Source organism: Aneurinibacillus thermoaerophilus (assembly GCF_019603355.1).
GTDB lineage: Bacteria > Bacillota > Bacilli > Aneurinibacillales > Aneurinibacillaceae > Aneurinibacillus > Aneurinibacillus thermoaerophilus.
The window spans coordinates 197,501-252,140 of the sequence record NZ_CP080764.1; the positions used below are offsets into that span (position 1 = coordinate 197,501).

Here is a 54,640-nt window from a genome sequence, read left to right on the forward strand (position 1 = left end):
ATTTCCCACAGCGTAAGCTGGTAAGACCCCTTATAGATGATGAGGTGGATAGGTTCGAGGTGGAAGCGTGGCAACACGTGGAGCTGACGAATACTAATCGGTCGAGGGCTTAACCAAAGATAGACTGGATATCCTGTGCGTCATGTTTCTTCTGATTCAGTTTTCAAGGTAAGACTTGGTTTTTCTTGCCTTGTGATATATAACGAAAAAAATTATATAGTTTAGGTTTCTCCTATAATTTTTTATAGGAGGGCCCTTAGCTCAGTTGGTAGAGCGGTCGGCTCATAACCGATTGGTCGTAGGTTCGAGTCCTGCAGGGCCCACCATTTACATAAAAGAAAAAGATAGGCTAAAGAAATAAAATATATCTTGTCTCTTACTTAAGATGGCCCGTTGGAGAAGTGGCTTAACTCACCAGCCTTTCACGCTGGCATTCAGGGGTTCGAATCCCCTACGGGTCACCATCTGGAGGGTTAGCTCAGCTGGGAGAGCATCTGCCTTACAAGCAGAGGGTCGGCGGTTCGATCCCGTCACCCTCCACCATCTATTCATTTCTTATCCGTATTCTATTTTTCATTTTTTTGAATTTTCATCCAAAATTTAGTATCGTAACTCAAATCATTATTAAATACTTATTTCCGGGAAGTGGCTCAGCTTGGTAGAGCGCCTCGTTCGGGACGAGGAGGTCGCAGGTTCAAATCCTGTCTTCCCGACCATATAGATAATGGGCCTATAGCTCAGTTGGTTAGAGCGCACGCCTGATAAGCGTGAGGTCGGCTGTTCAAGTCAGCCTAGGCCCACTCTACTCATCCCAACAACATATAAATGCATTCCCTAAAAGCAAAAACACTCTCTTCATTGAAGAAGAGTGTTTTTTTGTGTGTGCCCGGCATGGGCGTCATCTCTAGGGTTCAAGTCCTGAGTGGCGAAGGCAGTAGTAGCCATTAGCTTGTGGCAAGGGTGTCGACCGTGAGGTCGAATCTGAAGGAAGCCGGCGGCAAACCTCCGGCCTGAGGAACACGAATCTCATATAAGGCCAGCGTTCGTTGGATGAGCCTGCACAACAAGGCGAAGTTCATACTGCCGAAGGCGAGCGAAGGTAAATGAGGCAGGTAGATGGAGGGGAAGATGGCGCTCTTACCCGGGGAGGTCTGTCTGATAAGCCGAGTATCCTCGGTAACCTCATTCGCGACAGAGGTCATAGTACATGCCATGTGACGACATGACATGGAAGGGCCGAACATTATGGAGAACGAAAGACCAGGCGTTCGAAGACACGCGATGAAGGCAGACAATCCGTATGGACTTATCCGAAGGAGGATGTGGTGAATTCCACGGGGGACTTCGGAAGGGCAGAGTGTGCCTTCGGCACAAAAGGAACCTTTCGCTCACGCAAGGATCCGTCGTTTCCTCCAATCTGGCATTATGGTGAACGGGTGAAACAGTCTGTCACTGCCTTTATCAAAGGGAAGCTAAAATTGAAGGTCAATCAAGAAAAGAGTGCTGTTGACCGACCATGGAAACGCAAGTTTCTCGGTTTCAGCTTTACTTCTCTCCTTGAACCAAAGATTCGCATTGCAAAACAGTCACTACAGCGGGTGAAGCAGAAAATCCGTCAGATTACATCTCGACGCAGACCTATTCCTATACAATGGAGAATCGAGGAACTTAATGAATATCTGATGGGATGGATAGGATACTTTGCGCTGGCAGATACGCCAAATGTATTTCAAAATCTCGACGCATGGGTGCGCAGGCGACTGCGTATGTGTTTGTGGAAAGAGTGGAAACTTCCCCGAACAAAAGTGAAAAGGCTTCTCGCTTTAGGCGTGCCTAGAGGAAAAGCCTATGAGTGGGGAAATTCCCGTAAGGGATACTGGCGTATCGCCAAAAGCCCTGTTTTACATCGGACTCTTGATAAACGATTCTTCGAATCGTATCAACTTAAGAGTCTAAAAGAACGATATCACGCCTTGCGGCGTACATAATGAACCGCCGTATACCGAACGGTACGTACGGTGGTGTGAGAGGACGGGGGCTAGTCACCCCCTCCTACTCGATTTTATGCATCAATTTTTAATATAACTATAATAATTACCATATTTAACTTTAACATAGCACAGTGCACACGCGTTAGTGTAATCGTTTGCAACATTTCAAAAAACAATGTATCATTTCAATAGTCCAATAACTCATAAAAAAATAAATATTTATACTAAAATAATCAGTTATATGTAGGAGGGACTCTGATGGCTAAAGAACTGTTTGAAGTAAAAAAAGTAGAGAAAAAAGAGCTTTTTCCGGTTCAGGACATTCATCATGTAGAGATTTATGCGGGTAACGCCAAGCAGGCAGCTTATTATTATTGTCGCGCCTTCGGTTTTAAAGTAAAGGCTTACCGTGGGTTGGAAACAGGCTGTCGTGACCGTGTATCTTATATGCTGGAGCAAGGGAACATCCGCCTAGTAGTTACCGGGGCGTTGGATGATCAAACGGATGTTGCAGAGTTCGTAAAACTACACGGAGAAGGGGCGAAAGATATCGCCCTCAAAGTAGAAAACGTGGAAGAAGCGTATAGAGGAGCGTTGGAAAGGGGAGCGATCGCTGTCCGCGAACCGTGGACGGAAAGCGATGAAAACGGTATCGTAAAAAAAGCCGTTATTGGTACATACGGCGATACCGTACACACATTGATTGAAAAAGCAGACTACAATGGTATTTTCTTGCCAGGCTATGAACCGAATGATTTTGAAATTCCATCTGTTTCTACAGGACTTGTAGGTATTGATCATATCGTTGGAAACGTAGAACGTATGGATGAATGGACTGAATATTATGAAAAAGTGTTCGGATTCACTGTATTCAAGCATTTCGACGACGAGGATATCTCCACTGAATATTCGGCGTTAATGTCTAAAGTTATGACGAATGGAACAGGCCGAATTAAGTTCCCGATTAACGAACCGGCGGATGGAAAGCGCAAATCGCAAATTCAAGAATATCTGGATTTCTACAAAGGTCCTGGTGTCCAGCACTTAGCGTTTCTGACCAATGATATTGTCGCAACTGTGAGCGCGCTAAAAGCAAATGGAGTGGAGTTCCTTTATACACCGGACACATACTACGAGAATTTGACAAATCGTGTGGGTGAAATTGACGAAGATCTGAAGAAACTGCAAGAGCTGAACATTCTTGTAGACCGCGATGACGAAGGATACCTGTTGCAAATCTTTACAAAACCTGTTGTGGATCGTCCAACGCTCTTTATCGAAATCATTCAGCGTAAAGGTGCGCTCGGATTTGGCGACGGAAACTTTAAAGCACTGTTCGAATCAATTGAGCGCGAACAAGAACGTCGAGGAAATATCTAAATGAAGCTTATCAGTTATTATCTTAGGGACAACAAAACGGTGAGAGCAGGCTGGATTCACAACGGAAAAGTATACGACATGGAAGAAACATACCGCTATCTGGCAGAAACGAGAGGGGAAGCTATTTCCCCTCCCGTTTCTCTGCTTGACTATCTGAATCTTCCGCAAGATAAAAAAAAATGGCTTTATGTGCTGACAAGGGAAAAGGAAGCTAAGATACCTGAGGTATGTGAGGAAAAGGGGGTAAAGCTGGCCGCACCTATCCCACGTCCGCCGAGCTTTCGTGACTTTTACGCGTTTGAGGAACATGTCAAAACTGCGCGGAGAAAACGCGGACTTGATATGGTACCAGAATGGTATAAATTTCCTGTTTTTTATTTCTCGAATGCAAGCGCCATCAAAGGATCGGGAGAGCCGGTAGAAAAGCCGAGCTATACCGAATGGCTGGACTACGAGTTGGAAGTGGCCTGCGTTATTGGGAAGGAAGGCCGAAATATTAAGCGCGAACAGGCGCTGGATTATATTGAAGGCTTTATGATTCTTAACGATTGGAGTGCACGTGATGTCCAACGTGAAGAGGTAAAAGTTGGGCTCGGACCGGCGAAAGGAAAAGACTTTGCTACTTCGATGGGACCGTACCTTTTGACGAAGGACGAATTGGAGGATCGTCGCAACGGCGAACATTATGACCTGGAGATGAAAGCATTTGTTAACGGAAAATTGTTGTCCCAGGGAAATATGAAGACACTTTATTTCTCTTTCGCACAAATGATTGAACGTGCCTCACAGGATTGCACGCTGTATCCTGGCGATGTTATTGGCTCCGGAACGGTCGGAACCGGTTGTATCCTTGAGTTGGGTGCCGAAGTGCATCGTTGGCTGGAAAAAGGGGATACAATTGAACTTTCTATCGAAAGATTGGGCGTGCTTCGTAACGAAATCATTTAGAAGTAGAGTGGAGGAAGCGATATGACAGTGGCAGGACACCCAAAAATTACGGCAAAAAAGCAGCTGGAAGGACTTGGTGTCTATAAGCCGGGTAAACCGATTGAAGAGGTAAAGCGGGAACTAGGTTTAACCCAGATTATTAAATTGGCATCTAACGAAAATCCGCTAGGCTATTCGGAACGCGCTAAAGAAGCGATGATTCGCGAAATGGATAATATTACATTATATCCGGAAGGAACGGCACCAATGCTTGCGCAGAAGTTGGCTGAGCGGCTTCAGGTAAAACCGGAACAAATCATTGTAGGTAACGGTTCGGATGAAATTTTGCATTTGCTAACCCGTAGCTACATTCGCCAAGGAGACGAAGCAATCATGGCGGATGTCACCTTTCCCCGCTATGAAACAAATGTCAGAATCGAAGGTGGCGTTCCGATACATGTTCCTTTGGTAAACGGCGTACACGACCTTGATGGAATGCTGGCGGCCATTACTGAGAAAACTCGAATGATATTTGTATGTAATCCGAACAACCCAACTGGCACCATTGTTGGAAAGGCGGAAATGCAGTCGTTTATCGAAAAGGTTCCGGATCATATTCTGTTAGTTATTGACGAGGCATATTTCGAATATGTCACGGACGAAAATTACCTAGACTCCGTTTCACTTATTGGCTCACATCAGAACTTGGTTGTATTGCGTACTTTCTCCAAAATCTATGGACTGGCTGCGCTTCGTGTTGGGTATGGCGTCATGAATGAGGCATTCGTTCAGGAATTGATGAAGGTAAAAGAGCCTTTCAACACTAACCGGCTAGCGCAGGCTGCTGCACTTGCTTCGCTTGACGACGAACAGTTTTTGCAAAATTGTAAAAAGAAAAACGAGACAGGCCGACGTTACATAGAAAACGAGGTTGAAAAGCTCGGGTTAGGTTATTTCTCTTCTCAGGGAAACTTTGTAATGGTGAAACTTCCTTGCTCTGGCGATGACGTGTTTAAAGCGCTTCTGAAAAAAGGCATCATCGTCCGTTCTGGAACCGTGCTTGGCTATCCGGAAACCATTCGGGTTTCCGTAGGAACGGATGAAGAAAATCGGGCGTTTATCGCAGCTTTGCGTGAAATTATTGGATAAAAGGGGGAATATGAATGCCACATTACGTAAAAATGGGAAACATTCCGCACAAGCGTCATACGCAATTCCGCAAGCCGGATGGCGGACTGTATTATGAACAGCTTATGGGAACAAAAGGTTTTTCAGGAATCCAATCACTTATTTATCATATTAATCCACCAACCCAAGTACGAGAAGCAAAAAAGATTAAAGATATTCGATTTGAATTCGAGGAACAGAACACGCTTAGGCACCGTCATTTTCGTACGTGGAACGTAGAGGCGGGTGGCGATTTCTATGAAGCGAGAAAAATATTACTTGCCAATGATGACTTGGCAATCGGTATTGCCCGTCCGACAGAGCAGATGTCTTATTTCTATCGGAACGGGGAAGGTGATGAGCTTCTGTATGTTCATGAAGGAAAAGGGAAGATTGAAAGCCTTTTCGGTGAGCTTTCCTTTTATCCGGGAGATTATATCGTGATTCCAATTGGTACTACCTATCGTGTTCATCTGGAGACGGAGGAAGCACGTTTCCTTGTTGTGGAATCCAACTCAGCAATTGTGCCACCGAAGCGCTACCGCAACGAGCATGGGCAACTGCTGGAGCATTCCCCTTATTGTGAGCGTGATTTTCGAACGCCGGAGAAGCTGGAGCCCAAAGATGAGAAAGGCGAGTTTGAAGTGCGTGTGCGTGCGCATAGCATGCTGACGTCCTATTTGTTCGATTTCCATCCACTTGATGCGGTTGGCTGGGACGGTTATCTGTATCCGTACGCTTTCAGCATCCATGATTTTGAGCCGATTACGGGACGTATTCATCAGCCACCGCCTGTACACCAGACGTTTGAAGGGCACAATTATGTTGTTTGCTCGTTTGTACCGCGTCTGTATGATTATCATCCAGAAGCGATTCCGGCTCCGTATATTCACAGTAATGTGGAGAGCGATGAAGTGCTATATTACGCGGATGGGGATTTTATGAGCCGGCGCGGCATTGAAGAAGGGTCTATTACGTTGCATCCGAGCGGACTGCCGCACGGGCCGCATCCAGGCAAAATCGAAGAAAGCATTGGCAAGAAAGAAACAAAAGAACTGGCGGTTATGATCGATACATTCCGCCCGCTTTATGTCGTAAAGCAGGCGCATGTTTACGAAGACGAAGGATACATGTATAGCTGGCTACCGCAAGAATAAAGGAGGGCTCTATCATGAATATCGAACCGAGTACATTACGCTGGGATGAAGCATACAAATTGATGACCGGTTCCATTCTTCCACGCCCGATCGCGTTTGTATCAACGGTAAATGAAACCGGACAGGCCAATTTGGCTCCGTTTAGTTTTTTCACGGCGATCTGTGCTGATCCGATGATGATCTGCTTCGCTCCGATGCGCAGAGGAACAGACGGCGCGCGCAAAGATACATTGAACAATATCGAAGCTACGCGCGAGTTTGTTGTTAATATTGTTGGTGAGAAAATCGTCAAGCAGATGAACGATTGTGCAGTTGAATATTCGCCTGATGTAGACGAATTTGAAGAGGTCGGCTTGACGAAAGCATCGAGCCGTATCGTAAAACCGCCGCGCGTAGCAGAAAGCGACGTACAACTTGAATGCGTGCTTCATGATATACTGCACTTTGGAGACAAGCCGGGCGGCGGAAGTCTCGTAATCGGTCAGGTAGTTACTATTCATATTAAGGATGAATTATATTTTGACGGGAAAATTAACACAGAAAAGTTAAACCCAGTTGGCCGTCTGGCCGGTCCTGTATATACTCGGGCTGTTTCTGATACATTTGTGTTAGAGCGCAAAAAACAACCGGCTAAATAATTAATCCGCTTAAGGAGAGGACACTATGGATTTTTTTCGCAAAAAAAGTCTTTCTCAACAATTCACCAGAAAAAAAGATAGCGATTTAAAGAAGGCATTAGGTGCTTGGGACTTAACGATGTTAGGGCTTGGTTGCATTATTGGAACGGGAATTTTCGTAGTGACGGGGGTAGCGGCGGCGGAGCATGCGGGCCCTGCCCTCGTTCTCTCCTTTGTTCTTTCTGGACTTGCTTGTGTGTTTGCAGCTCTTTGTTATTCGGAATTTGCTTCTTCTATGCCTGTAACTGGGAGCGCTTACACTTACAGCTATGCAATATTTGGAGAAGTAATCGCCTGGATTATCGGCTGGGCGATGGTATTGGAATACGGGCTTGCCGCTTCGGCTGTAGCTAGCGGATGGTCCGGATATTTTCAGGGATTAATAAAAGGGTTTGGTGTCGAACTTCCAACTGCTATCACCAGTGCCTATAATCCAGAAAAAGGAACATATATTGACATCCCGGCAATTGCGATCGTGTTATTAATTACTTTTTTATTGACCCGTGGTATTCGTGAATCCGTGCGAGTAAACAATATTATGGTCATCGTAAAGGTAGCTGTCATTTTTTTGTTTATTGGAGTAGGTGTATGGTATGTCAAACCAGAAAACTGGACACCGTTTATGCCGTTCGGCTTCTCCGGTGTAGCTGCGGGTGCAGCGAGCGTATTTTTTGCGTACCTTGGCTTTGATGCAGTCGCTTCCGCCGCCGAAGAAGTAAGAAATCCACAGCGTAATATGCCCATTGGTATCATTGCTTCATTAACTATTTGTACGTTGCTGTATATCGTTGTTTCTATGGTTTTGACAGGGATTGTGCCTTTTACCCAACTAAACGTAAAGGAGCCGGTTGCTTTTGCGCTGAGATATATTCATCAAGACTGGGTGGCCGGGTTTATTTCTGTCGGTGCAATTGCAGGAATTACGACAGTATTGCTTGTTCTTTTGTACGCACAAACTCGTTTATTCTTTGCCATAAGTCGTGATGGTTTGCTGCCGAAAGTGATGTCAAGGATTCATCCTTTCACACAAACACCTATCGCGAACACATGGATTACCGGCATAATTATAGCTGTATTTGGAGGGCTTGTCCCGCTGCATCGATTAGCTGAACTTGTTAATATTGGAACACTTTTTGCTTATATTGTTGTGTCTATTGGTGTTCTTGTGCTGCGTAGAGCACAGCCCGACTTGCCGCGTGCATTCAAGGTACCGTTTGTGCCGGTCATTCCGATTTTAGCGGTTTTGCTCTGCGGTTATTTGATTTTTAACCTCCCATCTCTTACATGGATAGGATTTGGTGTATGGTTAGTACTTGGCCTTATCATATATTTTGCATATGGATATCGAAATAGTGTACTAGCTAAGCAGAGCGTGTTATCGTCAGAAGAAGCTTTGGACGAGCCATATGAAGCAAAGAAAGGAGCACTGTAAATGAATGGATTCGGGCGGCGAATTGGCCCGAAAAATCAATAGGCTGTACGATAAATTTAAAGGACAAAAAAGGCCGCAGCGCTAAAGAGTAAGCGCTGCGGCATATTTATTTTAGCCATTGTGTAAGAATATTCCGTTGCTCTTCCGGGATGATAAAGTGAAACCCAAGATGGGCTAGCACAGCAGAAATTATTGTCCAAATGCTTAGACTAATTCCCATCCAGGCCAGAATACGCTGGCGGGAAGCGCCGAAAGAAATTCCCATCAGAGCGGTGAGATGGCTGCCAACCAGAATGGGTCCAAGCAGAGAAAGGCCGGGAATACCGTAGCGGTTCCATAGTTTTTTGGCGCGTAGTTTACGTTTGGAGTCTTTTTCTTCCCCTTCTGTTCCCCCTCTCTTTTTTTTTCCACCAGAGCTTCAAACGTTCGATAAATACGATTAGCAAAAATACTGTGAGAGCGTTGCCCAGAAAGGCAACAATACTGACGGGAAAAGAAGGCAATCCAGCGAGGATTCCCAGCGGAACAACAGTAAAGACTTCGAACATTGGGGTGGCCGCCAGCACAAACACCAAAAGATAGATCCATAAATTGCTCAAAATTATTTCCTCCTCATAATAGTATATTTAAGCCTATTGAAATTATGAATTTCCGGTTGGATTTGAGACTAAGCAAAGAGGATATCATCGCTTTAATCATTTACAAATAAATACAAAAGTGATATCATTATGATATCAATATGATATCTAAAAATCAAGTAAAGGAGGAAGATAATATGACGGAAAAAAGGGCATGGGCAATTGATGGTTTTTTAGGATTGTTACTGCTTGTCGCATTATTTTTAGGCGGCGTATATTGTATTGGTAAAGCGGAGAATCCACTGCTGGGTATTCTGCTGATTTTGCTTGCGGCCATTGGAGCGAGCGGTATATTTATCGTACAGCCGAATCAGGCGGTGGTACTTATTTTCTTTGGCCATTATCTAGGTTCCGTACGGAAGAGTGGGCTGTGGCTTGGAATTCCGCTTACCGTACGTCGCAAAGTATCGCTAAAAGTGCGCAACTTTAACAGCAAGCGCCTAAAAGTGAATGATGTTCAGGGAAATCCGATTGAAATTGCGGCTGTGGTTGTATTTAAAGTGGTAGAATCAGCGAAAGCGATGTTTGATGTAGATAACTACGAACAGTTCGTGGAGATTCAAAGCGAGACAGCGCTTCGCTATGTAGCTAGCCGTTATCCATACGACAACTTTGATGAGGAAGGCTATTCTCTGCGTGGTAATCCAGAAGAAATTGCAGGTGAACTGGCGCGGGAGTTACAGGCCCGTCTTGAAGTGGCGGGAGTAGAGGTGTTGGAAGCACGTTTGACGCATTTGGCGTATGCTACGGAAATCGCAAACGCCATGCTTCAGCGCCAGCAGGCTTCCGCCATTGTGTCTGCAAGACAGCGCATTGTGGAAGGGGCTGTTGGTATGGTACAGATGGCAATTGAAGAGTTGCAGCGTGAAGGGTTTGAACTTGATGAAGAACGGAAGGCTGCCATGATTAATAATTTAATGGTGGCGATTGTGTCCGAACGCTCAGCCCAGCCGGTCATTAACTCGGGGTCTATTTATTAATCTTAATCTATGTCGCAGAAGAAGAAGTTTCTCTTGCGCATCGATCCGAAGCTGTATGAAGCGCTGGAAGGCTGGGCGGCGGATGAGTTTCGGAGCGTAAACACGCATATTGAATTTCTGCTCCGGGAAGCGGTGCGGAAAGCGGGGCGCCTGCCTTCAAAAACGGGGGCGAAAAAGGAGAATCAAAATTCGGAAAAAGAGGAGGAATAGTGGATGTGGAGAATGGAGCGGACAATATTGTACCGCTCCATTTCTGTATCAGAAGCATTACTCAGCAAAGTATTCTTTTTGTAATTCTTTCAATTGTACAAGAGAGCGTTGTGCCCATTCGGACGTATCTTCTCTTAGTTTAGATATTTGTTCTTCAAGAGCTTTTTTTAACGAGGCTTTATATTCGGGAACTTCACCGTCATAAGGACGTACGGAAGCAAGTGGTGCTGACGCTTTCTCCCCATAGGCTAACGCGCGGCGTTGATGGAACAGCGGAACATTAGCTGCAAATGGATGGTGCAAATCCCCCTGTGTTGGATGGACCAATACGGCTAGTATTTTGACGACAGCTACGCGAGGTGGATACAGTTCTACTAACTCACCAACATACTCTCCCGATTTATAAGCAGCGGTTACCAAATCTCCAGACTTTAGCTGAAACTCGCTCATCGCAATCCCCTTTTCCATCAGATTTGGAAAAACGCGCGGAGTTGCGCCACGCCTTCGCTTCTACTGTATGAAGCGGGCGCAGTACGCGGGTTTTTCTTAATTCAGCATAGCATATCTCTAGGCTGTTTATGCAACGACATTAGCGTATATACATCTTTTTTTGATATTTATTCATTTGCCTGCTAACACGTCAAATGAATAAAAACACTAGCGGATCTACTTTGCTCCGCTGTTCCCTTCTATTTGTTCTATAAACTCGAAAAATCCAGGAGTAGCCTCCAGATCATAATTATATATAGCCTCTATGATTTTTAAAGTTAACTCTTGTGCTAAATCTTCACGCTCACCTATAGATGTTTGGTAAAGGGAGGACTTTAACTTTGGCTTAAATGTTTGGATGAAAAGTAACATAGCATCTAAGTTTTTATTTTGTGCTTCTTTAAGCAAAGAAGGTAAATCTCCTATTTTAAACGACATCTCTTTCCTCCATGTAGCTTCGAATTTTAGCAATAGCTCTTTTACGTGTTTTACTTACGGCTTGATGTGATATACATAATTTTTTGGCGATTGTACGATCTGACATAGCATGAACATAAGCAAGTTCTATTATTAATTTTTCTTTGGGTGTTAATCTTTTTATAGCTTTACTTAGGAGAGGATCACTTATGATTTCCTCTAAAACGTTATTTTTCTCGATAATTTGTCCATCAAAAGGTTGTTCATTAGAAGGAATCAAATCAACAATTGTGATTTCGTCGTCCTGTGATGCATTTTGAACCGGTTTATCCAGTATCAAAAGATACCTTTGATTATGTTTGCGAATCTTTTTATCGTAATCAATCGCACTGTAATAAAGGAGTTTAGACATAAAGTTAACTAATCGAATTTTCAGATAATAGTTTTTAAATGATTTGTCCAATTTCTTTTTACTTTCTTTTGTAGAAGAACTTACCGCTTGAATAAAAAGGAGCAGATTTTTCTTTTCCTTAAGGAAATTTTTAAGGATGGGATTTGAAAGTAAAATTGGATGATCGTTGATAAATTGAACGACATCTTTTTTGAAATGAGAATCTTGTCTCAAAAATTTTGTGATAGACACTTCTCTTACCCCCTCTTTATGTATAAAGAGGAATTAAAATCCAAATTGGCAACCCTAAAATTAGTTTCAATATCATGTTTTATAAATAAAACGACTAAAGAGGGAGCGTTTTTATTGCCTATTATTATTTATTGAAGATAGTTGTGGTGGGTATGTTTCATTTTTTTTATTTGTCACACAAAAGAAGCTTGACACTCTTTACACGTCATACGAATGGCAGGAAGATGAAGAAATACGATATGCCCAAATGTTGAAAGGTGACGGATCTTTCATGTGTAGGTAACGTCGCATCATATTAAAAACAGAGTTTGGTGTGGAGCCGAAATTTTTATAAAGAAATTTTTCAATTCTGGTTGCCAAAAATAATCTGTCTTTCTCTTTATCATCATAGAACGAAACAGGGAAACAAGGTTAGGGGGAAATCTTGGGACTCTGTCCTCCTTTCGTTCTATAAAAGATATCTAAAGGAGAGAGTAGAAAATGGCAACCAAAACGTATAATGTGGATTTGAAAACGCAAAGCTGGAAACAAGGTGATTCTCAATGGGGATCTTTAAAAACGAGTTGTGGCGGTACGATGAGTGCAGAAGGGTGCATTATTACTTCCGTTGCTATGATTTTTAAAAGTTTTGGTGACAATGTTACTCCTAAAACCATGCTGGAAAAACTAAAGAAAAGTAAGGCTGACTGCCCCTTTAACTGGTTGTCCGCTGCTAAAGAATATAAGCATACGTATAAAGATAAAACTTTTGGAAGCTTTGATAAGCTAAAAAATAGTATCTTTAACCTTATCGTCAATAGTAAAATTCCGATTATGGTTCGTGTTCCGGGGCATACTGTAGTTGCAAGAGGCTTTAACGGAACGCTTCCTGTTGATGCAAAAGGAAATCCTGATTTATCCAAAATTACTTCTAACATGATCCTCGTTAATGACCCAGGTAGTTCTAAAAATAAAACATTGGCTGACGTGATTAATCAAAAAGGTGCCGTAGAGTATATCAATTACTACACGAAGTAAACATATAAAATCCCCCTGATTTTTTAGGGGGATTTGTTTAGTCTGTAATAGTATGATCGGAGATCTTTACTTTCTTGGGTAATAAATTTATTCCTTTGATTTGTTTCTTATCTACAAGTAGAATTTCTAATTTATCCGATTTAGTTAATGGCGTAACAGACTTTACCTTTGAACCGCGTATATCCAAGTTAGATTTTTTAATGCTTTACAGGGGGATATGTCTTTAATTTGATGATTACTTAGGACTAGGGTATCAAGTTTAGTTAAAAGTTTAAGGAAGTCAAGGGTGGAAATGTCATCTTTCATAAAATCATCTTTTCGAATTGCATTCGCTGGTTTATTAAGGGTCTGCCTCATGTCTTCCAAATTATCACTTCATTTATACACATTTTGGTAAGGATAAATTTTCCATATATATTTTGTAATGTTACTCCGAAAAATGAAGAAAATCAAATAGTATATTCTCGTTTTTATAAATTCAATGAAAAATTGGCTCATACAAAAAAACCGAACAACGGGCTGTTTTAAAGTGTCCATTATTCGGGTTATGGTTCAGGTTCTGTCCGGTAGTATTATTCTTCATGATTTAATGCATCTTGATGCCGGCGATCATTTGTATCTTGTTGGATTTGTGTGGCGTGGAAACTATTGACTTTAACTTGTTCAAGATCCTTGACCACATTCTGAAGATTTTTATCTGTTTTTAATCTTCCTTTATTTTTCATGTATAACCCCTCTTTCTTAGTTGCGAATTGGCTAGAGGATGAAGAGTTTGGGCGCATTCGTGAGTATTGCGCATATAATCTTTTGAGAGATCGTGGATATCCGGCGTCTGTTCAACCGAAAGTCCTTGCCGTTTAATGCTTAGTAATGTACATTCGACTTTGTCGGTCTTGTCAAAGGTGGAAGGTAAGGTTCGATTCCAGGCTTTCAGCAATTCGTCTTGGTTAACAAATATATGGGTTTGTTTGTTCGCTGTTAACATCTCCGCTTATCTTAGCGTGCGAAGAAGAGGATGCTTTTATACTGCATATTTTGACGAATCGAACGGGTGAATATAGGTACAGAGGGATAATATTTGAAATAATGAATGTTTATGCTAAAATGTGTGCAACATAGTTTGCGGAATGAGGTGTGAAAGGTCGTGAGCTTCTGCAACCAGAAGGTATTACCTGCTATTCGCCAGATGAAGGATTTTGAATTGCTGTTGCAAAGCCCCTTTGAATATATGGTATTGCTGGACAGTCACATTGGTCAGCTCAAAAGTATCGTGGAAACGGCCAGAAGGCATAACAAAAAGATGCTGGTGCATGTCGATTTAATCCAAGGACTGCGAAACGATGAATATGCCACGGAATTTTTGTGCCGGGAAATCAAACCGGCTGGCGTCATTTCCACGCGTAAAAGTGCCGTACTGACTGCAAAGAAAAATAAAGTGCTTGCTGTTCAGCGTTTCTTTCTCCTAGATACTACCGCGTTGGAAACAAGTTACCGATTGGTAGAACAGACGCAGCCCGATTATATTGAAGTATTGCCTGGCGTGATGCCTCATATTATTTCTGAAATTTATGAGAGGGTAAAAATTCCCGTACTAGCCGGAGGTCTAATCCGTACGATCCGAGATGCGGAATTGGCTTTAAGCGGAGGAGCTATTGCGGTCACTACATCGCGCAAAGAAATTTGGAATCACTTCCTAGCCAATCCACTTTAAAAGAATACAAAATTTGAAGAAAACGCATTCACAATTTTTTGTTGATATGATATATTGGACCTACAGACATAAAATCATTGCTAGAAGTTAATAGGCGAATTTGGTTGGAGATTTTGAGAAATAAACCATAAAAAACATGAAGGTATTTCTTCCTTCTTATGTTTTTTATGGTTTTTTTTATTTTGTGATGCCGAAGACTATACCTTTGGCAATGAAAAGGAGGGATTCCCAAGAGATTTGCTTATTTTATTCATACTTTATTTGCAGATTATAAAAACTATAACAAGAGAAAGGAAGGGACAAGAATATGTGGCAGAAAATTGTTAACCTTTATCGTCCTGCTCCTCATATTGAGCGATTGCCAGCCGATAAAATTGATGCGACGTATCGTCGGCTTCGGCTGCAAGTATTTTTGGGAATTTTTATCGGGTATGCTGGTTATTATCTGGTAAGAAAAAACTTTTCATTGGCTATTCCGTACTTTACAGAACAGGGATTTTCCAAGGGTGAGCTTGGGCTTGTACTTTCGGCCGTATCTATTGCTTATGGTATCAGCAAATTTGTGATGGGAATTGTGTCTGACCGATGCAATCCGCGTTATTTTCTTGCAACGGGCCTTATTTTGTCCGGGGTGCTGAATATTTTGTTCGGTACAGTACCTTTTTTAACGTCAAGCATTGCTATTATGTTTGTTTTAATGTTTATTAATGGCTGGTTTCAGGGAATGGGATGGCCTCCAAGCGGACGAACGATGGTACACTGGTTCTCGATTAGCGAGCGGGGAACGAAGATGTCGATTTGGAATGTTGCCCACAATGTAGGGGGCGGTATTACAGGGCCGCTTGTCGGATTGGGCATTTTATTGTTTGCTACATGGAAAAGTATTTTCTTTTTCCCTGGCATTATTGCCGTTTTAATCGGTATATACGTTATTATGACGTTACGTGATACCCCGCAATCGGTTGGGTTGCCCCCGATTGAGGAATATAAAAATGAGTATCCTGATGATAAGGATAAAGTTCAGGATAGAGAAAAAGAGCTTACCGCTAAAGAAATTTTATTTAAGTATGTATTAAATAATAAATTTTTATGGTTTATTGCGCTGGCTAATGTGTTTGTGTACTTTGTTCGCTATGGGGTAGTGGACTGGGCTCCTACTTATCTCACTGAGGCTAAAGGATTCAGTCACGATAATTCTCGCTGGTCTTATTTTCTTTATGAGTATGCGGGCATACCCGGAACGCTGTTATGTGGCTGGATGAGTGACCGTCTGTTTAAAGGGCGCCGGGCGCCGGCAGGCATTTTGTTTATGGTGGGCGTATTGCTTGCGGTAATTGTTTATTGGGTAAACCCGCCGGGCAATCCGCTTATTGATAATATTGCTCTTATTAGTATAGGTTTTCTCATTTATGGTCCCGTGATGTTAATCGGACTCCATGCCCTTGACTTGGCTCCTAAAAAAGCGGCAGGTACCGCTGCAGGACTTACTGGGCTTTTCGGCTACTTGATAGGTGCCACTTTTGCAAATGCTGTAATGGGATATACCGTGGATTTGTTTGGCTGGGACGGAGGATTTATCATGCTTATCGCCGCATGCTTGCTTTCTATCTTCTTCTTGGCATTAACATGGAATACCGGAAAAGTAAAACACTAACGGAATAGAAAGACAAGCAAATCATCCGTTTTTCCACATGCAAGAAAAGCGGATGATTTATATTATGTGCATATTGACAGCGTTTTCTTTTTCTGTTTTAATAAAAACACAGGTTAATTATCGTGATGGAGAACAGGAGATCCACAGTAATTCCCTATAGCTTTATAGGGTTATTTACTGTGGATTTTTGTTTTCTGCCGTGAATTAAAGGAGGGAGAATAGAGGATGTCGCCTTTTTTAGGAGAAGTAATAGGTACCATGATTTTGATCATTTTAGGCAACGGTGTTGTAGGCGGAGTAGTGCTTAACAAATCAAAAGCGCACAACTCCGGCTGGATTGTTATTACATTGGGATGGGGATTGGCTGTCGCTATCGCCGCTTATGCGGTTGGTGGGATTAGCGGAGCGCATTTGAATCCAGCGCTGACTATTGCTTTGGCTATCATTGGGCAGTTTTCATGGTCAGATGTGCCGATGTACATTGCGGCTCAACTCATTGGCGCATTTTTGGGAGCGGTAGTAGTATGGCTGCATTATTTTCCGCACTGGAAAGCGACCGAAGACCCGGCGGCGAAACTGGGTGTTTTTGCGACGGACCCGGCCATTCCGCATCGGCTGTCGAATTTAATCAGTGAAATTATCGGAACATTCATACTTGTGCTGGGCATTTTAGCAATTGGTGCCAACAAGTTTGCTGATGGCCTGAATCCGCTTATCGTAGGATTTCTCATTGTTAGCATTGGTCTTTCACTTGGTGGAACAACAGGATACGCGATTAATCCAGCACGTGATTTTGGCCCGCGCTTGGCGCATTTCCTTTTGCCTATTGCTGGCAAAGGTAGCTCGAATTGGGGATATGCCTGGATTCCGGTTATAGGGCCTATTATTGGTGGGGGGCTCGGTGCATTGTTTTACAAGGTATTTTTTCTAACTTAGAATACAAAAAAACATTGGCATAATAGAAAAAGGAGCGATTGTTCATGAAAAAAAAATATGTATTAGCGCTAGATCAAGGAACAACTAGCTCGCGAGCGATTGTATTTAATAAACAGGGGAAAATTGTAACGGTTGCCCAACGAGAATTTTCACAGTATTTTCCGAAGCCGGGCTGGGTTGAGCATGATGCGTACGAAATTTGGGGCTCAATTTTGGCGGTGATTGCGGAAGCGCTTTCTACGGCGAATATCAGCGCGAAAGAAATCGCCGCAATTGGAATTACCAACCAGCGGGAGACGACGGTTGTGTGGGATAAGCATACGGGCAATCCGGTGTATAACGCTATCGTATGGCAATCACGCCAGACGGCCGATATTTGTGAGGAACTTAAAGCAAAAGGATATTCCGATATGGTGCGTGATAAGACGGGTTTATTAATTGACGCTTATTTTTCCGGAACAAAAGTAAAATGGATTCTCGACAATGTTGAAGGTGCACGTGAAAAAGCGGAAAAAGGCGATTTGCTGTTCGGGACTATCGACACTTGGCTTATTTGGCGTTTGTCCGGGGGAGAAGCTCATGTAACCGATTACTCTAATGCATCGCGCACGCTTATGTACAATATTTATGAGCAGAAATGGGACGAAGAATTGTTGGAAATGCTGAATATACCGAAAAGCATGCTGCCGGAAGTACGTCCGTCTTCTGAAATATACGCTCATACGGCAGAACAGCATTTCTTTGGCGAAAATGTTCCGCTTGCTGGAGCAGCTGGCGACCAGCAAGCAGCGTTGTTTGGTCAGGCCTGCTATGAAATGGGCATGGCGAAAAATACGTACGGTACAGGTTGCTTTATGCTTATGAATACAGGAGAGAAAGCTGTAAAGTCCAAACATGGTTTACTAACCACGCTGGCCTGGGGAATTGACGGCAAAGTTGAATATGCGCTAGAAGGTAGCATTTTTGTCGCTGGTTCAGCGATTCAGTGGCTTCGTGATGGTCTGCGTATGCTAAAGACGGCAGCTGATAGCGAACAGTACGCCGCCCGGGTCGAGTCAACGAACGGTGTCTATATGGTACCCGCTTTCGTCGGGCTAGGTACGCCATATTGGGATAGCGAGGTACGTGGTGCGATCTTCGGGTTGACCCGTGGAACAGAAAAAGAACATTTTGTCCGTGCGACGTTAGAATCGTTAGCTTATCAAACGAAAGATGTATTATCTGCAATGGAAGCCGATTCCGGCATTAAATTGAAAACGTTACGTGTGGACGGCGGCGCGGTGAAAAATAATTTCTTGATGCAATTCCAGAGCGATATTCTCGGAGTAGAGGTTGAACGGCCGACGATTAATGAGACGACAGCTTTAGGTGCAGCTTACCTCGCTGGTCTTGCGGTCGGCTTCTGGGAAAGTCGGGAAGAAATTGCGGCTAAGTGGCAGATGGAAAAGTGTTTCAAACCTAAGATGCTGGAAGAAGAGAGAATACATTTGTATACCGGATGGAAAAAAGCCGTTGAAGCTGCGATGGGCTTTAAGTTCAAGTGATCCTTTTACCTTTGGTTGCTGGAGAAGAAAAAGCGTGTTATACTAAATAATGTAGAGTTAACGTGGAAGTTAATATTGGTCGGAGAATAGGAGAAGACCACAGCAGATCCTTTGTTGAAAAAGGATCATGTTGTGGTTTTTTGTTTTATGGAAGAGATAAGCAAGTTGTTTTGCGTCCATACTATATACAGGAGAGTGAAACAAACATGAGCTATACGTTTTCGAGCATGAACCGTCAGGAAATTTTGCGCGATATGGAGGGACAGTCATTCGATGTGCTTGTCATCGGTGGCGGCATTACAGGAGCCGGCATTGCGCTGGATGCGCAAGCGCGCGGTATGAAAACAGCGCTTTTGGAAATGCAAGATTTCGCAGCTGGAACGTCCAGCCGTTCCACCAAGCTGGTACACGGGGGTCTGCGTTATTTGAAACAGCTGGAATTTAAGCTGGTGGCTGAAGTTGGTAAAGAGAGAGCCATCGTGTATGAGAATGCTCCGCATGTTACTACACCGGAGTGGATGCTTCTTCCGATGATTGAAGGAGGCACGTACGGTAAGTTTGCTACTTCCATTGGATTGCGTGTTTATGATACGTTAGCCGGTGTCAAAAAGAGCGAACGCCGCGTAATGCTGAGTAAAGAAGAAACATTGAAGAAAGAGCCGTTGCTCCGCACAGACAAACTCAAAGGCGGCGGGTACTATGTGGAGTATCGTACCGATGATGCACGCCTGACGATTGAAGTGATGAAAGAAGCGGTGCGTCGCGGTGCACAGGCTGTAAATTATGTTAAGGTACAGGATTTGTTATATGAAAATGGTAAGGTGGTAGGTGTTGTCGCTGTAGATCAAATAACCGGCACAAAGCACGATATTCGTGCGAAAAAAGTGGTGAATGCTGCCGGTCCGTGGGTGGACAAAGTTCGCGAAATTGATGGTTCGAAAAAAGGGAAACGTCTGCACCTTACGAAAGGTGTTCACCTTGTTATCGATGGCAAGCGGTTCCCACTGCGCCAGGCGGTATACTTTGATACACCGGATGGGCGCATGGTATTTGCGATTCCGCGCGATGGAAAAACGTATGTAGGGACGACGGATACAGATTACCATGGCGATATTGCCAACCCGAAAATGACGACGGAAGATCGCGATTACATTTTGCGGGCCGCAAATTTTATGTTCCCAACGTTGAAGCTAACTAAGGAAGACGTGGAATCAAGCTGGGCTGGTTTGCGTCCGCTTATTCATGAAGAGGGCAAGTCCCCTTCTGAGCTTTCACGTAAAGATGAAATTTTTATTTCTGAATCTGGTCTTCTGTCCATTGCCGGCGGGAAGCTAACCGGATACCGTAAAATGGCGGAGCGCATTGTTGATTTGGTTGCGTCTCAGCTTAAAGAAGAAGGGTACGGCTCATATCCGGGGTGTACCACCGACAAAATTCGTCTGTCAGGAGGCGATGTGGGCGGCTCGGATAATTTTGGAGCGTTCGTACGTCAGAAAACCGGAGAAGGAGTTCAAGTGGGCTTATCGACGAAAGAAGCGGATAAGCTGACGCGTCGTTACGGTTCAAATATAGACTGTATTTATGAGATTATCCGTGAGCGTCAAGCAGAAGCGGAAGCTTCCGGTTTGCCAAAAGACGTTTTTGGTTCACTTGTGTATGCTATCGAAGCTGAAATGGCCACAACACCAGAAGATTACTTCGTTCGTCGTACCGGAGCGCTATACTTTGATATTCGTTGGGTAGAAAGGTGGAAAGAGCCGGTTATCGCTTACATGGCCCGGAAACTGGGCTGGACGGAAGAAGAGACGGCTCGTCACCGCGCACGTTTGGAACAACTTATGCATGATGCGGTAGTACCGCAGGAGAATGAAGCTTAGATTTCCACATAATAGCATAGTTATGACTAGTACGAAAGCCAAAGCGTGTTGTTGCTTTGGCTTTTTTTAGCCATTTTTTCATGTAAAAATATGATATAATGAAATGTAAAATACAATTATGTAATATATTGGATTTTACAGCTTTTGTTACCTAATTTTTTGTTTTTTCATGATATAATATAAAAAAGTGAGGTGAGCAGTATGGAGGGAATGCTTAAGGAAATCATATCTAAGCTAGAGTCGATTGAGAAAGGACAACAGCGGTTTGATCAAGAAGTAAAAGAAATTAAGCATGTTCAACAGCAGTTGAGCCAAGAAGTAAAAGAAATCAAGCATGTTCAACAGCAGTTAAGCCAAGAAGTAAAAGAAATCAAGCATGCTCAACAGCAGTTGAGCCAAGAAGTAAAAGAGATTAGACAAGAAGTAAAAGAAATTAGAAATGAACAACAACAGCTAGAACAAGAAATAAAAGAAATTAAGCATACTCAACGACAACATACTGATATGATTGTACAACTGATTAACAGTGTAGGCGTATTGAATGGGAATGTGGAAGAACTTAAAGAAGAAGTGATCTTAAGCAAAGAATATGCTACCTCAGCTTTTGAAGAAACGCTTCGCTTAAAGCCGAAAGTAAGAAAATTAGAAGAATCGTCAAATAAACAATAGTCCAGCCTAATGACCCCGGTCTAATGGCTGGTTTTTTGTTATACATTGATCATTATTATATATAATCTACTCCCATTTCTTAACATCAAAAATTTGGAAACTTTATCTCAGGAGATGTAGAACATTTCTAGTAATATGGAAGAGATGGAAGGATAACCCACTGGAATTGTTCGCGAAATTAAGCGGAGGATCAATCAGGTATGAAGTTGTAAAGAAAAACAGTCCTTGAACCATAAACAAGGACTGCTTTTTATATTTATATTTTCTTCTTTTCGTCAGCTATATCTGTGGACTCTTCGAGAATCCCTTTAGCTGAATGACGGAACTCGCGCAGCGCATCTCCGACTCCGCGGCCGATTTGCGGCAGTTTCTGCGGTCCGAAAACGATAAGCGCAATAATAAGGATAAGGATTAAACCGGGAATCCCGATGTTGTTGATCATACGACTGGCCCGCCTTTTTTGCTATATTTGAGGATCCCTTCTGCCGCGCGGTAGGACAGAGCCCCAACGGTTCCGGTAGGATTATAGCCGCTATTATGAGGGAATGCGGAAGCGCCTACTACGAATACGTTCTCGGCATCCCACATTTGCAGATAACTATTTACGGCGGAAGAATCTGGGCTGTCCCCCATGATGACTCCACCCGTATTGTGCGTAGACTGATAAGGCACAATATCATATGGCCCTAATTCCTTATTGGCATCGACGCGGTCTGCGCCCATTTGTTTCAAGATTTCTTCGCACTTTGTAGCGAGGAAGAGAGCCAATTGACGGTCCTGCTCTTCAAAGTCGAAGGTAATGCGAATTAGCGGATCATCGAATACGTCTTTGTATGTAGGATCAAGATCAAGAAAGTGATGCCTGAAAGGCATTGAAGCTCCCTGAGCGGCGACAGTTAAGGAACGATTGGCATACTTAATGGATTGCCTTTTAAATTCCTTCCCCCAGCTTGGTGTACCTTTAGGAACTGGATTGTTAGCGATAGGTCTTAACCCTGTTTGTGTTAAGCTTATACTTGCGCCATGAATAAACTTTAAGTCGGAATGGTCGAAGTTGTCTCCATTATAATCATCCAGCGTTACTCCAAGAGCGCCCGCTCCAGCAAACGTATTGAACTCTTTGTTTTCGAAAAATCCGATAGCATTTCCTCTCATTACTTGATAAGCGTAATTTTTGCCGATGACACCTCTGCCTGTTGCCGGGTCGTACGGACGCCCGAGTTTGGAATTCAACAATAAACGGACATTATTGAACACATAGCTCGCAATCACAACAATATCCGCTGGTTGTTCGATTTCTTCACCTGTCGTGACATCGGTATACATAACTCCTATTGCCTTGTTTCCTTTATGCAGAATACGCCTGACATAAGAGTGGGTACGGATTTCGAAATTTCCGGTTTTTTTGGCTACAGGAATGACGGTTACTACCGGATCGGCTTTTGCTCCGTATTCGCAGCCGAACCGTTCGCAAAATCCGCAATACTGGCAGGCAGAACGTGCTACTCCATCGGGGTTTGTATATGCCTGCGACAAATTTGCCGATGGCAGGATATAAGGATGAAGCTTCATCTTTTTAGCCGTTTCCATAAACATCTTCATAGCCGGAGATGATTTCATGGGAGGAGTTGGGTATTTGCTGGAACGTTTTCCGGCCAACGGGTTTTCCTCTCCCGAAATTCCGGCCATTTTTTCAAATTTGTCATAATACGGTTCCAGTTGGTCGTATGTAATACCCCAGTTTTGAATCGTCATGCCGTTGGGGATTTTGTTTTTACCGTAGCGCTCGATCGTTTTGCTTTTAATCTCGAAATCATAAGGAAGAAAACGGTATGTTTGTCCGTTCCAGTGAACGCCTGCGCCGCCGATACCGTTTCCAATTAAAAAAGAGCCGTACTGTCGCATTGGTAGCGCCCGGATTTTTTCATTGCTGCGAAAGGTAATCGTTTCTTTTGAAAGATCTTGCATTAATTCATACCGGTAGGCATAACGCAATTCGTCATGCACCATGAAATAGTCTTCTGTTTTCCGCTCTTTTCCTCGTTCCAGACCAACTACTTTCAGTCCATTTTTTGCCAGTTCCGAAGCGATAATCCCCCCAGCCCAGCCTACTCCAACGATGACTACGTCAACTTTAGGCAATTTTCTCATTCCTTTTATTCACCTTTCTTTCTTTAAGTATGGAGGTGATCTTTCAAGCTTTTTGGCGGCATTTTAACAAATTCATCTTTTTCGATAATGTTGGTGTATGCCATCTGATTGCCGGGATAATTCTTCAATTTCCAGCCGCCCATATTTTTATTTCCACCGTATAGCGGATCGGCGTATACTCCTTCGATTGTGGCATTTCGCAATATGCGGAAAAATCCGCTTGGAGAAATGGTTGTTAGCTTTATTTCATCTTTTTCGAAAGCGCGCAATACCTCGTCCTGTTGTTCTTCTGTCAGATCGGCAAAATTTTTTTGATATTTTCTCTGGCTGTAGTTCTGCATTTCCTGAAGCGCGATATCAAAAATTTCTCTTCGGTTTAGCCTTCCTTGATAACCTTGAACTGTTTCACCTTTGAAGAAAGGACTTCGCATGTAATCGCGGGCATTGAATCCCCAATCCCCGGCCAATTGGTGATCGATAAAATAAGCGACACCCAAATCTTTGGCGCCAGGGCCATTCTCGTCAGCGGGGAAAATCCGCTCTGTAGCCGCTTCAACCATTCGGAATTGGTCGGGCCTAAAGTACATCAAAGCCTGGTTATAGTCGGTCGTTGATTGTGTTTGCGGCGCAGGAGATGGTGCCGCTTGTCTTTGGCCGACCGTCAGCAAGCTTCCGACAACACCGCCAACCAGCAAGCCTCCTAGTGCATATCCGGATTTTTTTAGAAAGTTCCGGCGGGATACATTTTCGTTCCCTTTTGTATCGTCCTGAGGAGACATACATTCACCTCCTGATAAGTTGTTTATTATTCTTTCTATACAAAAGAGGGCATCGTTAAACTGTGTATTCTAAAAATTTTGTCATAATGTTTTTTTGATTTATTTGTGTATTGTTCAGGAAAATAAAGGGAAGGATAAGAATGCGATTTATGAAGAATTCGTTCTAAAGCAATATGGAGGGAATCGAGTTGAGAAGAATAAAGATAAGTGTCGTGCTGTCGCTTGCTTTACTAGCTACTGCGTGCGGCAATCAGGCGGCACCGAAAGACAATGCCGCTCCACCCAGTGCCCAGCATGCAGAGCATGCACAGGAAATTCAAGGAACGATCAAAATACCTGGATATAATAATGAAACAGGGAAAATGGAAGGTTCAACCGTTAAAGCTACAAGTTATGAAGGAAAGGAAGCGCAGAACACAGGAATGTCTGTTTATAGTTTGATTGGCAGTTCCAGTCTTCATGAAGGAGGGATTTCCGCTCACTTGCAATCGAGATTGGCCAGTGGGGGAGTGGAAGGTGTCAAAGTATTGGTACTTGATGACACAGTGATTTTGGGAAGAACAGATAAAAAGATTGTATCGACGAGCTATGATCCGATGCAGAACAAACTGCTGAACGGGACTTCGGGAAATTCGGCCACAGGTATAGCCAATATAAGCCGCCCTCCAGAAAAACTTCCAGATAATAAAGCGGGCGGGGAAAAAGTCAATGGTACAGCAGGAACATCAGGGACGCCCAATGTAGCTTCCTCCGATAATATGGAAGAAGCCCGCCGTCAGATTGCTTCCATGTTTGACGGAAATGTTCGGATTTTGAAAGTAGAGCAGCGTGAAGCAGTAGCGGCGATGGATCGGATTAAAAAGGAAATGCAGGCCTCTTCTCCATCAGCGAAAAAGCTAGTAAAAGATATTTCTTTGATTATTAGAAATGCTTCGGAATAAAGAAAGAGGAAAGGCACATCCTGTTGTGAGGAAGTGCCTTCTCTTCATTATCGGCTATCCCGCATGCCGGTATCACGGTGATTTACGTCATCATGCTCAATCTCACTGCCGATATCCATATCTTCAGCAAGGTTGGAAGCCACCGTAGTTCGTTCCAATTCATTTACCATTGTTTTCATGTCTTCGTAGTCCTGCTTTTTCTTATTTTTATGTGCCATCATATTCATCCCCTATACGTCTGTTTTGGACTTTGCCATTTATCTGGTTGCATCTTTTTTTAACCTGTAGCATTTTGGCTAGATTTATACATGCTCATTCAAATTGTTGAAGAAAGTAACAAGGTAAGGCTATACTTTACTTTCCGGAAGAACATCGTCTGAAAATGGAACAGGTGGTTGCTGATTTACGTGAAGGAGGGCTTGTGCCGCCCAACTGGAACGAATGAATGCAGCGTTATGGTATTTCGGACGGATTGGCTGGTGATTTGAAAGCATACTTGCTTGATATCAGGCAGATGCTTGAACTTGCAGATAACCTCTATAATATAGGATGAAATGGAAAGAAAGCGTCGAAAAGCTGCGTCGGGAAACAGTAGTGGAGGAAATATTGACGCCGGGCGCCGCCAAGGAAGTACTGGGATTATCGCGCAAATGTTTGATGCCTTTTCTTGAATCGCTTGATTGACATAAAATCACTCGCGGTACGGAGAAAGGGCGTATTTGGCTCAAAAAAATAAACATCGTGTCTTGCTTTTTAAATAGGGATACGATAGAATATTCAAGGTCTGGGTCATTACATAAATAATGATGCAGAGAGAGAAAAACCTTGCATTCAACCTATGCTTTTAATATAATGTTGAATGTTGGTTTGATGAATGCGATGATGCGGGAGGTTGCTGACACACCAGGCTCCGATGCCATGGCCTGGGATCAGGTTTTTCCGCTGAGAATTGTCTGTTTTTCAAAATAGGCGACAAAGGAGGGACTAAAATGGCAGCAAAACAAAAAATTCGTATTCGCTTGAAAGCATACGATCACAGAATTCTTGATCAGTCCGCAGAGAAGATTGTTGATACTGCGAAGCGTTCCGGTGCGGAGGTTTCCGGTCCGATTCCGCTTCCGACAGAGCGCAATGTCTTCACAATCCTGCGTGCGGTTCATAAGTACAAAGACTCTCGTGAACAATTCGAAATGCGTACGCACAAGCGTCTGATTGATATCGTAAATCCGACGCCGCAAACGGTTGATTCGCTCATGCGTCTTGATCTGCCGTCAGGTGTTGATATCGAAATTAAACTGTAAGCAAACACAAACCAACGAAACGAAAATAATTGAACGATAAATACATGGATTTTTGATTACACAATAGGAGGTGGCTACCATGACCAAAGGAATCTTAGGTAGAAAAATTGGGATGACCCAAATTTTCAATGCTGATGGCGTAGTGGTTCCGGTAACTGTTGTTGAAGCGGGTCCTTGCGTTGTTTTGCAGAAGAAGGATCAAGCGACTGATGGATATGAAGCGATCCAGTTGGGCTTCGCTGACAAGAAAGAAGTTCGTGCTAACAAGCCGGAAAAAGGCCATGCAGCAAAAGCTAATACAACGCCTAAGCGCTTCGTTCGTGAACTTCGTAATGTTGATTTGTCCCAATACGAAGTTGGTCAGGAAATTAAAGCTGATATTTTTGCAGAGGGAGACATCGTTGATGTAACCGGTACTTCCAAAGGGAAAGGGTTTGCCGGTTCTATCAAGCGTCATGGTCAAGCTCGCGGACCGATGGCTCACGGTTCCCGTTACCATCGTGGTCCTGGTTCGATGGGTCCGATCGCTCCGAACCGTGTAGTAAAAGGTAAACCGCTGCCGGGTCGTATGGGTGGAGAAAAAGTTACGATCCAAAATCTTGAAGTTGTATCTGTTGACGCAGAACGCAACCTACTATTGATCAAAGGTGCCATTCCGGGCGCTAAAAATAGTTTCGTAGTTGTAAAATCTGCCGTGAAAGGCAGCAAATAATCAGGAAAGGAGGACTCGCAATGCCTAAAGTAACTCTTTTTAATCAAGCTGGCAAACAAGTAGGTGAAATCGAGCTTTCCGATGCTGTATTCGGAATCGAACCGAACGAAGCGGTGCTTGCTGACTATGTTATTATGCAACAAGCTTCCCGTCGCGCCGGCACTCACGCTACAAAAAATCGTTCCGCGGTAAGCGGTGGTGGCCGCAAGCCGTGGAGACAAAAAGGGACAGGACGCGCTCGCCAAGGTAGCATCCGCGCGCCACAATGGGTAGGCGGTGGTACTGTATTCGGACCGACGCCACGCAGCTATGCTTACAAACTTCCTAAGAAGGTTCGTCGTCTGGCAATGAAATCCGCACTGTCTTCCAAGGTGAAAAACGATGAAATCGTAGTATTGGATTCTCTGAGCTTTGAAGCACCGAAAACAAAAGAAATGGTGAAAGTGCTCGGAAATCTGAAAGTAGATAACAAAGTTCTTGTTGTTACTGGCGAATACAATGACAACGTCGCGCTGTCCGCTCGTAACATCCCTGGAGTAAAATTTGTTTCTGCCAGCGGAATCAACGTTCTTGATGTTTTGCATCATGACAAGTTGCTGATTACGCAGGATGCAGTCGCAAAAGTTGAGGAGGTGCTTGCATAATGAAAGATCCTCGCGATATTATCAAGCGCCCGGTTATTACCGAACGTACTGCTGACATGATGGCCAGCAACAAATACGTATTCGAAGTTGATTTACGTGCAAACAAAACAGAAATCAAAGATGCAATCCAACGCATCTTCGACGTAAAAGTTGTGAGCGTAAATACAATGCGTGTTAAAGGTAAGCCGAAGCGCGTAGGTAGATATTTTGGAAAACGTTCTGACTGGAAAAAAGCGATTGTCCAACTGAGCGAAGACAGTAAATCGCTTGATTTTTTTGAAGGTGTATAATTCTAGCGACGTAAGCGAAGGAGGGAAAATAAATGGCAATCAAAAAGTATAAACCGACTTCTCCTGGTCGCCGTCAAATGACTGTGTCTACTTTTGAAGAGATTACAACTTCCAAACCGGAAAAATCTCTACTTGCGCCGAAACATAAAAAAGCCGGTCGCAACAACCAAGGTAAAATCACAGTTCGTCATCATGGTGGCGGTCATAAGCAGAAGTATCGTATTATTGACTTCAAACGCAATAAAGATGGTATTCCGGGCCGCGTTGCTACAATCGAGTACGACCCGAACCGTTCTGCAAATATCGCGCTGATCAACTACGCTGATGGTGAAAAGCGTTATATCCTGGCACCGCATGGTTTGCAAGTAGGCATGATCATCGAATCTGGTCCGGATGCTGATATCAAAATCGGTAACGCGTTGCCTTTGGAAAAAATCCCGGTAGGTACGGTTATCCACAATATTGAATTGAAAGCAGGCAAGGGCGGTCAGCTTGTTCGTTCTGCTGGTGCTGAAGCGCAGTTGCTGGGCCGTGACGGTGATTATGCAATCGTGCGCCTGACTTCCGGTGAAACCCGCATGATTCGCAAAGAATGCCGTGCGACAATTGGTCAGGTTGGTAACCTTGATCATGAGCTTATCAATATCGGTAAAGCTGGCCGTTCCCGCTGGTTAGGCAAGCGCCCAACGGTTCGCGGTTCTGTAATGAACCCGGTTGACCATCCGCACGGTGGTGGTGAAGGTCGTGCTCCGATCGGCCGTAGCGGTCCGCTTACTCCTTGGGGCAAACCGACTCTTGGTGCGAAAACTCGTAAGAAAAACAAGCACTCTAATAAATATATTATTCGTAGCCGTAAAAAATAATGCTGTTTGCAAGGTGCGGTCGCAGGTCACCGCACTTCTATCACGAAGGGAGGTTCGTTCATGGGACGCAGCTTAAAAAAGGGACCTTTTGTTGATGATCATCTTATGAAAAAGGTCATTGAGCAAAATGAAAAAGGCGAGAAGAAAGTAATCAAAACTTGGTCTCGTCGCTCCACAATCTTCCCGGAATTCGTTGGTCATACATTTGCAGTGTACGATGGACGTAAACATGTGCCTGTATATGTAACCGAGGATATGGTCGGACATAAGCTTGGAGAATTTGCTCCAACACGTACCTTCAAAGGTCACGTAGATACTGACAAAAAGACAAAGCGGTAATAACTTATAGGTTGAAGGAAGAGAGGAGGTTACTCACATGGAAGCGAAAGCGGTAGCTCGTTATGTTCGCATTGCTCCTCGTAAAATGCGTCTGGTAGTTGACTTAATTCGCGGTAAAGAAGTAGGTGAAGCGATTGCTATCTTGAAGCATACGCCGAAAGCTGCTTCTCCGGTTATCGAAAAAGTGTTAATGTCAGCTGTTGCCAATGCGGAGCACAACCTGAACATGGACTCTAACAATCTGGTTATTAGCAAAATTTTCGTAGACGAAGGCCCGACACTGAAACGTTTCCGTCCTCGTGCAATGGGTCGTGCGAGCCGGATTAACAAGCGCACAAGTCACGTAACGGTCATTCTGTCTGAAAAGAAGTAATAAGGAGGGATAGCGAGTGGGTCAAAAAGTTAGCCCGGTAGGACTTCGGGTTGGCATTATCCGTGACTGGGAGTCTAAATGGTTCGCGGAGAAAGATTATGCTGATCTGTTACATGAAGACCTGAAGGTCCGTCAATATATTAAAGACCAGTTGAAAGACGCTTCTGTTTCTACAATTGAAATTGAGCGTGCTGCCAACCGTTTGAATGTTACTATCCACACTGCGAAGCCAGGTATGGTTATTGGGAAAGGCGGAAGTGAAGTAGAAAAGCTTCGCAAAGCTTTGTCTAACCTGACTGGCAAGAAAGTTCATATCAACATCAACGAAATCAAAAATCCTGATATGGATGCAACGCTTGTTGCACAAAGCATTGCACGTCAGTTGGAAAACCGTATTTCTTTCCGTCGTGCGCAAAAACAAGCGCTGCAACGCACAATGCGCGCAGGTGCTCAAGGAATCAAAACGATGGTAAGCGGCCGTTTGGGCGGCGCAGACATCGCTCGTTCCGAAGGATACAGCGAAGGTACGGTTCCGCTGCACACACTGCGTGCTGACATCGACTATGGTACTGCTGAAGCTGATACTACGTACGGAAAAATCGGCGTAAAAGTATGGATTTATCGTGGAGAAGTTCTTCCTCAAGCGAAGAAGAGAACTGAAGAGGAAGGAGGCCAATAATTATGTTAATTCCTAAGCGCGTAAAACACCGCAAACAGCACCGTCCGAACCTGAGAGGGCAAGCAAAAGGCGGTACAACTGTTACTTTCGGTGAATACGGTCTGCAAGCTTTGGAAGCTTCTTGGGTTACAAACCGTCAGATCGAGGCCGCTCGTCGTGCGATGACTCGTTATATTAAACGTGGCGGTAAAGTATGGATTAAAATCTTCCCAGATAAGCCGATCACGGCGAAGCCGTTGGAAGTACGGATGGGTTCTGGTAAAGGTTCTGTAGAACACTGGGTAGCGGTTGTAAAACCAGGAAAAGTAATGTTTGAGCTGGCTGGTGTGTCCGAAGAGGTAGCTCGTGAAGCAATGCGTCTGGCCATGCACAAACTTCCGATTAAATGCAAGTTTGTAAAACGGGAAGAAACGGGTGGTGACGCAAATGAAAGCTAATGAAATTCGTAATTTGACCACTGCCGAAATTGAACAAAAGTTAACTTCCCTGAAGGAAGAACTTTTCAACCTCCGTTTTCAATTAGCGACTGGTCAGCTGGATAACACTGCACGTATTCGTCAGGTACGCAAAGACATCGCGAGAGCAAAAACTATCCTTCGCGAACGTGAATTAGGCATTAGCTAATAAGAGAGGAGGTCGCAAACATGGCAGAAACACGCAATGGGCGTAAAGTTGTTCTTGGAAAAGTTGTTTCCGACAAGATGGATAAAACGATCGTGGTTCTTGTCGAAACATACAAAAAGCATCCGCTTTACGGAAAGCGCGTGAAATACTCCAAGAAATTCAAAGCTCATGATGAGCAAAATACTGCAAAAATCGGCGATCTAGTAAAAATCATGGAAACCCGTCCGCTGTCTAAAGACAAGCGTTGGAGACTGGTTGAAGTGGTTGAGAAAGCCGTTATTATCTAATCATTTGGACGTTTCAGTAACATCTGAAGGGAGGGACTCTCCGTGATTCAAACTCAAACTCGTTTACGTGTAGCCGATAACTCCGGAGCGAAAGAATTAATGTGCATTAAAGTTCTGGGCGGTTCTGGTCGTAAGTTCGCTAACATTGGTGATGTGATCGTTTGCTCAGTAAAACAAGCAACACCAGGTGGCGTTGTTAAGAAAGGCGATGTAGTAAAAGCCGTAATCGTGCGTTCTAAGAGCGGCGTTCGCCGTAACGACGGTTCTTACATCCGTTTTGATGAGAACGCGGCAGTTATCGTGCGTGAAGATAAGAGCCCGCGTGGAACACGTATCTTCGGACCAGTTGCCCGCGAACTTCGTGACAAAGACTTCATGAAAATCGTTTCACTGGCTCCTGAAGTACTGTAAAACCTGAACGAGGCATGCTAAGTAAACATAAGGAGGTGCCGTCATGTCCGGGAAAGTAAAAATGCACGTAAAAACCGGTGATAACGTAATGGTTATTAGCGGTAAAGATAAAGGCAAAAAAGGACGTATTCTTGCAGCTTACCCGAAAACGGGCCGTGTGCTTGTAGAGGGCGTAAACATGGTGAAAAAGCACACGCGTGCAAATGCTAGCAATCCTCAGGGCGGTATCGTTACACAGGAAGCTCCGATTCATGCTTCCAACGTAATGATTATTGACCCGAAAACTGGCGAGCCGACTCGTATCGGTCATAAAATTGTAGACGGAAAGAAAGTACGCGTTGCAAAAAAATCTGGCGAAGTATTGGATTAAGTAGTCAGGTCGGAAAGGAGGTCTTTTAAATGGCTGCTAGATTATTAGAAGCTTACAAGGAAAAAATCACACCGGCCCTGATGCAGAAGTTCGGATATAAGTCTGTCATGCAGGTGCCGAAAGTTGAAAAAGTTGTTATCAACATGGGTCTGGGTGAAGCTGTTTCCAACCCGAAAATTCTGGACGGAGCGGTTCGCGACCTCGAGACGATCGCGGGTCAAAAACCGGTTATCACTCGTGCAAAAAAATCCATCGCAGGCTTCCGCCTTCGCGAAGGTATGCCGATCGGATGCAAAGTGACATTGCGCGGTGAGCGTATGTATCACTTCTTGGATAAATTGTTCAACATTGCTCTTCCGCGCGTGCGTGATTTTCGAGGCATTTCCACAAAAGCGTTCGATGGACGCGGAAACTACACACTCGGTTTAAAAGAGCAATTGATTTTCCCTGAGATCGAGTACGATAAAGTGGATGCAATCCGCGGAATGGATATCGTAATCGTAACGACAGCGAAAACGGACGAAGAAAGCCGCGAACTGTTGACACAATTGGGCGCTCCTTTCGCCAAGTAGTTTCGGATTTTTATACGATAAGGAGGAAAGCACGTGGCTAAAAAATCAATGATCGCGAAGCAAAAGCGCAAGCCGAAGTTTAAAGTACGTGCCTACACACGTTGCGAACGCTGCGGTCGTCCGCATTCCGTGTATCGTAAATTTAAACTGTGCCGGATTTGTATTCGCGAATTAGCATACCAAGGCCAATTGCCTGGAGTGAAGAAAGCAAGCTGGTAATCCCTTAAGATGGGAAGGAGGTTAAACATATGGTAATGACAGATCCAATTGCAGATATGCTTACTCGCATTCGCAATGCCAATATGGTGCGTCACGAGAAGTTAGAAGTGCCTGCTTCCAAAATTAAGCTGGCAATCGCTAACCTTCTGAAAGAAGAAGGATTTATCCGTGATGTTGAATATGTAGAAGATAACAAACAAGGCATTCTTCGTATTTTCCTGAAATACGGCGCGAATAACGAACGTGTAATTAATGGTCTGAAGCGCATCAGCAAGCCTGGCTTGCGTGTATACGCGAAGAAAGGCGAGATTCCGCGCGTTCTAGGAGGACTTGGAATCGCGATTCTTTCTACTTCTAAAGGCGTTATGACTGATAAACAAGCTCGTCAACAGCAAGTGGGCGGCGAAGTATTAGCATACATTTGGTAATACATTCGATAGCGAATGGAGGTGTAACGAATGTCCCGTATTGGTAAAAAACCGGTCGCTATTCCTGCGGGGGTAGATGTGAAACTTGATGGTACGACATTGACTGTTAAAGGCCCAAAGGGTACGCTGACCCGTACGCTTCATGATGATATCACAGTAAAGGTAGAAGGCAACGAAATTATCGTTGAGCGTCCTTCTGATAATAAAATGCACCGCGCACTGCATGGTACGACTCGTAGCGTTATCGCCAACATGGTGGAAGGTGTAACGAACGGATTTTCTAAAACACTGGAACTGGTTGGTGTAGGTTACCGTGCTTCCAAGAGCGGCAAAAACCTGACATTGAATGTTGGATACTCTCATCCAGTGGAAATCACTCCGGAAGAAGGCATTGAATTCGAAGTGCCGGCGCAAACGCAAATCATCGTAAAAGGTATCGATAAAGAGCGCGTAGGCCAGGTTGCTGCCGAAATTCGTGCCGTGCGCAAACCTGAACCTTACAAAGGCAAAGGTATTCGTTATCAGGGTGAACACGTACGTCGTAAAGAAGGTAAGACTGGTAAGAAGTAATCGCTAAGGCGTATGTAAGAAAGGAGTGAAATTGACGTGATTTCGAAACAAGACAAAAATAAAGCACGGAAGAAAAGACATCTGCGTGTGCGTAAGAAAGTTTCTGGTACGGCACAAGCTCCTCGCTTGAATGTATACCGTTCTTCCAAGCACATGTATGCTCAATTGATTGACGACGTAGCAGGCGTAACGTTGGCTTCCGCTTCTACGCTTGATCCTGAGCTGAAAGATAAAATTACTCATGGCGGCAACCAGGAAGCCGCTGCAAAAGTCGGCGAACTGATTGCAAAGCGCGGTCTTGAAAAAGGTATCAAAGAAGTTGTATTTGACCGTGGCGGATATTTGTATCATGGGCGTGTAAAAACTCTTGCAGACGCTGCGCGCGAAGCCGGCCTGCAATTCTAATTGAACGAAAATCCTTACACAAGGAGGGAACTTCATGCGTATTGACGCTTCTAACCTGGAGCTGGAAGAGAAAGTTGTCGCCATTAACCGCGTTGCGAAAGTTGTAAAAGGCGGACGTCGTTTCAGCTTCAGCGCTTTAGTAGTCGTTGGCGATAAGAACGGACATGTAGGCGCTGGAATGGGTAAAGCTCAAGAGGTGCCGGACGCGATCCGCAAAGCCATCGAAGATGCAAAGAAAAATTTGATCAAAGTTCCGCTTGTAGGAACTACACTTCCTCATGAAGTAAATGGACGTTTTGGCGCAGGCCGCGTATTCATGAAGCCTGCTGCGGAAGGTACTGGAGTTATCGCCGGCGGTCCGGTTCGTGCGGTACTCGAACTTGCCGGTGTAGGTGACGTATTGAGCAAATCTTTGGGTTCTAACAACCCGATTAACATGGTACATGCAACATTGGAAGGTTTAAGCCGTCTGAAAACTGTTGAGCAGGTTGCAAAGCTCCGCGGAAAAACTCCGGAAGAGCTTTTAGGTTAGGAGGGACTTAAACATGGCAAAACTGCAAATTACCCTCAAAAGAAGTCTGATTGGTCGTACGCAAAATCAAAAAGCTACGGTTGCGGCTCTTGGACTTCGTAAAATCCACCAAACAGTAATCAAACCGGATAACGCAGCGATGCGCGGCATGGTGGAAAAAGTAAAGCACATGGTTGAAGTTAAGGAAATCGCTGAGTAATAAAAAATTTGACACAAGGAGGAGGTGCGACAATGAAATTACATGAGATCAAACCTGCTGAAGGTTCCCGTCACACTCGTAAGCGTGTAGGTCGTGGTATCGGTTCTGGCAACGGAAAAACAGCTGGTCGCGGACATAAGGGACAAAACGCTCGTTCGGGCGGCGGCGTACGTCCTGGCTTCGAGGGTGGTCAAAATCCGCTGTATCGTCGTCTGCCAAAACGCGGTTTCACAAATCCGAACCGCAAAGTGTACGCTGTAATTAACCTCGAAAAACTGAACAAGTTTGAAGAAGGTACAGTTGTAACACCGGAACTGCTTCTCGAAACAGGGATTATCAAACATACACGCGATGGCGTTAAGATTTTAGGGGATGGAGAACTTAACGTTAAGCTGACGGTTCAAGCTCAGAAATTTTCTCAATCTGCGGTTGAGAAAATTGAGGCTCTCGGCGGAAAAGCCGAGGTGATCTAATGTTCTCCATGATCACCAACATTTTTAAGATTGCCGACTTGCGTCGAAAGGTGATGTTTACCCTTTTGATGCTTGTCGTCTTTCGGATTGGCAGCTTTGTTCCAGTGCCGAACATTAATGTTTCGGTACTAGAACAGCTGTCAAATCAAAGCAGCGTCTTCGGATTCTTTAACACATTCACGGGTGGTGCCTTACAGAACTTCTCCATTTTTGCGATGGGGATTATGCCGTATATTACCGCCTCGATTATCATGCAGCTGTTGTCGATGGATGTTGTTCCGACATTCACTCAGTGGTCAAAAGAAGGAGATATCGGGCGGCGCAAGATTGCCCAGGTTACCCGCTATTTGACGATCATTCTCGGGTTGATTCAAGCGGTTGGGCTTTCTATCGGATTTAACCGGATGATACCGGGCCTCGTGATAGACCCTTCTTTTACGACATATGCGCTAATTGCGCTCGTACTGACTGCCGGTACAGCCTTTCTTATGTGGCTAGGTGAACAAATCACCGAGAAGGGCATCGGAAACGGCATTTCCATTATTATTTTTGCGGGTATCGTAGCTGGAATTCCGAACGGTGTAAAACAAATCTATGCCTCAGAGTTTATTGGCGCTGAGGATCAAATGTTTTTAAATGTTGTTAAAGTGTTATTAATTCTGCTGGCTGTTATTCTCGTTATCGTGGGAATAGTTTTCATCCAGCAGGGAGCGCGCAAAGTTCCCGTGCAGTATGCAAAACGCGTAGTCGGCAGAAAAATGTACGGTGGTCAATCCACCCACATCCCGTTAAAAGTAAACAGTGCTGGAGTAATTCCTGTAATCTTTGCTCTGTCATTGATTATCTTTCCGCCTACGATTGCTCAATTCTGGCCAGGGCATCCTGTTTCCAACTGGGTGATTCAAACGTTTAACATCCAGACGTTTAGCTCGCAGAATTGGATCGGCATGGTGCTGTATGTACTGCTGATCATCGGGTTCACGTATTTCTACGTGTTTGTGCAGGTTAATCCAACGCAGATGGCTGACAACATGAAAAAGAACGGCGGATACATCCCAGGCATACGTCCAGGAAATGAGACAGCCCAATATATTACGAGAACGCTAAACCGAATTACTTTGGCAGGAGCAATCTTTTTGGCAGCCGTATCCATTCTGCCCATCTTCTTTACGAAGCTGAGCGGGTTGCCGGCTTCGGTTCAGATCGGCGGCACAGCGCTGTTGATTGTTATCGGGGTCGCGCTGGATACGATGAAGCAAATTGAAAGCCAGCTTGTGAAACGCCATTACAAAGGGTTTATTAAGTAAAAGTAATATAGGTGACGAAGTATTTGGCTGTGAATTCACTGACGTATGGAGGGGTAAAGATGAATATTATCTTAATGGGATTACCTGGTGCGGGAAAAGGAACACAAGGCGAAAAAATTGTTGCCGAGTTTGGCATCCCGCATATTTCCACCGGCGACATGTTTCGTGCAGCCATCAAAGAAGAAACCGAGATGGGGAAACAAGCAAAGTCTTATATGGATCAGGGGCTCTTGGTACCGGATGAAGTTGTCATCGGTATTGTTAAAGAGCGTTTAGGTAAACCTGATTGTGAGACAGGGTTTATGTTGGACGGCTTTCCGCGTACGATGGCACAGGCGGAAGCTTTGGACAGGACGCTTGAAGAAATGGAACGTACAATCGATCATGTCATCAATATTGATGTGGATCGCAGCATTTTGTTGGAACGACTGACCGGTCGCCGAATCTGCAAAAATTGCGGTGCTACGTATCATGTAATATTCAACCCTCCTTCCCGGGAAGGAATTTGTGATAAATGCGGCGGAGAATTGTATCAGCGGGACGACGACAATGCGGCGACTGTCGCGACTCGCCTCGATGTAAACATCGAACAATCCGCTCCGCTCTTGAGCTATTACAAAGCAAAAGGATTGCTTCGTAACATTAACGGGCAACAAGATATAGACAAGGTGTTTGAGGATATTGCAAACGTGTTGAGAGGTCAGGCTCAATGATTATATGCAAATCCAAAACAGAGATCGACATCATGAGGGAGGCGGGACGCATCGTCGCCCTCACACACAAAGAACTGAAAAAAGCTATTCGTCCTGGTATCACTACTGGTGATCTGGATGAGATTGCTGAAGCGTTCATTCGCAAACATGGAGCGAAACCTTCTTTCAAAGGCTATGGAGGCTTTGCAGGCAGTATTTGTACTTCAGTGAACGAAGAACTTGTTCATGGCATCCCGGGCAAGCGCAAACTGAAGGAAGGAGATATCATCAGTTTGGATATTGGCGCCGAAGTGGACGGCTATCATGGTGATTCTGCTTGGACCTATGCGGTAGGCAAGATTTCTCCGGAGAACCAGCGCTTGTTGGACGTTACCGAGAAATCTCTTTATGAAGGATTAGCACAAGCGAAGCCGGATGCGCGCCTGACAGATATCTCTCATGCCATTCAAGTTTACGTGGAGGCAGCCGGATATTCCATTGTCCGTGAATACGTGGGGCATGGCATCGGACGGAGTTTGCATGAAGATCCGCAAATTCCTAACTTTGGACCTCCGGGCCGCGGACCAAGGCTGAAGCCGGGAATGGTACTTGCGATTGAGCCGATGGTAAATGCGGGCAAACGTTATGTGCGCACCCTTGCTGATAATTGGACAGTTGTTACCGTGGACGGTTCAATGTGCGCTCACTTTGAGCATACAATTGCGATTACTGAAGATGGTTATGAAATCTTAACGAAAGAATAAAACTGGAATTGCCATTTCCCTTCGAGATAGACAATGTGATATGATTGCCGATGGGGATATTGTAGGTTTAATCGGCTTGCGTTAAGAGGGCTAAGCAAAAGCAGCCATGCTGAAGAAAGGAGAGTGGCTTTATGGCGAAAGAAGATGTAATTGAAGTAGAAGGTACCGTGATTGAGCCTCTGCCAAACGCTATGTTTCGCGTAGAGCTAGAGAACGGGCATAAAGTGCTCGCTCACGTATCCGGTAAAATCCGCATGCATTTCATTCGTATATTGCCGGGTGACAAAGTTACCGTCGAATTATCGCCGTATGATTTAACCCGTGGACGGATCACATATCGTTACAAATAGAGCAGGAAACGACAGGAGTTAGAGGTTTATCTAACCTCCAACCTCTAATAGTTCCACTCTAGAAATGATGGGAGGTTATCCGAATGAAAGTAAGACCATCTGTAAAGCCGATTTGCGAGAAATGCAAAATTATTCGCCGTAAAGGCAAAGTCATGGTAATTTGTGAAAATCCGAAGCATAAGCAAAGACAAGGTTAATTTATAAGGAGGTGCACGATACATGGCACGTATTGCTGGGGTTGACTTACCTCGTGATAAACGCGTTGTTATTGCGTTAACTTACATCTTTGGCATTGGCCGTTCTACTGCTAGCAAAATTTTGAGCGAAACCGGTATCGATGAAAATACTCGCGTTCGTGATCTGACTGAAGATGAAGCAACAAAGCTTCGTGACTATATTGACAAGAATATCAAAGTTGAAGGGGATCTTCGTCGTGAGGTTTCTCTCAACATCAAGCGTTTGATTGAAATTGGCTGCTATCGTGGTGTTCGTCATCGTCGTGGCTTGCCGGTTCGTGGTCAACGTACGAAAACCAATGCACGTACTCGCAAAGGTCCGCGCCGTACCGTTGCGAACAAGAAGAAGTAAAGGGGGTAAATGAAGTTGGCAAAAAGAAAAGTAGCTGCGACTCGCACTCGTCGTCGCGATCGCAAAAACGTTGAAGCTGGTGTCGCGCATATTCGTTCTACATTCAACAACACGATCGTTACTATTACTGACCCGCATGGAAATGCAATTTCTTGGGCAAGTGCGGGTGGCCTTGGTTTCAAAGGTTCTCGTAAAAGCACTCCGTTCGCGGCGCAAATGGCTGCTGAGCAGGCTGCTAAAGCTGCGATGGAACACGGTATGAAAACTGTTGAAGTTATGGTTAAAGGACCAGGTTCCGGACGTGAAGCTGCAATTCGTTCCCTGCAGGCTACAGGACTTGAAGTCAGCATGATTAAAGACGTTACACCTATTCCTCACAATGGTTGCCGTCCACCAAAACGTCGCCGTGTATAATTTGGCAGCAAGTCGCATAAACTAGCAGTTTAAAAAGTTATACACCTGTGCATACTATCTTAATATGGAACGAACAGGTCTGTGCTTTGGTTGCGATTTACTGGTAACCGCCAAAGGGGAATTCCGGTCGTGGACCTTATGACCCGTCCGGAATTTTCGACGTTTTGAAGGAGGGTTTGTTTGATGATCGAAATCGAAAAGCCAAAGATCGAAGTGGTAGAAGTAAGCGAAGACTCTACCTATGGCAAGTTTGTGGTAGAGCCTCTTGAACGAGGATACGGCACAACGCTTGGAAACTCCTTACGTCGTATTTTGCTGTCTTCCCTGCCGGGTGCCGCCATTATCAGTGTTGAAATCGATGGGGTTCTCCACGAGTTCTCCACGATCGAAGGCGTCGTAGAAGACACTACCCAGATCATCTTGAATTTAAAAACACTTTCTTTGAAAATTCATTCGGATGAAGAGAAAGTGCTTGAAATTGATGCGGAAGGCGCCGGTGTCGTAACAGCTGCCGACATTCGCGCAGACAGCGATGTAGAAATTTTGAATCCGGACCTGGTTATTGCAACGATGGAAGAGGGGGCTCGTCTCCACATTCGTATGGTTGCCAACCGCGGACGCGGCTATGTGCCTGCCGATCAGAACAAACGCCCGGATATGCCAATTGGCGTGATTCCAATTGATTCAATCTACACACCAATTACCCGTGTGAACTATCAAGTGGAAAACACACGTGTAGGCCAAGTGACTAACTATGATAAGCTCACGCTTGAAGTATGGACGGATGGCAGTATCCGCCCGGAGGAAGCGGTAAGTTTAGGCGCAAAGATCATGACGGAACATCTGAATCTGTTTGTAGGGCTAACTGATGAGGCGAAAGAAGCCGAAATCATGGTGGAAAAAGAAGAAGATAAGAAAGAAAAAGTACTTGAGATGACAATCGAGGAACTTGATCTTTCTGTCCGTTCCTACAACTGCTTGAAGCGTGCAGGTATCAATACTGTGCAAGAGCTGACGCAGAAAACAGAAGAAGATATGATGAAAGTCCGCAATCTTGGCCGCAAATCTCTGGAAGAAGTTCAAGAAAAGCTCGAAGAACTCGGACTTGGACTTCGCAAAGATGATTAAGATTGACCAACTGTTCGTTTTAAGGAGGGAAAAAATATGGCATATGCTAAATTAGGCCGTAATAGCGCCGCTCGTAAAGCTTTATTCCGCGATCTGGTAACGGACCTGATTATCAACGAGCGCATCGAAACAACGGAAAGCAAAGCGAAAGAAGTACGTTCTATCGCTGAAAAAATGATCACATTAGCTAAACGCGGTGACCTGCACGCTCGTCGTCAAGTAGCCGCTTTTGTGCGTAAAGAAACAGCTAACAATGAAACCAACCAGGATGCAATTCAAAAGTTGTTTGATACGATTGCACCTCGCTTTTCTGAGCGTCAAGGTGGTTACACTCGCATCTTGAAAATTGGTCCTCGCCGCGGCGACGGCGCACCAATGGTATACCTTGAGTTAGTTGAATAGTTAGCACTGGCGCAAGAAAGGGTGAGGATGAAATCACCCTTTTTTTGCATAGGAAAAACAATGTCTATTCTTTTCTTTACAGAAGTTTTTTATACCTATTCCCTTGTTTCGAAGAAAGCCCGCTAACAAAACATTTGTTTTTATTTCTTTTTTTCTTAAGTAAGGGGAACGGAAGAAAGCGGTGTGGTGGATTTGACTGAAACAATCATACGCCTCAACCATGTTTCTTTTGCGTATGAAGGCGCTGAAGAGAAGGCAGTGAAGGGCGTTTCGTGTGAAGTGAGGAAAGGGGAGTTCCTTTCGATTATCGGTCATAACGGTTCCGGTAAATCCACGCTGGCAAAATTGCTGAATGGTCTGCTTTTGCCAACTGAAGGGAGCGTGGAAGTTGCCGGTGTTGTTACATCGGATGAAGAGCAGATTTGGCAAGTGCGTCAAACGGTAGGCATGGTTTTTCAAAATCCGGACAATCAATTTGTGGCGCCGACAGTAGAGGATGACATCGCCTTTGGCATGGAGAACATCGGCATCCCTCCTTCAGAGATGGAAGCGCGTATCATAGATGCGCTGCAAAAAGTGAATATGTCGGAATTTCGGACGGCTGAGCCAAATCGACTTTCTGGAGGACAGAAACAGCGTGTGGCTATCGCCGGCGCTCTGGCCGTCCGTCCGGCTGTGCTTGTGCTGGACGAAGCGACAGCGATGCTTGATCCCCGGGGACGAAAAGAAGTCTTGGAAGTTGTGCGGCGGATGAACCTTGAACAAGGTATGACGGTCATCCAGATTACTCATTACCTTGAAGAGACGCTGGAAAGCGACCGTATTCTTGTGATGGACGGAGGCGCTCTTGTAGGCGAAGGAACACCGGAAACAATCTATCAAAAAGTGGATTGGCTGCGCAAGCTTGGCCTTGACGTGCCGTTTGCCTGCGATTTGCAGTACCGGTTACGAAAGAAAGGCTTTCGTTTTCCTGTGCTGAATATAACCGGTGAAGGAGTGCTCGATAGCTTATGGATATCCGATTAGAAAACGTGAGTTATACGTATTCGCCGGGCACCCCGTTTGCTTATCAGGCGCTTAGAGACGTGTCGCTTTATATTCCGCATGGTCGTTATGTCGCCATTATTGGCCATACAGGCTCGGGCAAGTCTACGTTCATTCAGTTGTTGAACGGCTTACTGCAGCCTACGGAAGGTACGATGCAGATCGGCGAATTTACATTGCCTGCCAAGAAGAAAAAAGGTCTTGAGAAGCTACGACAGCAGGTAGGGCTAGCGTTTCAATATCCGGAATATCAGCTGTTTGAGGAAACGGTACGCAAAGATGTTGCGTTCGGTCTTGTCAATATGGGCGTCCCGCCTGAGATGATTGTAGCGCGTGTGGATGCTGCTTTGCGCCTTGTGGGCCTTGATCCGGAGAAGTATGGAGAGAAATCTCCTTTCGCCTTGAGCGGGGGCCAGATGAGACGAGCAGCACTTGCCGGCGTGCTTGTTATGAATCCAAAAGTACTGATACTGGATGAACCGACCGCAGGATTGGATCCTGCCGGGCATCGTGCGATTCTGGAGATGATTGCCCGTGTTCATCGTGAAGAGAAACGGACGACGATTCTCGTTACGCATAGCATGGAGGACGCTGCGCTATATGCTGATTATCTTTATGTGATGAATCAAGGACGCGTATGGATGGAAGGAACACCACAGCAGGTGTTCCAGGAGCCGGAGAAGATTCAGCAAGCGGGCCTGGATTTACCGGAAATTACTCGTTTTATCGTGCAGTTTAACGAGCGCGTGCGTACGGCTGGGAGCTCGGTGCCGCCTCTTCCGCTTGATATTTTCGATTCAGAACAGCTGGCTGACGAGCTGGCCCGTCGCTTTTCGCGTAGAGGAGGGAAGCGACGATGAGTTTTTTGAATTCCATTCCGATTGGCCAGTTTGTGCCGCGTCAGTCGTTTCTTCACCAGTGCGACCCACGCAGCAAACTTTTATTCGTACTTTTTTTTATCATTTTTATTTTTATGGCGAACACGCTGGCCGCTTTCTTGTTTGTGGCAGCGGTCACGCTTCTGGGAATCGCGGTTTCGCGCATTCCGGTTATCTACGTTCTGCGTGGATTAAAGCCCGCTCTCTGGATTATCGTATTAACGGTGATTTTACAAGTTTTCACGAATAAGGAAGGCGCACTTTTATTTTCATGGAAGTTCATTGAAATTCACGAAAAAGGGCTGCAGGACGCGGCCTTTGTGTCAGCACGCATTATTCTGCTGATGCTATCGGCTTCTTTATTAACACTGACAACTTCTCCGATTCAGCTAACGGATGGGCTGGAGAGTTTGTTTTCCCCTTTCCGGAAATTTGGTTTTCCAGCACATGAGCTGGCACTGATGATGTCGATTTCGCTACGCTTTATTCCGACACTGCTTGAGGAGACGGATAAAATCGCCAAAGCGCAAATGTCACGCGGGGCTTCTTTTTCCAGCGGTTCGATTATAAAACGGATTAACGGCATCCTTCCTTTAATTGTTCCGTTGTTCGTACAATCGTTTCGTCGGGCGGAAGAGCTGGCGTTTGCGATGGAAGCGAGAGGATACCGCGGTGGAGAAGGACGGACAAAGTACCGGCAGTTGCGCTTCGGCAAGCGGGATGCGATGCTTCTTCTCATTACAATAGGGATAGCGGTCACTGTCTGGCTGCTGCGGGCGTAAGCGGCGGCTTTGGCATTGACTGGTTTTGTCCGGCAATGAAAGGATGAATACAACACAGATGGAAGAGCGTAAGATTAAGCTTACGTTTGGCTATCAGGGAACGGCTTATTATGGCTTTCAGCGGCAGAACAACGGTCCCAGCATACAGGCCGAAATTGAAAAAGTGCTGAAACATATTCTCCGACATGAGACAAAAATCGTGGCATCCGGGCGCACGGATTCGGGTGTTCATGCGAGGGAACAGGTCGCCCATTTTGTTACGACTAGCCGTATACCTGCAGATAGGCTGGTGCCAGCGATGAATACGTTTTTGCCGGACGATATTGTTGTACTGCATGCTGTAGATGTGCCAATGGATTTTCATGCTCGGTATGATGTCACGGAGAAAACCTATAAATACCGGATTCTTAATCAAGATACTCCTGATCCTTTTATTCGCGACTGGGCTTATCATGTAAAAGCGCCGCTTGATATTGAGAAGATGCGTGCGGCCGCCGCTTATTTTTTGGGAACGCATGACTTTACCTCGTTTTGTTCGATGCGCACGCAGGTGGAAGACAAGGTGCGGACGATATATGAAGTAACGATCGAGGTTACGCAGCGTGACAAATTCGTGCCCGGGCAGGGGCTTGACATTTGGCTTACGTTTCGTGGCAACGGATTTTTGTATAACATGGTTCGTATGATGACAGGAGCGCTTGTAGAAGTCGGCAAGGGCCGCTGGGAAGTCGATTACGTGAAATGGATGCTTGAAGCGAAGAATGGTACGATCGCTAAGGCCAACGTCCCCCCGCAGGGCCTGTATTTATGGAAAGTAGAGTATAGGAAGTCAACGCCACCTGGTGTATAATTTTTTCTTGACTTTAATACCAAAATTGTAGTAATATCAAATTCGGTATTTTAAAACCCACTAACGCCCCGAAAATGTGTTGGTTTTTAAAATATAAAGGTTAACGGAACTTTTTGAAATGCAAGTTACAGGAGGGAAAACAATGCGCACCACATACATGGCCAAGCCACTCGAAGTAGAGCGTAAATGGTATGTTGTTGATGCTGAAGGACAGACGCTCGGACGTCTGGCCAGCGAAGTAGCGGCTATTCTTCGCGGAAAATTCAAACCTGAATTCACACCGCACGTTGACACTGGCGATTTCGTTATCGTTATCAATGCTGATAAAATCAAACTGACTGGTAAGAAAATGACGGATAAGCTGTATTATCGTCACTCCGGTTATCCGGGCGGCTTGAAAATCACTACGGCTGGCCAAATGTTGGCTACCAAGCCTGAGCGCATGATCGAGCTTGCTGTTAAAGGCATGCTGCCGAAGAACCGCCTTGGTCGTCGATTGGTTACAAAACTGCATGTATATGCTGGTTCTGAGCATCCACATCAAGCGCAAAAACCAGAAAAATGGGAACTGCGCGGATAGTAAAAGGAGGGTAATTTCGTGGCACAAGTTCAATACTACGGAACAGGTCGTCGCAAGCATTCCGTTGCACGCGTTCGCTTAGTACCTGGCGATGGTCAAATCATCATCAACAAGCGTCCAATGGATGAATATTTTGGTCTTGAAACTTTGAAACTTATCGTAAAGCAACCGCTCGTTCTTACTGAAACGGAAGGCAAGTACGATGTGCTTGTAAATGTGAATGGCGGCGGTACAACCGGTCAAGCGGGTGCGATCCGCCATGGCATCTCCCGCGCGTTGCTGCAAGCTGACCCGGATCTTCGTGGCGCTTTGAAAGCAGCTGGATTCTTGACTCGCGATCCACGGATGAAAGAACGTAAGAAATACGGTCTTAAAGCTGCTCGTCGCGCACCTCAATTCTCCAAACGCTAATTTGGACGATATTTATATTCAGAAAAAGCCCAATCCTTTTGGATTGGGCTTTTTGTTACACGTTTTGCTGACTGCTTTCGTTTAAGATAATCAGATTTTCAAACAAGGTATGAAACAATAAACGAAAAGGCCATCCTAAGAGTAACATTCATACGATAAAACAGGGTGATCGCATGGACAGCAATATAGTATCGTTTGAAGAACGTGCTAGGATACGGAACGAAAATATGCGTAAGAAAATTAAGGATGGCATCGACATCCAAGAGGTGCGCCGCTACTACTATAACACTGTCGAAGTTTCCATTCGTCATCTCCCTTTGCTGCAACGCTACCTTGTCGAAGAATATCTGGCCGAAATTATTTACGAATTCTTTTTCCAAGGCGTTGCAGCTAGTAAGTTATATAAAGCGGGGCGTACGGCGGAAGAAATTGAACGCAGCTACTCCCAGCAACATCTTCTGAGTATTTACACATTAGCTAATGATTTTAACCTTATGAGTCGCCTTGGCGAATGGGACTTTTATTCAGTATCCATTATAGCGGAAGATTTGGCGGCAAAGTGGTTTCGCCACGGCCTTGTCTATGGAAAAAAACAGCGAAAACTTAGATTGCTTTGAAGCGATTTAGAGCGGGCTTATGACAAAAGCTCGCTTTTTTATTTGAACGAAACCAGGGGATATATGTTCCGCGAATAAACAGGAAGGTTGTACATATGTTTTATATATAAGAGCTAGAGATGTACTTTGCTCTATTAAACAATGTCAATCGATCAAGTCAAATGTATATAGTAATTAGAATAGGGGGGGGAGTATACTTTGCGAAAAAAAAGAAACGTAATACTGTGGTTAGGAGCACTGATGTTCCTTATAACACTTTTGACATATAATATGCCGATGGATGATGAGTCATGGTCCGTTTGGTCGCTGCCGCTTTCCGGAAAAATTATTGTCGTGGATGCTGGGCATGGCGGACCAGACGGCGGAGCCAAAAGCAAAGGTGGAATAATTGAGAAAGACATCACTTTGCCTATTAGTATGTATTTACGCGATTTTCTACAGGAGGCGGGCGCTTTGGTTATTATGACACGCGAAACGGATACAGATTTGGCCGCTCCTGGCACAAAAGGGTTGAGTAAACGTAAAACCGAAGATTTACTGCGGCGCGTCCGGTTAATTAAAGATAATCAGGCTGATTTGCTGATAAGCATTCATCTGAATGCCATTCCATCTCCGCGCTGGTCAGGGGCACAAACATTCTATTCGCCTGCGTTAAAGCAATCCGGCCAGATGGCTCATCTTATTCAGGATGAAATTAAACGTGTCATAAGCAATACAGACAGAGTGGCAAAAAAAACAGATGATATTTTCATCCTTCGCACAGCGGAATGTCCATCCGTACTGGTGGAAGTCGGGTTTCTATCCAACGAGCAAGAGGCTAAACTTATGGCGACTTCCCGTTATCAAAAACAAATGGCCAATGCGATTTACCAGGGGATTTTACGTTATTATTCAGGGGAAACTGTTGAAGAAGTGCAATAAGCTTTGTAGGAAAAAATAACAGAGTGGTATAATGAAAAAAGTACGCCATTTTGAGAGGTGAAAGACAAGTGATTACAGAAGAGAAAGTGTTAGAGGCGCTGAAAGGGGTTCAAGATCCGGAGATCCACCGCAGTGTAGTGGAACTGGGCATGGTACGTAATATCAAGATTGATGACGATAGAGTAGAATTGGATGTTATTCTTACCATTCAGGGCTGTCCGTTAAAGGTGAAGATTCAGGAAGATGTGGAAAATGCGATTAAAGCGCTTGGTGCGAAAGAAGTTGTTGTTCACTTTGGAGCGATGACAGATGAGGAAAGAGCGCGTGTCGCTGCGATAATTCGTGGCGGTAGTGCAGATGGTTCGCCTTCCGCGCCAAACAATGGCGCGGTACAGGGACACGGCGCGGGCTTAAGCCAAATCTCCCCTCTTCTTGCACCGGATTCGAAAACGCAATTTATTGCAGTAGCAAGCGGAAAAGGCGGCGTCGGAAAATCCACGGTAACAGTTAACCTAGCGGTTGCGTTGGCACGTATGGGCAAGAAAGTCGGTGTCATTGATGCGGATATTTACGGTTTTAGCGTACCGGACATGATGGGCATTACGCAACGGCCGGTTGTAATTGACAATATGGTTATGCCCGTGCAACGTTTCGGCGTAAAAGTGATCTCCATGGGATTCTTCGTAGAGGACAATTCGCCGATTATTTGGCGCGGGCCGATGCTGGGAAAAATGTTGCGTAACTTCTTTAGTGAAATTCATTGGGGTGAACTAGATTACATGATTCTCGATCTGCCGCCAGGAACGGGTGATGTAGCGCTTGATGTGCACCAGATGATTCCGCAGAGCAAGGAAATTATCGTAACGACTCCGCATCCCACAGCGGCGTTCGTAGCAGCGCGTGCCGGTGCGATGGCCCTCCGCACAAACCACGAAATTCTTGGGGTAGTAGAAAACATGTCTTACTATATAAACAAGAACGGCGAAAAAGACCCGATCTTCGGAAGCGGCGGAGGTCAGAAGCTCGCGGAGGAGCTGAAGACAGAATTGCTGGCGCAAATTCCGCTAGGACAGCCGGAGCCGATGCGCGACGAAGATCGTTACGCACCTTCTGTATATCAAGAACATGAAGAAATCGGCAAAATCTATGCGGAACTAGCGCGGAAAGTTGATGAGAAAGCTGGTATTTCCGTATAAGCAAAATACGGCGAAAACGGAAGATGAGGAACTCCTCACTTCCGTTTTTTTTCGTATTAAGAAAGTATATGTTGCTTTATAGTGATAAAGCAATATACACTTTCTTTCCATAAGTAAATGAAGAAAAACTCGTGAGGTGTGTGCCAAACGTTTTCTTTTTCCATGTGGCATGTGGAGCGTGTGGCACGGAGGGAGAGAAAGACTGGCAAATGTCTCCCTCCTCGAGGGCTCCAGATGTTTTGTCAGTCCGGCCGACGTACCACAAGGTGGCCGGTTTTCTTCTATGTGGAAAAAGGACCAGGCATAAGCCAGCGAGTTTTTCTTGTACAAGCGGTTTTAGCTTTGGAAGGAAGGAGAATTACTTTTTACCTCCACCGCCCTCTTGTTTTCCTCCGCCTTCTTTTCCTTTTTCTTTACCTTTGCCTTGCTCAGGCTTTATCATTTGTTCCTGAGCTTTCTGGGCAAGCTGAATCATTTCCAGACGGAACATTGGACTTTGTAGCGCATCTTTCATTACACTCATTGTCTGTTGGCGGTACGCGGGACTTTTCATTGTTTCTAGCACCAGCTTTTGATATTCAGGGTCTTTCATAATATCGAGCATCATTTTCTGGTACTCAGGTTCTTTCATGAGATCTTTTAGTAATTTTTTGTTTTGCTCCTGCATCGCTTTAGCCATAGAAACTGCAAATTTCGGGTCTTGCATCATTTCATGGGCTTGAATTTTCATCTCTTCGCCGCCCCCTTGCCCTGCTCTCTGGACGCTTTGTGTAGATGAGCGTTCGTTCATGGCTTCATGAATTGCTTTTTGCCCCTCTTTTGTTTTTAAAATGTCGACAACCATTTGCTTTGTTTCTTTATAGTCGGAAGAGGCGGATTTTTCTTTTTGTTGACCTCCGCTACAACCCGTGACCAGAACAGCAGCGAGTAGAATGGAAGAAAGCACATATTTTATGGAAATGGTAAAATGGTTCATCACTTTGCTTCCCTCATTTCTCAATTTGTATAGCTATGATTTAGCATGTCAAACGATGATGCTGTTTATCCTTATTGACCGGGCCTTGCGCGTGGTGAATTATGGAGGAAATGGAGGATGTGACGAATGGGCGAAATTACTGGTTTTTTACTGGGGCTGTTGGTACAATCAAGAAAGGGAAACGAGGAAGCATGGGGGTATGTTGGTGACATTACGAAAGTGGTCTTTTTTGTTTTATACGACGCTTCTTATGGGAGCCTTGGGAGCGGTAATTACTGGTGCTTTTATTGGCATGGAATCGCTTGGCGGCGGATTCGGGAATTTTGGCATGGGTATTTTTGGAAGATTAATTATGGGTCTTATGTTTAGTATAATTAGCCAGATGGGTTTTTTCGCCTATTTAATGTTGAATTATTTAGCGCTTAGCGTACTCAGAAGAAAAAGTCTTTGGCTGGGAATACAGGTGCTCTTGATTCTGTTTGTATTTGTTGATTTGGTCGTTTTACGACATGATCTGTTCGCAAAAGAAGAACCGATTCTCGGATATGTATGGCTGCCGTTTAGCCTGCTCGTTTATGCGGTGGTGGTTGCTTATTTTAAAGTCAAGGCGACGAATGCTTCTGCTTGGATTCCGACCGTTTTTTTTATGTTTGTTGTTACGGTTCTTGAGTGGCTTCCGGCGCTCAAAGAAAACAATCCGAAAGCAATGATTATGATGATTGTGCCGTTGTTATTATGCAATACGTGGCAAATTATGCAGTTGCATCGTGTTCTGCAAAAAAACGAAAGCCTGGCGAAGTAACCGCCCGGCTTTTTCTCATTTATTGAACCTCGTTTGTATTTATTTTTGCGTTAGCGATAAGTTCAGAAACGGTGACAAATTCGTAACCTTTGGAGCGCAATTGTTCGATGATGGCCGGAAGGGCCAGATGGGTCTGCTTGCATGAATCGCTTGCGTGCATCAAAATAATATCACCGGGATGTGCACTGTCCACGACATTTTTAATGATTTGCTCTGTTCCAGGATTCAGCCAGTCTTTCGAATCCGTATCCCATTGGACGACTGTATACCCCATTTTGTCGGCGATTTTAAGTACGCGTTTATCGAAATCGCCATTCGGAGTACGGATAAGATTAGGTGGAGTTCCAGTTAATTCCTTTAAAATTTCGTGGGCTTTTGTGATTTCCGCTTGAATTTCTTCGTCGTTTAGGCTGCTGTAGTTAGTGTATTTATGTCCATGAGAACCGATTTCAAATCCCATGTCTTTAATGCGTTTTACGATGTCAGGGTGGCTTTTGCTCCAGGGCGAGGAAAGGAAGAACGTTGCTTTTTTCACACCTTTTTGCTCAAGAATGTCAAGAATTGGGCCTACACGTTCTTCGCCCCAGCTAATATCAAAGGTGAGAGCGAGCTTTTTTTCCCGCGTGTCCACTTTGTAAATAGCGTTCGGCCCATTTTTTCCTGACGTGAAGATTGAAATATTATCCCTTTCGGCCCAGGCGATGCCAATGGCGAATAAAGCGGCAGTAAGAATGATAAGATACTGTTTAAGACGTCTGGCGTTTACAATCCAAAACAAAAATCACACCTCCTTATTAGTTTAACCCTTGTCCATTACATATGTATGCCTGTGAGTCAAGGATATGCCTTTTTGAAAATAAGGAATACGGAAGAAAGAATCGCGGTATTATCAAGAAGAGGAAAGTACAGGAAAGGGGAGCAGATATGCAATGGTAAAAAGACTGGCAAGCATTGTCTGTGAGAATAAACGATACATATGGCTCGGTGTTGCGCTGATGTTGATAGGTGTGTTCTTCGGATATACGAATGCGGAAGAAATTAAACAATTTGCCAAGCAGATGATAGACAACATTCAACGAATTGGAAGTGATATTAGAGAAGCCAATAACCCGTTATATACATTTGGGGTTATTTTTAAAAATAATGTAATGGTCGCGTTTAGCATGGTGGGGCTTGGCATCTTTTTCTTTGGGCTGTATCCCGCCCTGGGGCTAGTGACAAACGGTATTTTGCTCGGTTTCTTGTTAAAAGTATATGCAAGCGGAGGCATAAGTCCGCTAAAGATTTTGCTCGCTGGAATTTTGCCGCATGGGATTATCGAACTGAGTGCCATCATTTTCGCAGCAGCCATCGGTATTAAGTTGGGTGTATTGACGTATGACTGGGTTGTTAGTCTGTTTGTAAGAGAGAAACGGACAACTGTGAGGAAAAAGTTCAGTGATATGCTGAGAGATCTCCCTTTGGCTGTTGGCACTATTGTAGTTATGCTATTTGTGGCAGCTGTTGTTGAGACTACCATCACTCCCCTGTTGATTCAGAGCTTCGTGGAACAGGAAATAGATATTATGAAGCAAATGCTTAAATTAAAGGGCTGAAAGGGCTTTGTTTCCCCTGAGACTCTTTATTTTTGATGTGGTATAATTCGCAGTGAAAACTGGAAACATAATTCCAAAATAAAAAATACAAATATAAAGATATAATAAATGTGTTGACAATAGTGATTAGTATATGATACATTTTCAATTGTCGCTGTTAAAACAGTGATAAATCCTTGAGATAAAACAGGGTTATTTTTAAAAAAGATATTGCAATTTAGTCTAAGATTTGATAAAATATAAAAGTCGTCAACAGAATGCGACAGAGAAAAAGAAGTCCCTTGAAAACTGAACAGTGAAACTCGTTTGTGTGCGAGATAAATATCCCATGAAAGTGAAGGTCAGCTTCAAAGTTGATTTCAGGCACTTTTATGGGGCCCGAAAAACATTCTTTACTTTATGAGCTAGCTTACGAGCTTGCGTATCAATCTTCAACTTTTTTGGAGAGTTTGATCCTGGCTCAGGACGAACGCTGGCGGCGTGCCTAATACATGCAAGTCGAGCGAACCGATGGAGTGCTTGCATTCCTGAGGTTAGCGGCGGACGGGTGAGTAACACGTAGGCAACCTGCCTGTACGACCGGGATAACTCCGGGAAACCGGAGCTAATACCGGATAGGATGCCGAACCGCATGGTTCGGCATGGAAAGGCCTTTGAGCCGCGTACAGATGGGCCTGCGGCGCATTAGCTAGTTGGTGGGGTAACGGCCTACCAAGGCGACGATGCGTAGCCGACCTGAGAGGGTGAACGGCCACACTGGGACTGAGACACGGCCCAGACTCCTACGGGAGGCAGCAGTAGGGAATCTTCCGCAATGGACGAAAGTCTGACGGAGCAACGCCGCGTGAGTGAGGAAGGTCTTCGGATCGTAAAACTCTGTTGTCAGGGAAGAACCGCCGGGATGACCTCCCGGTCTGACGGTACCTGACGAGAAAGCCCCGGCTAACTACGTGCCAGCAGCCGCGGTAATACGTAGGGGGCAAGCGTTGTCCGGAATTATTGGGCGTAAAGCGCGCGCAGGCGGCTTCTTAAGTCAGGTGTGAAAGCCCACGGCTCAACCGTGGAGAGCCATCTGAAACTGGGGAGCTTGAGTGCAGGAGAGGAGAGCGGAATTCCACGTGTAGCGGTGAAATGCGTAGAGATGTGGAGGAACACCAGTGGCGAAGGCGGCTCTCTGGCCTGTAACTGACGCTGAGGCGCGAAAGCGTGGGGAGCAAACAGGATTAGATACCCTGGTAGTCCACGCCGTAAACGATGAGTGCTAGGTGTTGGGGAGTCCACCTCCTCAGTGCCGCAGCTAACGCAATAAGCACTCCGCCTGGGGAGTACGGCCGCAAGGCTGAAACTCAAAGGAATTGACGGGGACCCGCACAAGCGGTGGAGCATGTGGTTTAATTCGAAGCAACGCGAAGAACCTTACCAGGGCTTGACATCCCGCTGACCCCTCCAGAGATGGAGGCTTCCTTCGGGACAGCGGTGACAGGTGGTGCATGGTTGTCGTCAGCTCGTGTCGTGAGATGTTGGGTTAAGTCCCGCAACGAGCGCAACCCTTGTCCTTTGTTGCCAGCATTCAGTTGGGCACTCTAAGGAGACTGCCGTCGACAAGACGGAGGAAGGTGGGGATGACGTCAAATCATCATGCCCCTTATGTCCTGGGCTACACACGTGCTACAATGGACGGTACAACGGGCGTGCCAACCCGCGAGGGTGAGCCAATCCCTAAAAACCGTTCTCAGTTCGGATTGCAGGCTGCAACTCGCCTGCATGAAGCCGGAATCGCTAGTAATCGCGGATCAGCATGCCGCGGTGAATACGTTCCCGGGTCTTGTACACACCGCCCGTCACACCACGAGAGTTTGCAACACCCGAAGTCGGTGAGGTAACCTTCTGGAGCCAGCCGCCGAAGGTGGGGCAGATGATTGGGGTGAAGTCGTAACAAGGTATCCGTACCGGAAGGTGCGGATGGATCACCTCCTTTCTACGGAGTCTCGGCACGCACGAGCTTTCACTGTTCAGTTTTCCAGGGACGAGTGCCTTGGGGCATTTATTATGTCTGCGTGGTTGCAGGCAAGCGGGCCTATAGCTCAGTTGGTTAGAGCGCACGCCTGATAAGCGTGAGGTCGGCTGTTCGAGTCAGCCTAGGCCCACCATGAATTGGATTGTTTACATAGATGGATTTTGTGATACTAGCACATCCATGTGGGGGCATAGCTCAGCTGGGAGAGCGCCTGCCTTGCAAGCAGGAGGTCAGCGGTTCGATCCCGCTTGCCTCCACCATACGATGTCTGGTGACGATAGCGAAGGGGTCACACCTGTTCCCATCCCGAACACAGAAGTTAAGCCCTTCAGCGCCGATGGTACTTGGGCGTATGCCCTGGGAGAGTAGGACGTTGCCAGGCTGGAATGAACGTATCCTTTTTGTTTGTGGGTTTTGCCTGTAAACAAAAAGTACGTACTCATTCTAAACCCATCATAGAAGTTGTACCTTGAAAACTGGATACAGAAGAAACACGCGCAAAACAAGGATTCCATAAAAGAAACCCTTCAATGTGGTTAAGCTACGAAGGGCGCACGGTGGATGCCTTGGCGCCAGGAGCCGATGAAGGACGTGGCAAACGACGAAACGCTTCGGGGAGCTGTAAGCAAGCGTTGATCCGGAGATGTC

The 54,640-nt window shown here is 44.9% G+C and carries 69 protein-coding genes, 7 tRNA genes, 4 rRNA genes and 1 pseudogene (2 of these 81 cut by a window edge); 70 read left to right on the forward strand and 11 right to left on the reverse strand.

Annotation, left to right across the window (positions count from 1 at the left end; genetic code table 11):
* The 13 genes and pseudogenes from K3F53_RS00970 to K3F53_RS01030 all read left to right on the forward strand — a co-directional run.
* A 23S ribosomal RNA gene (locus K3F53_RS00970) occupies positions 1-117 on the forward strand (it extends 2,821 nt beyond the left edge of the window).
* A 133-nt stretch (positions 118-250) separates the two neighbouring features.
* Positions 251-326: transfer RNA gene (locus tag K3F53_RS00975), tRNA-Ile, on the forward strand.
* Positions 327-387: 61 nt separating this feature from the next.
* Positions 388-464: transfer RNA gene (locus K3F53_RS00980), tRNA-Glu, on the forward strand.
* Positions 465-467: 3 nt separating this feature from the next.
* Positions 468-543, forward strand: a tRNA-Val gene (locus K3F53_RS00985).
* A 96-nt stretch (positions 544-639) separates the two neighbouring features.
* A tRNA-Pro gene (locus K3F53_RS00990) sits at positions 640-716 on the forward strand.
* A gap of 10 nt (positions 717-726) precedes the next feature.
* A tRNA-Ile gene (locus K3F53_RS00995) sits at positions 727-800 on the forward strand.
* A 627-nt stretch (positions 801-1,427) separates the two neighbouring features.
* Positions 1,428-1,988, forward strand: a pseudogene (locus K3F53_RS01000) (group II intron maturase-specific domain-containing protein); the annotation flags it as partial.
* A 261-nt stretch (positions 1,989-2,249) separates the two neighbouring features.
* Positions 2,250-3,371, forward strand: a complete 1,122-nt coding sequence (gene hppD / locus K3F53_RS01005) for a 4-hydroxyphenylpyruvate dioxygenase (protein ID WP_057900173.1) — start codon at positions 2,250-2,252, stop codon at positions 3,369-3,371.
* The gene (locus tag K3F53_RS01010; RefSeq protein WP_091260763.1) at positions 3,372-4,319 is read left to right on the forward strand and encodes a fumarylacetoacetate hydrolase family protein; all 948 of its coding nucleotides are present in this window, start codon (positions 3,372-3,374) and stop codon (positions 4,317-4,319) included.
* 21 nt (positions 4,320-4,340) lie between these two features.
* Complete coding sequence (gene hisC, locus K3F53_RS01015) at positions 4,341-5,447, forward strand: histidinol-phosphate transaminase (RefSeq protein ID WP_057900171.1); 1,107 nt, start codon at positions 4,341-4,343, stop codon at positions 5,445-5,447.
* Between the two features lie 14 nt (positions 5,448-5,461).
* Positions 5,462-6,622: a homogentisate 1,2-dioxygenase gene (locus K3F53_RS01020; RefSeq protein WP_057900170.1), complete on the forward strand. Its 1,161-nt coding sequence runs from the start codon at positions 5,462-5,464 to the stop codon at positions 6,620-6,622.
* Positions 6,623-6,636: 14 nt separating this feature from the next.
* Positions 6,637-7,260 carry a flavin reductase family protein gene (locus tag K3F53_RS01025; RefSeq protein WP_057900169.1) on the forward strand — a complete coding sequence of 208 codons (624 nt, stop codon included), beginning with the start codon at positions 6,637-6,639 and terminating at the stop codon, positions 7,258-7,260.
* 25 nt (positions 7,261-7,285) lie between these two features.
* Entirely contained in the window at positions 7,286-8,731 is a 1,446-nt protein-coding gene (locus tag K3F53_RS01030; RefSeq protein WP_057900168.1) for a branched-chain amino acid transporter BcaP, read from the forward strand.
* Between the two features lie 356 nt (positions 8,732-9,087).
* Here the strand turns inward: K3F53_RS01030 and K3F53_RS19215 are convergent, their stop codons facing one another.
* The gene (locus tag K3F53_RS19215; protein ID WP_246615669.1) at positions 9,088-9,330 is read right to left on the reverse strand and encodes a small multi-drug export protein; all 243 of its coding nucleotides are present in this window, start codon (positions 9,328-9,330) and stop codon (positions 9,088-9,090) included.
* 176 nt (positions 9,331-9,506) lie between these two features.
* On the opposite strand from K3F53_RS19215, the gene K3F53_RS01040 reads away from it, so the two are divergent.
* Together K3F53_RS01040 and K3F53_RS01045 are read left to right on the forward strand one after the other, a co-directional pair.
* Positions 9,507-10,349, forward strand: coding sequence for an SPFH domain-containing protein (locus tag K3F53_RS01040; protein WP_057900167.1), 843 nt, complete (start codon positions 9,507-9,509; stop codon positions 10,347-10,349).
* A 9-nt stretch (positions 10,350-10,358) separates the two neighbouring features.
* Positions 10,359-10,559: a type II toxin-antitoxin system antitoxin gene (locus K3F53_RS01045; RefSeq protein ID WP_057900166.1), complete on the forward strand. Its 201-nt coding sequence runs from the start codon at positions 10,359-10,361 to the stop codon at positions 10,557-10,559.
* Positions 10,560-10,616: 57 nt separating this feature from the next.
* On the opposite strand, the gene K3F53_RS01050 is transcribed toward K3F53_RS01045, so the two are convergent.
* From K3F53_RS01050 to K3F53_RS01060, 3 genes are all read right to left on the reverse strand, one after another.
* Positions 10,617-11,009: a kinase-associated lipoprotein KapB gene (locus K3F53_RS01050; protein WP_091260760.1), complete on the reverse strand. Its 393-nt coding sequence runs from the start codon at positions 11,007-11,009 to the stop codon at positions 10,617-10,619.
* A gap of 216 nt (positions 11,010-11,225) precedes the next feature.
* Positions 11,226-11,486: a helix-turn-helix domain-containing protein gene (locus K3F53_RS01055; RefSeq protein WP_057900164.1), complete on the reverse strand. Its 261-nt coding sequence runs from the start codon at positions 11,484-11,486 to the stop codon at positions 11,226-11,228.
* Positions 11,476-12,108 carry a sigma-70 family RNA polymerase sigma factor gene (locus K3F53_RS01060; RefSeq protein ID WP_057900163.1) on the reverse strand — a complete coding sequence of 211 codons (633 nt, stop codon included), beginning with the start codon at positions 12,106-12,108 and terminating at the stop codon, positions 11,476-11,478. Before K3F53_RS01060 ends, K3F53_RS01055 begins: the two co-directional genes overlap by 11 nt.
* Before the next feature lie 480 nt (positions 12,109-12,588).
* On the opposite strand from K3F53_RS01060, the gene K3F53_RS01070 reads away from it, so the two are divergent.
* The gene (locus K3F53_RS01070) at positions 12,589-13,125 is read left to right on the forward strand and encodes a C39 family peptidase (RefSeq protein WP_057900162.1); all 537 of its coding nucleotides are present in this window, start codon (positions 12,589-12,591) and stop codon (positions 13,123-13,125) included.
* 572 nt (positions 13,126-13,697) lie between these two features.
* Here the strand turns inward: K3F53_RS01070 and K3F53_RS01075 are convergent.
* Positions 13,698-13,850, reverse strand: a complete 153-nt coding sequence (locus K3F53_RS01075) for a hypothetical protein (protein WP_175493614.1) — start codon at positions 13,848-13,850, stop codon at positions 13,698-13,700.
* 419 nt (positions 13,851-14,269) lie between these two features.
* Here K3F53_RS01075 and K3F53_RS01080 point away from each other — a divergent pair, with 419 nt between their 5' ends.
* The 6 genes from K3F53_RS01080 (at position 14,270) to K3F53_RS01105 (ending at position 21,516) form a co-directional block, all read left to right on the forward strand.
* Positions 14,270-14,836 carry a glycerol-3-phosphate responsive antiterminator gene (locus K3F53_RS01080; RefSeq protein WP_057900159.1) on the forward strand — a complete coding sequence of 189 codons (567 nt, stop codon included), beginning with the start codon at positions 14,270-14,272 and terminating at the stop codon, positions 14,834-14,836.
* A 307-nt stretch (positions 14,837-15,143) separates the two neighbouring features.
* Positions 15,144-16,490, forward strand: a complete 1,347-nt coding sequence (glpT, locus tag K3F53_RS01085; RefSeq protein WP_057900158.1) for a glycerol-3-phosphate transporter — start codon at positions 15,144-15,146, stop codon at positions 16,488-16,490.
* A gap of 225 nt (positions 16,491-16,715) precedes the next feature.
* Entirely contained in the window at positions 16,716-17,426 is a 711-nt protein-coding gene (locus tag K3F53_RS01090; RefSeq protein WP_057900157.1) for an MIP/aquaporin family protein, read from the forward strand.
* Between the two features lie 44 nt (positions 17,427-17,470).
* A complete protein-coding gene (glpK, locus tag K3F53_RS01095) occupies positions 17,471-18,970 on the forward strand; it encodes a glycerol kinase GlpK (RefSeq protein ID WP_057900156.1) in 1,500 nt (499 codons plus the stop codon).
* 206 nt (positions 18,971-19,176) lie between these two features.
* Positions 19,177-20,847, forward strand: coding sequence for a glycerol-3-phosphate dehydrogenase/oxidase (locus K3F53_RS01100; RefSeq protein ID WP_057900155.1), 1,671 nt, complete (start codon positions 19,177-19,179; stop codon positions 20,845-20,847).
* Between the two features lie 201 nt (positions 20,848-21,048).
* Entirely contained in the window at positions 21,049-21,516 is a 468-nt protein-coding gene (locus K3F53_RS01105) for a hypothetical protein (protein ID WP_057900154.1), read from the forward strand.
* A gap of 256 nt (positions 21,517-21,772) precedes the next feature.
* Here K3F53_RS01105 and tatA read toward each other — a convergent pair whose 3' ends face one another.
* The 3 genes from tatA to K3F53_RS01120 are packed head-to-tail and all read right to left on the reverse strand — an operon-like array spanning position 21,773 to position 24,446.
* The gene (tatA, locus tag K3F53_RS01110; protein ID WP_057900153.1) at positions 21,773-21,958 is read right to left on the reverse strand and encodes a twin-arginine translocase TatA/TatE family subunit; all 186 of its coding nucleotides are present in this window, start codon (positions 21,956-21,958) and stop codon (positions 21,773-21,775) included.
* Complete coding sequence (locus tag K3F53_RS01115; RefSeq protein WP_220559268.1) at positions 21,955-23,667, reverse strand: GMC family oxidoreductase; 1,713 nt, start codon at positions 23,665-23,667, stop codon at positions 21,955-21,957. The genes tatA and K3F53_RS01115 overlap by 4 nt, the downstream gene beginning before the upstream one ends.
* Before the next feature lie 23 nt (positions 23,668-23,690).
* On the reverse strand, positions 23,691-24,446 hold the full coding sequence (locus tag K3F53_RS01120) for a gluconate 2-dehydrogenase subunit 3 family protein (protein WP_057900151.1): 756 nt from the start codon (positions 24,444-24,446) through the stop codon (positions 23,691-23,693).
* Between the two features lie 188 nt (positions 24,447-24,634).
* Between K3F53_RS01120 and K3F53_RS01125 the strand changes: the two genes are divergently transcribed.
* Positions 24,635-25,387 (forward strand): hypothetical protein, encoded by a 753-nt coding sequence (locus tag K3F53_RS01125; protein WP_220559269.1) that lies wholly within the window; start codon positions 24,635-24,637, stop codon positions 25,385-25,387.
* A gap of 47 nt (positions 25,388-25,434) precedes the next feature.
* On the opposite strand, the gene K3F53_RS01130 is transcribed toward K3F53_RS01125, so the two are convergent.
* The gene (locus K3F53_RS01130) at positions 25,435-25,608 is read right to left on the reverse strand and encodes a hypothetical protein (protein ID WP_156424113.1); all 174 of its coding nucleotides are present in this window, start codon (positions 25,606-25,608) and stop codon (positions 25,435-25,437) included.
* A gap of 328 nt (positions 25,609-25,936) precedes the next feature.
* Between K3F53_RS01130 and K3F53_RS19850 the strand changes: the two genes are divergently transcribed.
* From K3F53_RS19850 to K3F53_RS01330, 40 genes are all read left to right on the forward strand, one after another.
* Positions 25,937-26,071 carry a SelB domain-containing protein gene (locus tag K3F53_RS19850; RefSeq protein ID WP_139184967.1) on the forward strand — a complete coding sequence of 45 codons (135 nt, stop codon included), beginning with the start codon at positions 25,937-25,939 and terminating at the stop codon, positions 26,069-26,071.
* A 305-nt stretch (positions 26,072-26,376) separates the two neighbouring features.
* Positions 26,377-26,688: a 30S ribosomal protein S10 gene (rpsJ, locus tag K3F53_RS01140; RefSeq protein WP_057900149.1), complete on the forward strand. Its 312-nt coding sequence runs from the start codon at positions 26,377-26,379 to the stop codon at positions 26,686-26,688.
* 79 nt (positions 26,689-26,767) lie between these two features.
* Complete coding sequence (gene rplC / locus K3F53_RS01145) at positions 26,768-27,400, forward strand: 50S ribosomal protein L3 (RefSeq protein WP_057900148.1); 633 nt, start codon at positions 26,768-26,770, stop codon at positions 27,398-27,400.
* Between the two features lie 20 nt (positions 27,401-27,420).
* Positions 27,421-28,044 (forward strand): 50S ribosomal protein L4, encoded by a 624-nt coding sequence (rplD, locus tag K3F53_RS01150; protein WP_057900147.1) that lies wholly within the window; start codon positions 27,421-27,423, stop codon positions 28,042-28,044.
* Positions 28,044-28,334 carry a 50S ribosomal protein L23 gene (gene rplW, locus K3F53_RS01155; RefSeq protein WP_057900146.1) on the forward strand — a complete coding sequence of 97 codons (291 nt, stop codon included), beginning with the start codon at positions 28,044-28,046 and terminating at the stop codon, positions 28,332-28,334. Before rplD ends, rplW begins: the two co-directional genes overlap by 1 nt.
* Positions 28,335-28,366: 32 nt before the next feature.
* A complete protein-coding gene (gene rplB / locus K3F53_RS01160) occupies positions 28,367-29,197 on the forward strand; it encodes a 50S ribosomal protein L2 (protein WP_057900145.1) in 831 nt (276 codons plus the stop codon).
* 60 nt (positions 29,198-29,257) lie between these two features.
* A complete protein-coding gene (gene rpsS / locus K3F53_RS01165) occupies positions 29,258-29,536 on the forward strand; it encodes a 30S ribosomal protein S19 (RefSeq protein WP_057900144.1) in 279 nt (92 codons plus the stop codon).
* A 37-nt stretch (positions 29,537-29,573) separates the two neighbouring features.
* Positions 29,574-29,909: a 50S ribosomal protein L22 gene (rplV, locus tag K3F53_RS01170; protein WP_057900143.1), complete on the forward strand. Its 336-nt coding sequence runs from the start codon at positions 29,574-29,576 to the stop codon at positions 29,907-29,909.
* 16 nt (positions 29,910-29,925) lie between these two features.
* A complete protein-coding gene (gene rpsC, locus K3F53_RS01175; protein ID WP_057900142.1) occupies positions 29,926-30,588 on the forward strand; it encodes a 30S ribosomal protein S3 in 663 nt (220 codons plus the stop codon).
* Between the two features lie 2 nt (positions 30,589-30,590).
* Positions 30,591-31,025, forward strand: a complete 435-nt coding sequence (gene rplP / locus K3F53_RS01180) for a 50S ribosomal protein L16 (protein WP_057900141.1) — start codon at positions 30,591-30,593, stop codon at positions 31,023-31,025.
* The gene (gene rpmC, locus K3F53_RS01185) at positions 31,015-31,212 is read left to right on the forward strand and encodes a 50S ribosomal protein L29 (protein WP_057900140.1); all 198 of its coding nucleotides are present in this window, start codon (positions 31,015-31,017) and stop codon (positions 31,210-31,212) included. Before rplP ends, rpmC begins: the two co-directional genes overlap by 11 nt.
* A gap of 20 nt (positions 31,213-31,232) precedes the next feature.
* A complete protein-coding gene (rpsQ, locus tag K3F53_RS01190) occupies positions 31,233-31,499 on the forward strand; it encodes a 30S ribosomal protein S17 (protein WP_057900139.1) in 267 nt (88 codons plus the stop codon).
* Positions 31,500-31,541: 42 nt separating this feature from the next.
* Positions 31,542-31,910 carry a 50S ribosomal protein L14 gene (gene rplN, locus K3F53_RS01195; RefSeq protein WP_057900138.1) on the forward strand — a complete coding sequence of 123 codons (369 nt, stop codon included), beginning with the start codon at positions 31,542-31,544 and terminating at the stop codon, positions 31,908-31,910.
* Positions 31,911-31,971: 61 nt separating this feature from the next.
* The gene (gene rplX / locus K3F53_RS01200; protein WP_057900455.1) at positions 31,972-32,280 is read left to right on the forward strand and encodes a 50S ribosomal protein L24; all 309 of its coding nucleotides are present in this window, start codon (positions 31,972-31,974) and stop codon (positions 32,278-32,280) included.
* A gap of 29 nt (positions 32,281-32,309) precedes the next feature.
* Complete coding sequence (gene rplE / locus K3F53_RS01205; protein ID WP_057900137.1) at positions 32,310-32,852, forward strand: 50S ribosomal protein L5; 543 nt, start codon at positions 32,310-32,312, stop codon at positions 32,850-32,852.
* Positions 32,853-32,885: 33 nt separating this feature from the next.
* On the forward strand, positions 32,886-33,071 hold the full coding sequence (locus K3F53_RS01210) for a type Z 30S ribosomal protein S14 (RefSeq protein ID WP_057900136.1): 186 nt from the start codon (positions 32,886-32,888) through the stop codon (positions 33,069-33,071).
* Positions 33,072-33,100: 29 nt separating this feature from the next.
* Positions 33,101-33,499: a 30S ribosomal protein S8 gene (gene rpsH, locus K3F53_RS01215; RefSeq protein WP_057900135.1), complete on the forward strand. Its 399-nt coding sequence runs from the start codon at positions 33,101-33,103 to the stop codon at positions 33,497-33,499.
* 30 nt (positions 33,500-33,529) lie between these two features.
* Positions 33,530-34,069 (forward strand): 50S ribosomal protein L6, encoded by a 540-nt coding sequence (gene rplF / locus K3F53_RS01220; RefSeq protein ID WP_057900134.1) that lies wholly within the window; start codon positions 33,530-33,532, stop codon positions 34,067-34,069.
* Between the two features lie 36 nt (positions 34,070-34,105).
* Positions 34,106-34,474 (forward strand): 50S ribosomal protein L18, encoded by a 369-nt coding sequence (rplR, locus tag K3F53_RS01225; RefSeq protein ID WP_057900133.1) that lies wholly within the window; start codon positions 34,106-34,108, stop codon positions 34,472-34,474.
* Between the two features lie 34 nt (positions 34,475-34,508).
* Complete coding sequence (rpsE, locus tag K3F53_RS01230; protein WP_057900132.1) at positions 34,509-35,006, forward strand: 30S ribosomal protein S5; 498 nt, start codon at positions 34,509-34,511, stop codon at positions 35,004-35,006.
* Positions 35,007-35,019: 13 nt separating this feature from the next.
* Positions 35,020-35,205, forward strand: a complete 186-nt coding sequence (gene rpmD / locus K3F53_RS01235) for a 50S ribosomal protein L30 (RefSeq protein ID WP_057900131.1) — start codon at positions 35,020-35,022, stop codon at positions 35,203-35,205.
* Positions 35,206-35,237: 32 nt separating this feature from the next.
* Complete coding sequence (gene rplO / locus K3F53_RS01240) at positions 35,238-35,678, forward strand: 50S ribosomal protein L15 (RefSeq protein ID WP_057900130.1); 441 nt, start codon at positions 35,238-35,240, stop codon at positions 35,676-35,678.
* The gene (secY, locus tag K3F53_RS01245) at positions 35,678-36,985 is read left to right on the forward strand and encodes a preprotein translocase subunit SecY (protein WP_057900129.1); all 1,308 of its coding nucleotides are present in this window, start codon (positions 35,678-35,680) and stop codon (positions 36,983-36,985) included. The genes rplO and secY overlap by 1 nt, the downstream gene beginning before the upstream one ends.
* 59 nt (positions 36,986-37,044) lie before the next feature.
* Positions 37,045-37,698 (forward strand): adenylate kinase, encoded by a 654-nt coding sequence (locus K3F53_RS01250; protein WP_220559270.1) that lies wholly within the window; start codon positions 37,045-37,047, stop codon positions 37,696-37,698.
* Positions 37,695-38,441 carry a type I methionyl aminopeptidase gene (gene map / locus K3F53_RS01255; protein WP_057900127.1) on the forward strand — a complete coding sequence of 249 codons (747 nt, stop codon included), beginning with the start codon at positions 37,695-37,697 and terminating at the stop codon, positions 38,439-38,441. Before K3F53_RS01250 ends, map begins: the two co-directional genes overlap by 4 nt.
* A gap of 131 nt (positions 38,442-38,572) precedes the next feature.
* Entirely contained in the window at positions 38,573-38,791 is a 219-nt protein-coding gene (gene infA / locus K3F53_RS01260) for a translation initiation factor IF-1 (RefSeq protein ID WP_003322635.1), read from the forward strand.
* Positions 38,792-38,874: 83 nt separating this feature from the next.
* The gene (gene rpmJ / locus K3F53_RS01265) at positions 38,875-38,988 is read left to right on the forward strand and encodes a 50S ribosomal protein L36 (protein WP_057900126.1); all 114 of its coding nucleotides are present in this window, start codon (positions 38,875-38,877) and stop codon (positions 38,986-38,988) included.
* Between the two features lie 22 nt (positions 38,989-39,010).
* Entirely contained in the window at positions 39,011-39,379 is a 369-nt protein-coding gene (gene rpsM, locus K3F53_RS01270; RefSeq protein ID WP_057900125.1) for a 30S ribosomal protein S13, read from the forward strand.
* Positions 39,380-39,388: 9 nt separating this feature from the next.
* Positions 39,389-39,793: a 30S ribosomal protein S11 gene (gene rpsK / locus K3F53_RS01275; RefSeq protein ID WP_057900124.1), complete on the forward strand. Its 405-nt coding sequence runs from the start codon at positions 39,389-39,391 to the stop codon at positions 39,791-39,793.
* A gap of 183 nt (positions 39,794-39,976) precedes the next feature.
* Positions 39,977-40,921: a DNA-directed RNA polymerase subunit alpha gene (locus tag K3F53_RS01280; RefSeq protein WP_057900123.1), complete on the forward strand. Its 945-nt coding sequence runs from the start codon at positions 39,977-39,979 to the stop codon at positions 40,919-40,921.
* Between the two features lie 36 nt (positions 40,922-40,957).
* Positions 40,958-41,323, forward strand: coding sequence for a 50S ribosomal protein L17 (gene rplQ, locus K3F53_RS01285; RefSeq protein WP_057900122.1), 366 nt, complete (start codon positions 40,958-40,960; stop codon positions 41,321-41,323).
* A gap of 183 nt (positions 41,324-41,506) precedes the next feature.
* Entirely contained in the window at positions 41,507-42,349 is an 843-nt protein-coding gene (locus K3F53_RS01290; RefSeq protein WP_246615670.1) for an energy-coupling factor transporter ATPase, read from the forward strand.
* Positions 42,334-43,227 (forward strand): energy-coupling factor transporter ATPase, encoded by an 894-nt coding sequence (locus tag K3F53_RS01295; protein WP_057900121.1) that lies wholly within the window; start codon positions 42,334-42,336, stop codon positions 43,225-43,227. Before K3F53_RS01290 ends, K3F53_RS01295 begins: the two co-directional genes overlap by 16 nt.
* On the forward strand, positions 43,224-44,027 hold the full coding sequence (locus K3F53_RS01300) for an energy-coupling factor transporter transmembrane component T family protein (RefSeq protein ID WP_057900120.1): 804 nt from the start codon (positions 43,224-43,226) through the stop codon (positions 44,025-44,027). Before K3F53_RS01295 ends, K3F53_RS01300 begins: the two co-directional genes overlap by 4 nt.
* 58 nt (positions 44,028-44,085) lie before the next feature.
* Positions 44,086-44,877 (forward strand): tRNA pseudouridine(38-40) synthase TruA, encoded by a 792-nt coding sequence (gene truA / locus K3F53_RS01305; protein WP_057900119.1) that lies wholly within the window; start codon positions 44,086-44,088, stop codon positions 44,875-44,877.
* A 142-nt stretch (positions 44,878-45,019) separates the two neighbouring features.
* Entirely contained in the window at positions 45,020-45,457 is a 438-nt protein-coding gene (gene rplM / locus K3F53_RS01310) for a 50S ribosomal protein L13 (RefSeq protein WP_057900118.1), read from the forward strand.
* Between the two features lie 18 nt (positions 45,458-45,475).
* Positions 45,476-45,868 (forward strand): 30S ribosomal protein S9, encoded by a 393-nt coding sequence (rpsI, locus tag K3F53_RS01315; RefSeq protein WP_057900117.1) that lies wholly within the window; start codon positions 45,476-45,478, stop codon positions 45,866-45,868.
* Between the two features lie 173 nt (positions 45,869-46,041).
* Positions 46,042-46,485 carry a DUF2521 family protein gene (locus tag K3F53_RS01320; RefSeq protein ID WP_220559271.1) on the forward strand — a complete coding sequence of 148 codons (444 nt, stop codon included), beginning with the start codon at positions 46,042-46,044 and terminating at the stop codon, positions 46,483-46,485.
* Positions 46,486-46,725: 240 nt separating this feature from the next.
* A complete protein-coding gene (gene cwlD / locus K3F53_RS01325) occupies positions 46,726-47,406 on the forward strand; it encodes an N-acetylmuramoyl-L-alanine amidase CwlD (RefSeq protein WP_091260766.1) in 681 nt (226 codons plus the stop codon).
* A gap of 68 nt (positions 47,407-47,474) precedes the next feature.
* Positions 47,475-48,602 carry an Mrp/NBP35 family ATP-binding protein gene (locus K3F53_RS01330; protein WP_091260749.1) on the forward strand — a complete coding sequence of 376 codons (1,128 nt, stop codon included), beginning with the start codon at positions 47,475-47,477 and terminating at the stop codon, positions 48,600-48,602.
* Between the two features lie 358 nt (positions 48,603-48,960).
* Here K3F53_RS01330 and gerD read toward each other — a convergent pair whose 3' ends face one another.
* Positions 48,961-49,578, reverse strand: coding sequence for a spore germination lipoprotein GerD (gene gerD / locus K3F53_RS01335; protein ID WP_091260747.1), 618 nt, complete (start codon positions 49,576-49,578; stop codon positions 48,961-48,963).
* Positions 49,579-49,633: 55 nt separating this feature from the next.
* On the opposite strand from gerD, the gene K3F53_RS01340 reads away from it, so the two are divergent.
* Entirely contained in the window at positions 49,634-50,380 is a 747-nt protein-coding gene (locus K3F53_RS01340; protein ID WP_246615672.1) for a KinB-signaling pathway activation protein, read from the forward strand.
* Positions 50,381-50,399: 19 nt separating this feature from the next.
* Here K3F53_RS01340 and pdaB read toward each other — a convergent pair whose 3' ends face one another.
* The gene (gene pdaB, locus K3F53_RS01345) at positions 50,400-51,158 is read right to left on the reverse strand and encodes a polysaccharide deacetylase family sporulation protein PdaB (RefSeq protein WP_057900113.1); all 759 of its coding nucleotides are present in this window, start codon (positions 51,156-51,158) and stop codon (positions 50,400-50,402) included.
* Positions 51,159-51,309: 151 nt separating this feature from the next.
* Here pdaB and K3F53_RS01350 point away from each other — a divergent pair, with 151 nt between their 5' ends.
* The 6 genes from K3F53_RS01350 to K3F53_RS01375 form a co-directional block, all read left to right on the forward strand.
* Positions 51,310-51,975 (forward strand): stage II sporulation protein M, encoded by a 666-nt coding sequence (locus K3F53_RS01350; protein WP_057900112.1) that lies wholly within the window; start codon positions 51,310-51,312, stop codon positions 51,973-51,975.
* Positions 51,976-52,412: 437 nt separating this feature from the next.
* Positions 52,413-53,953, forward strand: a 16S ribosomal RNA gene (locus K3F53_RS01355).
* A gap of 95 nt (positions 53,954-54,048) precedes the next feature.
* Positions 54,049-54,125 (forward strand) — tRNA-Ile (locus tag K3F53_RS01360).
* A 51-nt stretch (positions 54,126-54,176) separates the two neighbouring features.
* Positions 54,177-54,252, forward strand: a tRNA-Ala gene (locus tag K3F53_RS01365).
* A 7-nt stretch (positions 54,253-54,259) separates the two neighbouring features.
* Positions 54,260-54,374 (forward strand): 5S ribosomal RNA (gene rrf, locus K3F53_RS01370).
* Between the two features lie 152 nt (positions 54,375-54,526).
* Positions 54,527-54,640 (forward strand): 23S ribosomal RNA (locus tag K3F53_RS01375); it runs 2,822 nt beyond the window's last position.
* The 16S, 23S and 5S rRNA genes sit together here with 2 tRNA genes alongside, the layout of an rRNA operon.

Coding starts and splice junctions, on each gene's coding strand:
- hppD (WP_057900173.1), top strand. CDS start 2,250: ATGGCTAAAGAACTGTTTGAAGTAAAAAAAGTAGAGAAAAAAGAGCTT.
- K3F53_RS01010 (WP_091260763.1), top strand. CDS start 3,372: ATGAAGCTTATCAGTTATTATCTTAGGGACAACAAAACGGTGAGAGCA.
- hisC (WP_057900171.1), top strand. CDS start 4,341: ATGACAGTGGCAGGACACCCAAAAATTACGGCAAAAAAGCAGCTGGAA.
- K3F53_RS01020 (WP_057900170.1), top strand. CDS start 5,462: ATGCCACATTACGTAAAAATGGGAAACATTCCGCACAAGCGTCATACG.
- K3F53_RS01025 (WP_057900169.1), top strand. CDS start 6,637: ATGAATATCGAACCGAGTACATTACGCTGGGATGAAGCATACAAATTG.
- K3F53_RS01030 (WP_057900168.1), top strand. CDS start 7,286: ATGGATTTTTTTCGCAAAAAAAGTCTTTCTCAACAATTCACCAGAAAA.
- K3F53_RS01040 (WP_057900167.1), top strand. CDS start 9,507: ATGACGGAAAAAAGGGCATGGGCAATTGATGGTTTTTTAGGATTGTTA.
- K3F53_RS01045 (WP_057900166.1), top strand. CDS start 10,359: ATGTCGCAGAAGAAGAAGTTTCTCTTGCGCATCGATCCGAAGCTGTAT.
- K3F53_RS01050 (WP_091260760.1), bottom strand. CDS start 11,009: ATGAGCGAGTTTCAGCTAAAGTCTGGAGATTTGGTAACCGCTGCTTAT.
- K3F53_RS01055 (WP_057900164.1), bottom strand. CDS start 11,486: ATGTCGTTTAAAATAGGAGATTTACCTTCTTTGCTTAAAGAAGCACAA.
- K3F53_RS01070 (WP_057900162.1), top strand. CDS start 12,589: ATGGCAACCAAAACGTATAATGTGGATTTGAAAACGCAAAGCTGGAAA.
- K3F53_RS01075 (WP_175493614.1), bottom strand. CDS start 13,850: ATGAAAAATAAAGGAAGATTAAAAACAGATAAAAATCTTCAGAATGTG.
- glpT (WP_057900158.1), top strand. CDS start 15,144: ATGTGGCAGAAAATTGTTAACCTTTATCGTCCTGCTCCTCATATTGAG.
- K3F53_RS01090 (WP_057900157.1), top strand. CDS start 16,716: ATGTCGCCTTTTTTAGGAGAAGTAATAGGTACCATGATTTTGATCATT.
- glpK (WP_057900156.1), top strand. CDS start 17,471: ATGAAAAAAAAATATGTATTAGCGCTAGATCAAGGAACAACTAGCTCG.
- K3F53_RS01100 (WP_057900155.1), top strand. CDS start 19,177: ATGAGCTATACGTTTTCGAGCATGAACCGTCAGGAAATTTTGCGCGAT.
- K3F53_RS01105 (WP_057900154.1), top strand. CDS start 21,049: ATGGAGGGAATGCTTAAGGAAATCATATCTAAGCTAGAGTCGATTGAG.
- tatA (WP_057900153.1), bottom strand. CDS start 21,958: ATGATCAACAACATCGGGATTCCCGGTTTAATCCTTATCCTTATTATT.
- K3F53_RS01115 (WP_220559268.1), bottom strand. CDS start 23,667: ATGAGAAAATTGCCTAAAGTTGACGTAGTCATCGTTGGAGTAGGCTGG.
- K3F53_RS01120 (WP_057900151.1), bottom strand. CDS start 24,446: ATGTCTCCTCAGGACGATACAAAAGGGAACGAAAATGTATCCCGCCGG.
- K3F53_RS01130 (WP_156424113.1), bottom strand. CDS start 25,608: ATGATGGCACATAAAAATAAGAAAAAGCAGGACTACGAAGACATGAAA.
- K3F53_RS19850 (WP_139184967.1), top strand. CDS start 25,937: ATGAAATGGAAAGAAAGCGTCGAAAAGCTGCGTCGGGAAACAGTAGTG.
- rpsJ (WP_057900149.1), top strand. CDS start 26,377: ATGGCAGCAAAACAAAAAATTCGTATTCGCTTGAAAGCATACGATCAC.
- rplC (WP_057900148.1), top strand. CDS start 26,768: ATGACCAAAGGAATCTTAGGTAGAAAAATTGGGATGACCCAAATTTTC.
- rplD (WP_057900147.1), top strand. CDS start 27,421: ATGCCTAAAGTAACTCTTTTTAATCAAGCTGGCAAACAAGTAGGTGAA.
- rplW (WP_057900146.1), top strand. CDS start 28,044: ATGAAAGATCCTCGCGATATTATCAAGCGCCCGGTTATTACCGAACGT.
- rplB (WP_057900145.1), top strand. CDS start 28,367: ATGGCAATCAAAAAGTATAAACCGACTTCTCCTGGTCGCCGTCAAATG.
- rpsS (WP_057900144.1), top strand. CDS start 29,258: ATGGGACGCAGCTTAAAAAAGGGACCTTTTGTTGATGATCATCTTATG.
- rplV (WP_057900143.1), top strand. CDS start 29,574: ATGGAAGCGAAAGCGGTAGCTCGTTATGTTCGCATTGCTCCTCGTAAA.
- rplP (WP_057900141.1), top strand. CDS start 30,591: ATGTTAATTCCTAAGCGCGTAAAACACCGCAAACAGCACCGTCCGAAC.
- rpmC (WP_057900140.1), top strand. CDS start 31,015: ATGAAAGCTAATGAAATTCGTAATTTGACCACTGCCGAAATTGAACAA.
- rpsQ (WP_057900139.1), top strand. CDS start 31,233: ATGGCAGAAACACGCAATGGGCGTAAAGTTGTTCTTGGAAAAGTTGTT.
- rplX (WP_057900455.1), top strand. CDS start 31,972: ATGCACGTAAAAACCGGTGATAACGTAATGGTTATTAGCGGTAAAGAT.
- rplE (WP_057900137.1), top strand. CDS start 32,310: ATGGCTGCTAGATTATTAGAAGCTTACAAGGAAAAAATCACACCGGCC.
- rpsH (WP_057900135.1), top strand. CDS start 33,101: ATGGTAATGACAGATCCAATTGCAGATATGCTTACTCGCATTCGCAAT.
- rplF (WP_057900134.1), top strand. CDS start 33,530: ATGTCCCGTATTGGTAAAAAACCGGTCGCTATTCCTGCGGGGGTAGAT.
- rpsE (WP_057900132.1), top strand. CDS start 34,509: ATGCGTATTGACGCTTCTAACCTGGAGCTGGAAGAGAAAGTTGTCGCC.
- rpmD (WP_057900131.1), top strand. CDS start 35,020: ATGGCAAAACTGCAAATTACCCTCAAAAGAAGTCTGATTGGTCGTACG.
- rplO (WP_057900130.1), top strand. CDS start 35,238: ATGAAATTACATGAGATCAAACCTGCTGAAGGTTCCCGTCACACTCGT.
- secY (WP_057900129.1), top strand. CDS start 35,678: ATGTTCTCCATGATCACCAACATTTTTAAGATTGCCGACTTGCGTCGA.
- K3F53_RS01250 (WP_220559270.1), top strand. CDS start 37,045: ATGAATATTATCTTAATGGGATTACCTGGTGCGGGAAAAGGAACACAA.
- map (WP_057900127.1), top strand. CDS start 37,695: ATGATTATATGCAAATCCAAAACAGAGATCGACATCATGAGGGAGGCG.
- infA (WP_003322635.1), top strand. CDS start 38,573: ATGGCGAAAGAAGATGTAATTGAAGTAGAAGGTACCGTGATTGAGCCT.
- rpmJ (WP_057900126.1), top strand. CDS start 38,875: ATGAAAGTAAGACCATCTGTAAAGCCGATTTGCGAGAAATGCAAAATT.
- rpsM (WP_057900125.1), top strand. CDS start 39,011: ATGGCACGTATTGCTGGGGTTGACTTACCTCGTGATAAACGCGTTGTT.
- rpsK (WP_057900124.1), top strand. CDS start 39,389: ATGAAGTTGGCAAAAAGAAAAGTAGCTGCGACTCGCACTCGTCGTCGC.
- K3F53_RS01280 (WP_057900123.1), top strand. CDS start 39,977: ATGATCGAAATCGAAAAGCCAAAGATCGAAGTGGTAGAAGTAAGCGAA.
- rplQ (WP_057900122.1), top strand. CDS start 40,958: ATGGCATATGCTAAATTAGGCCGTAATAGCGCCGCTCGTAAAGCTTTA.
- K3F53_RS01295 (WP_057900121.1), top strand. CDS start 42,334: ATGGATATCCGATTAGAAAACGTGAGTTATACGTATTCGCCGGGCACC.
- K3F53_RS01300 (WP_057900120.1), top strand. CDS start 43,224: ATGAGTTTTTTGAATTCCATTCCGATTGGCCAGTTTGTGCCGCGTCAG.
- truA (WP_057900119.1), top strand. CDS start 44,086: ATGGAAGAGCGTAAGATTAAGCTTACGTTTGGCTATCAGGGAACGGCT.
- rplM (WP_057900118.1), top strand. CDS start 45,020: ATGCGCACCACATACATGGCCAAGCCACTCGAAGTAGAGCGTAAATGG.
- K3F53_RS01320 (WP_220559271.1), top strand. CDS start 46,042: ATGGACAGCAATATAGTATCGTTTGAAGAACGTGCTAGGATACGGAAC.
- cwlD (WP_091260766.1), top strand. CDS start 46,726: ATGTTCCTTATAACACTTTTGACATATAATATGCCGATGGATGATGAG.
- gerD (WP_091260747.1), bottom strand. CDS start 49,578: ATGAACCATTTTACCATTTCCATAAAATATGTGCTTTCTTCCATTCTA.
- K3F53_RS01340 (WP_246615672.1), top strand. CDS start 49,634: ATGATGCTGTTTATCCTTATTGACCGGGCCTTGCGCGTGGTGAATTAT.
- K3F53_RS01350 (WP_057900112.1), top strand. CDS start 51,310: ATGGTAAAAAGACTGGCAAGCATTGTCTGTGAGAATAAACGATACATA.